We start from the raw sequence: 51,605 nt of genomic DNA, 5'->3' as shown, positions 1-51,605 counted from the left end.
TTGGCGGCAATCAATCCGAATTGCCGGTTGAACCTTCGAAAGCCGGGGCTTCTCGTTGGACACCGCCACCTTCCGACTCGTTATCACACAGCCTCGCTGCGTTGATGACGTATCGGTAGTCGCGGCGATGATCAGCAGGCGGCGGCCAGAGGTAGGGCCTGCGCTATGCCAATGCAGCTTTGGGGCAACCCGCTTCATTCCCGCTCGCCGGTAAGCTGAGCCTTGTTCACGCGAACGACCAGCGAAATGCCACGACGCATCCCCGAGCTCGCGGCGAAGTCTGGCCATGCAGCCTACAAGTTGGCCTTAGCCAAGACCGGTGCCGTGGTGGTCAAGACGAGCAAAGGTATCCTGGTCGAGCGCAAGGCCGATGGAACGTCGACGGTGATCAAGATCCTGCCGCCAGGCAAGCGCGTCAAGGTCGGGCTTGTGCTCAGGCGTGCCAAGCAAGAAGTCGCGGCCTGACAGCAAGAAGGCCGCCCAGCCGCGACTGAGGGTTCTGGCCGGTCAGAACGGATCGGGCAAGAGCACCATCAAGTGCGAGCTCAAGCCGGATTGGATCGGCGTCTTCGTGAACGCCGATGAGATTGAGCGCGGTCTGCGCGAGACCGGCGGCACGCTCGACTTGCAGAGCCTGGGGATGGCGGGCGAACCTGCAGACGTTCTGGGCAGATTGGAAGGGCGCATCCGGAGGTCGACGTTCGCGCAGGGGCTCGGGCTGCATGGCCTGCTTGGCAACATGACGATCGACGCGTCCCTGCACCTGCGCGTACCTGAGCCGTACAACTCCTATCTCGCATCCGTGCTGGCAGACAGCCATCCGGCGAGAACTGCTGGATGAAGGGCGCACGTTCACCTTCGAGACCGTCATGTCCTCGCGCGACAAGGTCGACTTCATGAAGGAGGCGCGGGAGCGCGGATACCGCGTGTACCTGTACTTTGTGGCGACCGATGATCCGGCGATCAACGTGGATCGGGTGCGACGCCGGGTCAAGCAGGGTGGGCATTCCGTGCCTGCGAAGAAGGTCCGCGAGCGCTACGCCAGGTCGATCGGCCTGATGACCGAGGCCTGCTGGATCGCCCATCGAGCCTACGTGTTCGACAACTCGGGATCGAAGCACAAGCTGTTGGTCCAGGTCGTCGGCGGCGACGAGATGGAGATCGAGGCGGCAACGTTGCCGCGGTGGTTCGTCGATACAGAACTCTGGCACTCGTTCAACGACTGAAGGGCGCGCGGTTCGCCGCGCGGCAGGGTGGGTCCGACCCGCAGATGTTCATGCACCTGGGTCCCGTCCACGAGCTGTGGCCTGAAGCTTCGGCTCACTGGGACGGCCTCTCGCTGGCCGAGCAGAAAGTCCGATGCGCACCGGCCCAGAAGTCGCCGTGGTGCATGGCTGAAGTCCTATCGCCACTGATCGTGCCGACATGGACGCACGCTACGGCTTGGAGTTGGAAGTGGTCCGCCGCGGCAGCGGCGTGGATGCCAAGGCAGCTGTTCCCTCCACGCGCCAGCGTTGACCGCCGTTCGCAGGACGCAGTTCTGGCATTTGATCAGCGGCTGGCAGATAGCCGGCTTGTCGTCGAAGCTGGGAAACGGAGAAAGGGATCCCTGGCTCGGCAATGAAGCCCCTGCCGGCTTGTGTTCCAAGCCCTCACGGAAACTCGGCGAGCAAGCTCTTGGAGCTGTAGCTACGGGCTTTAGCGGCGTACGATTTGCCTCGAACTCGGGAGGCACCGAGCGCGGCTTCATGAGCGCGCCGATGATCGACGTACTTCGCAAACTCAGGCGTGCCCGCAACTTTGGCTTCGCTGGAGTCGGCCAGCATTCGGGCGCGGTCACCAAAGGTCCCTGGGTCGAATCTGGTCAGCAGGCGCGCTGGTCCGGCCGCCCGCGGAGGTGACAAACCATCGGGTCAGCCCCTGCAGCTTTCAATGCATCGAGCTCAAACAGCAGGGTGAGGGGCTCGGCGTCGCTTGCTGCGTGCCTGACCTCGAACTCGTGCACCTGCGCTCGCCCACTGTCGCGCTCCCCGGTGAGGTGATGCAGGGCTTGCTCGGATTCCGCGATAGGCTGTCAGCGTGGATCGCTGGCATCTGGGTGTGCACTGATGGTGCGGAGGGCGCGGTCGGCGCTCTAATGAAGCTGTAGAGGCTTTCTTTGGTACGCGAGCTGCTACACAAGTCTGTGTATCAACCGGCCGCGAACCCGCATGAATGCTTGCTTTGGGTGGCTCTTTCGGTTTCCCATCAGCCACCCGAAAAATTTCAGGCCCTGATCAGTCGTTGAGCTTCAACGGTTGTCAGGGCCTTGGTCTTTTTGTCACGGGTACAGCGCAGGCACAGCCGGCGAAGGCTCGAAGCCGAGTCCGCATCAGACCGCTGGGGCCGACGCGAACAGGTTCAGTCCGAGTTGTTCCGATAGAAAGCCGGTGGCGTGGCAGCCGCGCACGCTGTTGCCGGCGGCGTCGAGCAGTGGCGAGAACGTGGCGATGCTGCCCTTGCCGGGTGCGACCGTCACGATGCCGCCGCTGACGCCGCTCTTGCCCGGCAGCCCGGTGTCGAAGAGCCAGTCGCCGCTGCGTTCGTAGAGCCCGGCGGTGGCCAGCACCGCGAGCACGCGCTGGCAGCGGTCGGAATCGATCACGCGCTCGCGAGTCACGGGGTTCACGCCGCCGTCGGCGAGCGTGGCGCCCATCACCGCCAGATCCCTGACGGTCACGTTCAGCGCGCATTGCCGCGTGTAGAGATCGGTCGCCTCGACCGGGTCGCAGTACATCCGCCCGTAGCCCTGCAGCAACCGCGCGATGCCCTGGTTGCGCTGGTTGGTGGCGCGCTCGGAGTCGTAGACCTCGGGGTCGACGCTGAGCCGGCGGCCTGCAAAACGCGACAGGCCCTCGTGGATGAACTCCCACTTCTCGTCGGGCGTGTCGCCTGGAGCGAGGCTGGTGGTGGCGATCGCGCCGCCGTTGACCATCGGGTTCATGGTCCGCGCCTCGTTGAGCTCGATCGCCATCACCGAGTTGAACGGCAGGCCGGTCGCGTTGACGCCGACACGTGCTCGCAACTCGTCGCCGCCGAGGGCCTGGCAGACGAGGGCGTACACGAAGGGCTTGGACACGCTCTGGATCGAGAACTCGCGGTCGGCATCGCCGGCCGCGTAGAGCGCGCCGTGGACCCCGGCCACGCAGATGCCAAACCACGCGGGCTGTGCCCGCGCCAGGGCCGGGATGTAGTCGGCGAGACGGCCTTCGTCGAGATGGCGATAGCGATCCCAGGCTTCGTCGACCAGCGTGCGCACGCGTTCGGCCGCGGGCAGGCTGCCGGTCGAGATGGTCGGTTCACCGGCACGTGGGCCGTTGTTCGGCGTGGGCGCATCCATGCCGTTCATTCTGTCCTTCAGCCGGCCAGCGTTTCCGCGTGATGGCAAGCCACCTCGTGCCCGCCCAGCGGGCGCAACTCCGGCACCTCGATCTTGCAGCGCTCGGTGGCATGCGGGCACCGCCGATGGAAGCTGCAGCCCGGCGGCGGGTCGAGCGGCGAGGGTAGTTCGCCTGTGATGCGGATCTTGATGGCGCGCCGGGCTGCATCGGTGCTCGGTGTGGCCGACAGCAACGCCCGCGTGTAGGGATGCAGCGCGCGCGTGAACAGCGAGCTCTTCGGCGCCGACTCGACCACCCGCCCGAGGTACATCACCAGCACCCGGTCGGCGATGTGCTCGACCACGCTGAGGTTGTGCGAGATGAAGACGTAGGCGATGCCGCGCTGCTGCTGCAGGTCCATGAACAGGTTCAGGATCTGGGCCTGGATCGAGACGTCGAGCGCCGAGGTCGGCTCGTCGGCCACCAGCAGTTTCGGCTCGAGCATCATCGCGCGCGCGATCGCGATGCGCTGGCGCTGGCCGCCCGAGAACATGTGCGGGTAGCGCGCCGCGTGCTCGGGGCGCAGGCCGACCTGTTGCAGCATTGCGCCGCGCTTCTCGCGCCGTTCGGCGGCCGACAGCCCGGTGTTGAGCAGCAGCGGTTCGTCGAGCATCTGCTCGATGCGCTTGCGCGGGTTGAGCGAGGCATAGGGGTTCTGGAACACCATCTGCACGCGACGCCGCAGCTGCTTGAGTTGCGCGTCGCTGGCGGTGGCAATGTCGATCCCGTCCAGATGCAGGTGGCCGGCGCTGGGCTTCTCGATCAGCGTCAGCGCGCGCGCCAGCGTCGACTTGCCGCAGCCCGACTCGCCCACCACCGCCAGCGTGCGACCGGCCTCGAGCGCGAAGCTCACGCCGTTGAGTGCCTTGACGGTGGCCGGCGCCTTGAACAGGCCGCGCGAGACGGAATAGTGCCGCGCAAGATCCCGCGCCAGGAGGACGTTGGGGGCGGCGCTCATGCCGTGGCCTCCGCTTCGAGGTTGCGTGGCAGCAGGCAGCGCACCAGGGCGCCGCCGGGCAAGGGCGCCAGCGGCGGATGGGTGGCGTGGCAGGGCGCCTCGGCGTAGGGGCAACGTGGCGCGAGCAGGCAGCCCGGTGGCCGCTGGCGCTGGCCCGGCACTACGCCAGGCAGAGTCGGCAGGCGCGACTTGCCGCGGCTGCTCTCGGGGATCGAGGCCAGCAGCGCCTCGGTGTAGGGGTGATGCGGGCGCTCGAACAGCGCCGGCACCGGCTGCGTCTCGACCACCTCGCCGGCGTACATCACGGCGATGCGCCTGGCATGCTCGGCCAACAGCGCCAGGTCGTGGGTGATCAGGATCAGCGCCATGTCCTGCCGGCGCTGCAAAGCAACCAGCAGGTCGAGCACCTGGGCCTGGATCGTCACGTCGAGCGCGGTGGTCGGCTCGTCGGCGATCAGCAGCTTGGGCTTGCAGGCGAGTGCCATCGCGATCATCACGCGCTGGCTCATGCCGCCCGAGAGCTGGTGCGGGTAGGCCTGCAGGCGCGAGGCCGGGTCGGGGATCTCCACCAGCTGCAGCAGTTCGAGCGCGCGGTCGCGCATCTGCTGCTTGCTCGCGCGCTGGTGCACCTTGAGCGTCTCGATGATCTGGAAGCCGACGGTGAAGCTCGGGTTGAGGCTGGCCACCGGGTCCTGGAAGATCATCGCGATGTCGCGGCCGACGATCTGGCGCCGCTCGCGCGGCATTAGCGTGAGCAGGTCGTGGCCGTCGAAGCGCATCACGTCGGCGCGCACCCGGCCGGGGGCGTCGATCAGGCCCATCAGCGCCAGCATGCTGACGCTCTTGCCCGAGCCCGACTCGCCGACGACGCCGAGCAGTTCGCCCTGCGACAGGTCCAGGTCGAGGCCTTGCACCGCGGCAAAGGGGCGCTCGGCGCTGCCGAACTCGACGCTGAGGTTGCGGATTTCCAGAAGGCTCATGCGCGACTCAGCTCAGCTTCTTCAGCTTGGGGTCGAGCGCGTCGCGCAGCCCGTCGCCCATCAGGTTGATCGACAACACGGTCGACAGGATCGCCAGGCCGGGCAGGGTGACGACCCAGCTCGCGCGCTCGATGTAGTCGCGCGCCGAGGCCAGCATCGTGCCCCACTCGGGCGTCGGCGGCTGCGCGCCGAGGCCGAGGAAGCCGAGCGCGGCGGCGGTCAGGATCGCGTCCGAGAAGCCGAGCGTCGCGGTCACGATCACCGGCGCCATGCAGTTGGGCAGCACGGTGTCGAACATCAGCCGCAGCTTGCCGGCGCCGGCCAGGCGCGAGGCGATCACGTAGTCGCGCCCGAGCTCGGCCTGCGCCGAGGCGCGCACCAGGCGAACGTAGCCGGGGATCGAGACGATCGCGATCGCCAGCATGGTGTTGAGCAGACCGGGGCCGAGCACCGCGACCACCGCGATCGCCAGCAGCAGGCTCGGCAGCGCCAGCAGCACGTCCATCGCGCGCAGGATCAGGGTGCCGATGCCGCGCGGCCAGAACGCGGCGATCAATCCCAGCACGATGCCGGGCAGCATCGACAGCACCACCGAGACCAGGCCGATCATCAGCGACAGCCGGGCGCCGTGCAGCAGGCGCGAGAGCATGTCGCGGCCGATGTCGTCGGTGCCGAGCAGGAAGCGCGTGCTGCCGCCGTCGGCCCAGACCGGCGGCACCAGCAGCGCGTCGCGGAACTGCTCGATCGGGCTGTGCGGCGCCAGCACGTCGGCCAGCAGCGCGCACAGCGTGACGAAGGCGATGAACAGCAGCCCGGCAACGGCGCCCTTGTTGTGCGAGAAGCTGCGCCAGAACTCGGCCAGCGGGGAGGGTGGCGCGGGCGCGACCGGTTCTTCGATCGGAAGGACGGCACTCATCGGATTCGGCTCAGTGGGCGTGGCGGATGCGCGGATTGACCAGGCCGTAGAGCAGGTCGACCGCCAGGTTGACGAGGATGACCAGCGCCGCCGAGATCAGGATGCCGCCCTGCACCACGGGGTAGTCGCGGCGGCCGATCGCATCGACCAGCCACTTGCCGACGCCGGGCCAGGAGAAGATGGTCTCGGTCAGCACCGCGCCGCCGAGCAAGCTGCCGACCAGCAGGCCGATCACGGTGATCACCGGCACCAGCGCGTTGCGCAGCGCATGCACGAAGACCACCCGCGCCGGCGCCAGGCCCTTGGCGCGCGCGGTGCGCACGTAGTCCTCGCGCAGCACCTCGAGCATCGACGATCGCGTCATGCGTGCGATCACCGCCAGCGGCACCGTGCCGAGCACGATGGCCGGCAGCACCAGGTGCGACAGCGCCGAGCGGAAGGCATCGCCGTCGCCGGCGAGCCAGGTGTCGATCAGCATGAAGCCGGTGCGGGGCTCGATGTCGAACTCGAGCCCGATGCGGCCCGAGACCGGCAGCGCCAGCGCCGGCGCGATCTCGCGCATCTGGACCGAGAAGAACATGATCAGCAGCAGGCCCCACCAGAAGATCGGCATCGAGAAGCCGGTCAGCGACAGGCCCATCACGCCATGGTCGAGCCAGGAGCCGCGCTTGAGCGCGGCCAGCACCCCGGCCAACAGGCCGAGCACGGTGGCAAACAGCATCGCGCACAGCGCCAGCTCGACGGTGGCCGGGAACAGCTTCAGGAACTCGCTCCAGACCGACTCGTGGGTCACGAAGGACTCGCCGAGGTCGAGCTGCACCGCCTTCAGGAGGTAGGCGCCGTACTGCTCGTAGAGCGGACGGTCGAGGCCGAGGCGCTTGAGCGTCTCGGCATAGAACTCGGGGTCGAGCCGACGCTCACCGGCCATCACCTGCACCGGATCGCCGGGGATCAGGTGGATCAGCGAGAAGGCCAGCAGCGTGATGCCGACGAAGGTCGGGATCACCAGCGCCAGTCGCTTGAGGAAGAAGGCAAGCATCGTCGGATTCTCAGTTCAGGCGCAGGCCGCGCAGGTCGACGGTGCCGAATGGGTTGGGACCGAAGCCCTGGACTCGCCGGTTCAACGCCGTGACGAGTTGGGCATGGACGGTTGGTATCAGCGCCACCTCGTCGAACACGATGCGCTGTGCCTTGACGTAGAGCGCGCTGCGGTGGCGTGGATCGTTGCTGCGGCGTGCTTCGTCGAGCAAGCGGTCGAAGACCGGATTGCACCACCGGCTCTTGTTGCCGCCGCCCTCGAAGGCCGCGCAACTCAGGTTCGGCGTGAAGAAGTTGTCGGGATCGCCGTTGTCGCTATAGAAGGCGAACATCACGAGGTCGTGCTCGCCGCGGCCGGCGCGTTGCAGCAACTCGCCGCCTTCCATCAGCCGCAGCCGCAGCTTGACGCCGATGCGGGCCCAGTCGGCCTGCAGCAGCTCGCCGGCGCGCCTGCCGTCGTAGCTGCCGCCGCTGTTGATGAAGATCGTCAGCTCGCGCCCGTCGTAGCCCGAGGCCTGCACCAGCTTGCGCGCCGCCTCGGGATCGAAGCGCGGCTGCAGGGTGGCGTCGAAGCTCCACATGCCGGGCGGCAGGAAGCTGCCGGCCGGGCGTGCCAGTCCGCCATAGACCGATTCGACGAAGGTCCGGGCGTCGAAGGCCAGCCGCAGCGCCTGGCGGAAGCGGCGGTCGGACAGGAACGGACGTTCGGTGTTGGGCGAGATCATCGAAGTCTGCAGCGGCTGGCTGCGCTCGATGCGGATCTCGGGCCGGCTGGCGAAGCCGCCGATCGACTCGCGCTTCATGCCGATGCCGACCAGGCATTCGCCGGCCTTGACCCGCTGCGCGCGCACGTTCGGGTCGGGCGTGATCGCGTAGACCAGCTGCTCGACCTGCGGCGGGCCGGCCCAGTGCTTCGGATGGGCCACGTAGCGGATCGCTGCGCCCTTCTGGTAGCTGCGAAAGGCGAAGGGGCCGGTGCCGATCGGCAGCGTGTTGAGCTGTTCGAGCTTGCCGGCCTTGAGCAACTGCTCGCCGTACTCGGCCGAGTAGACGGTGCCGATCGCCGCCATCGCCAGGTTGGCCAGGAACGGCGCCTCGGGCCGCGTCAGCCTGAAGCGCACGGTGTGGCGGTCGAGCTTCTCGAGCGAAGCGATCAGCGAGGGCATCTGCATGCCGGCCCAGTAGACATAGCCGTTGCGCGCCACGCCGTGGGCCGGATGCTTCTTGTCGTTGACGCGGTTGATCGACCACAGCACGTCGTCGGCGTCGAATTCGCGGCTTGGCTTGAACCAGGCCGTGCCGTGGAAGCTGACGCCGCGCCGCAGGTGCAGGGTGTAGGCGAGGCCGTCGGCGCTGACCTCCCAGCGCTCGGCCAGGCCGGGCTCGACCTCGCTGCCACCGGGCTTGAAGTGCAGCAGTTGCTCGTAGATGCCGACGGTGGCGTCGCCGGTGACGATGCTCTCGTACTGCACGGTGTCGAAGCCTTCGGGCGAGCCGTCGGTGCAGACCGTCAGCGTGCCCCCGGCATGCGCCGGCAGGCCGACGCCGGCACCCGACGCCAGCAGGACCAGCGCCGCGAGGCGGCCGAGCCGTCGAACGATGCTCACGCCTGAACCGGACTCAGGGCTTCAGGCTCACGGCCCGGAAGTCCATGTTGGCAAAGGGGCTGGGGACGAATCCGCCGACCCGCTTGTTCAGCCCCGTCAGCTCGACCGGGTAGGTCAGCGGAATGACCGGCACCTCCTCGTGGACCTTGCGCTGGGCCTGGCGGTAGAGCTCGCTGCGGCGGGCGCGGTCGGTGCTGCGGTTGGCGGCATCGAGCAGGGCGTCGAAGCTCTTGTCGCACCAGTGCGCCTTGTTGCCGCCGCCCTTTGCGGCGGCGACGCAGCTCAGGTTCGGGCTGAAGAAGTTGTCCGGGTCGCCGTTGTCGCCGAACCAGCTCAGCAGCGCGATGTCGTGCTCGCCGGCACCGGTGCGCTTGTAGAGCTCGCCGAGCTCCATGACCCGCACCTGGACCTTGATGCCGACCTTGGCCCAGTCGGCCTGCAGCATCTCGGCGGCGCGCTTGCGGTCGCTGCCGGTGCCGATGAAGAGCTGCAGCTCGCTGCCGTCGTAGCCGGCGGCCTTGACCAGCTCGCGCGCCTCCTGCGGGTCGGCTCGATCCTTCAGCGTCGGGTCGTGGCTCCAGATGCCGGGCGGCAGGAAGCTCGCCGCCGGCGTCGCGAAGCCGGCGTTGACCGCCTGGATGTAGGCCTTCTTGTCGATCGCCAGCCACAGCGCGCGCCGCAGCCGCGCGTCATCGAGGAGCTTGTGCTGGGTGTTGAGCGCCAGGTAGCTCGTGACCAGGGGGTTGAAGCGCAGCACCTCGAGCACACCGCCCGGCTTGAGGCTGGCCACGCTCTGCGACTTGAGGTCGCCGACCAGGCACTCGCCGGCCAGCAGGCGCTGGGCGCGGACATCGGGATCGATGGTCACCGCGAACACCAGCCGATCGACCGGCGGGCGGCCGGCCCAGTAGTCGAGGTTGGCGTCGTAGCGGACGATGGCGTCCTTCTGGTAGCTCCTGAAGACGAAGGGGCCACTGCCCACCGGCTGCGTGTTGAGCTGGTCGAGCCGGTTCGCCTTGAGCAGTTGCCCGGCGTACTCGGCCGGGTAGACCGAACCGATGTTCGCGATCGCCAGGTTGGCGAGGAAGGGCGCGTTCGGGCGCGTCAGCGTGAAGCGCACCTTGTACGGATCGAGCTTCTCTACGCTCCTGATCAGCGCCGACATCTGCATCCCGGCCCAGTAGACATAGCCGTTGCGGGCCGAGCCGTGGGCCGGGTGCGACTTGTCGAACATCCGGTTGATCGAGAACAGCACGTCGTCGGCATTGAGCTCGCGGCTCGGCTTGAACCAGGGCGTGCTGTGGAACCTGACGCCGCGGCGCAGGTGCAGGTCGTAGACCAGGCCGTCGGCGCTGATGTCCCAGCGCTCGGCGATGCCGGGCATCAGCTCGGTCGTGCCGGGCTTGAAGCGGAGCAGCTGGTCGTAGATCGGCAGGCCGGCGATGTCGTTGGTGTTGGCCAGTTCGTACTGGACGATGTCGAAGCCCTCGGGCGCGCCTTCGGCGCAGACCGTCAGCGTGCCGGCGGCATGGGCGGGGGCAGCCAGCAGCAGCGCGGCCAGCAGCGCGAGCCGGCTCCGGAGATCAATTCGCATCCTTGGCTCCAACGCTGACGCCGCGAAAGTTGAGATCCGTCAGCGGGCTGTGCACGAAGCCCTTGACCTTGCGATTCACGGCGGTGAAGTAGAGCGGGTAGACCGTCGGAATGAGCCCGACCTCGTCGAAGACGATGCGCTGCGCCTTCAGGTAGAGCTCGGTGCGGCGCTTGCGGTCGGAGCTGACGCGGGCCTCGTCGATCGCCGCTTCGAAGGCCTTGTTGCACCACTGGCTGCGGTTGCTGCCGCCGTCGATGGCGGCGCAGCTCAGGTTGGGCGTGAAGAAGGCGTCGGGGTCGCCGTTGCCAACCCAGTTGAGAAAGGTGATGTCGTAGTCGCCGCGGCCGCTGCGCTTGAGCATCTCGCCCCATTCCATCATGTGCACGCGGACCTTGACGCCGATCCGCGCCCAGTCCCCCTGCATCAGCTCGGCCGCGCGCTTGCCGTCGATGCTGCCGCCGATGCGGGTGGCAATCGCCAGCTCGGTACCGTCGTAGCCCGCCGCCTTGACCAGGGCCCTGGCGCGTTCGGGGTCGAAGCGGTTGGCGAGCGAGGCGTCGAAGCTCCACAGCATCGGCGGCAGGAAGCTGACCGCCGGCTCGGCCTTGCCGTTGTAGACCGCCTGGATGAAGCTCTTGCGATCGAAGGCCAGCCGCAGCGCGTCGCGAAAGCGCTGGTCCGACAGGAAGCGCCGCTTGTGGTTGAGCGCGATGTAGCCGGTCATCAGTGCCAGGCTGCCGGGCGCTTCGATCGCCGTGCCGGCGAGCTCGCCGATCGTCTCGGCCCTCATGTTGGCGCCGACAAGGCATTCGCCGGCCTTGAGCCGTTGCACGCGCACACTGGCATCGGGCGTGATGGCAAAGATGAGGTGGTCCAGCGTGGGCGGGCCGCCCCAATGGCCGGGGTGGGGCGCAAAGCGCAGCACCGCGTCCTTCTGGTAGCTGCGAAAGACGAACGGGCCGGTGCCGACCGGCTGCGTGTTGAGCGCGTCGAGCCGACCGCTGGCGAGCAGTTGCGCGCCGTACTCGGCCGAGTAGACCGACGAGGTGTTGAACTGGGTCAGCTGGGTCGGGAACGGTGCGCTCGGCCGGTGCAGCGTGAAGCGCACCGTCATCGCGTCGATCTTGTCGATCGCCTTGACCTGCTCGGCCATGCCATACGAATCCCAGGCGACGAAGCCGTTGGTGGTGGCCTTGCGCCATGGGCTGTCGCGGTCCATCAACCGGCGGATCGAGAAGATCACGTCGTCGGCGTTCATCTCGCGCGTGGGCTTGAACCAGGGCGTGGTGTGGAACTTCACGCCCTTGCGCAAGTGCAGCGTGTACTGCAGCCCGTCGGCGCTGACTCCCCAGCGCTCGGCCAAGCCAGGCCCGGGCTCGGCGCTGCCGCGCCGGTTCATCAACAGCTGCTCGTAGATCGTGTTGCCGGCGGCGTCGTTGACGACTGCAGAGGTGTACTGCGTGACGTCGAAGCCGTCGGGCGAGGCTTCGGTGCAGACGGTCAGGGTGCCGGCGGCGTGGGCGGACAGCGCCAGCGCCAGCGCCGCGGTGGCGCAAGCAGCGCGCCTCACTTGAGGCTCACACCATGGAACTGTGTCGTGCCGAAGGGGCTCATCTTGTAGCCCTCGACCCGCACGCTCATCGGCGTGAAGACGCGCGCGTGGGCCATCGGCACCCACGGCGCCTCGCGCCTGAACACCGCCTGGGCCTGCTCGTAGATCTTGGTGCGCTCGGGCACGGCGATCGTGCGCCGGCCCTTGGTGACCAGCGCGTCGAACTCCTTGTCGCACCACTGGCCGTAGTTCGAGCCGCCGACCGCCGCGCAGCTCAGCAGGTTGCCGAGGAAGTTGTCCGGGTCGCCGTTGTCGCCGGTCCAGCCGAACATGCCGATCTCGCTCTCGCCGGCCTTGCCGCGCTTGAGGTACTCGGCCCACTCGTACTTGACGATGCGCGCCTTGATGCCGATCTTGGCGAGGTCGGACTGGATCAGCTCGGCCGCCTGCTGGCCGTTGGGGTTGTAGGGCCGCTGCACCGGCAGCGCCCACAGCGTGGTCTCGAAGCCGTTGGGGAAGCCGGCCTTGGCCAGCAGTGCCTTGGCCTGTTCGGGGTTGTGCTCCCACTGCGGCAGGTTCTTGTTGTACGACCACATCGTCGGTGGCAGCGGGTTGCGCGCCATCACGCCGGCGCCCTGGTAGACCGCGTCGACCAGCGACTTGCGGTCGATGGCGAGGTTGATCGCGCGTCGCACCTCGAGCTTGTCGAGCGGCGGCTTCTTGACGTTGAGCGTGAGGTAGCCGACGTTGAGGCCCTCGAGCGAGAGCACCTTGAGCCTGGGCTCCTTCTGCAGCAACTCGACCTCGGTCGGCTTCGGGTAGGCCGAGACCTGGCACTCGCCGGCCTTGAGCTTCTGCATGCGCACCGCGGAGTCCTTGGTGATCGCGAAGACCAGGTTGTCGATCTGGGCCTTGCCGCGCCAGTAGTCGGCGTTTGCCGTGTAGCGGATCTGGGCGTCCTTCTCGTAGCGCTTGAAGACGAAGGGCCCGGTGCCGACCGGCTTGTTGTTGAGCTCGGCGGCCTGGCCGGCCTTGAGCAGCTGGGCGCCGTACTCGGCCGACTGGATCGAGGCGAAGTCCATCGCCAGGTTGGCGAGGAAGGCGGCGTCGACCTCCTTGAGCGTGAAGCGCACCGTCATCGGATCGACCGCCTCGATCCTGGCGACGTTCTTCGGCAGCCCCATGTCGTTGGCGTACTCGTAGGAGACCGGCGCCGCCTTGTGGAAGGCGTTCTCCTTGCTGATCATCCGGTCGAAGCTGAACAGCACGTCCTCGGCGCCCAGCGCGCGGGTCGGCTTGAAGCTGTCGCTCGAATGGAACTTCACGCCCTTGCGCAGCTTGAAGCTGTAGACCAGGCCGTCGGCGCTGACGCTCCAGCTCTCGGCCAGCGCGGGCTCGATGCGGGTGCCGCCGCGCTCGAACTCGACCAGGCGGTTGAAGATCGGCTGCGAGCTGGCGTCGAAGGTGGTGCCGGCGGTGTAGCGGGCCGGGTCGAAGCCCTCGGGGCTGCCCTCGGAGCAGTAGATCAGCGTGGTAGCGGCCTGGGCGCCGCAGGCGAGGGCGGCGAGCAGCGCGAAGGTGCCGGCATCGCGGCGCAGGTTCTGGAGCTTGGTCACGGCAGGAGGCGGGCTGGGGGACAAGGTGGCGAGTCTAGACAGCGCGGCGCGGCGCGCCCATCGGGCATGCACGAATCGTGCACGGCCCGAAAAGCCTGCGCGGGGCGTCGTGCCGCGATCCCGCTACGGCTGGCCGAGGTAGAAGTAGAGCGCGCTATCGCCGCTGCCGCTGCGGCCGTAGGCCAGGTAGACCGGACCCAGCGGCGTGTCGTAGGCCACATAGAGCGAATAGCCCTGGCGCTGCGGGTTGCCGCTCAGCGTCAGCCTGGAGTCGCCGATCTTGCCGACCTCGGCCGAGGCGCCGACGTAGCCGCCGTCGAGCAGGGCCGGGCCGCTGAGGCGGTAGTTGTAGACCAGGCGGGCGAAGCGCAGCTCGGTGCCGACCAGCTGGCCGGTCTTGTAGCCGGAGAGCTGCAGGAAGCCACCGAGCGAGTGGGTCTCGTAGTCGGGCAGGTCCCTGCCATCGACACTGCCACCGGCGCGCAGGCCGAGTTGCAGCGAATGCGGCCCGCGGGCGAGCGCGGCGTTGAACAGCAGGTTGGCCTTGGTATAGGTGTCGCTGGCCCCCAGGCCCGGCTCCGAACGGTAGAGCCTGATCTCGCCGGCCATTCCCGAGCGTGGAAAGTTCGCGTTGTCGAGGGTGTCGAAGCGCAGCCGGGCCAGCACGCCGCCGAGCTCGGCGTCGGGGATCAGGACCGAGCCCGGAACCAGGCTGGTATCGGTCAGCATTCGCACGCGGCCGCGGAGCAGGCCGGCGCGCAACTCGGCGCTGGTACCCAGCGGCACGCCGAGGTCGATGCCGCCACCGTAGACCTCGCGCCGGAAGCGGGCCAGGCGCAACCCATCCTCGTCGTAGACATCGAGCGGGTCGCGCCACAGCTCCAGGCGCGGGGCGACGAACAGCCGCTGGCGCGGCGTCAGCGGCTGGTACCACTCGCTGCGCAGCAGGTCGGTCTGGCCGATCTGGATGTCGTTGCGCCACTCGGCGCCGAGCGCGTTGAGCCAGGTCCAGCGATGCGAGGCCTGCAGGCGGAAGAAGTTGTTGCCCTCGAAGTCGGACGACAGCCCGAGCCCGAAGCGCAGGTAGTTGGGACCCCAGGCCTTTTCCTCGACCTCGACCGTGAAGACCTTGCCGGTGCCGGGCTCGTCGACGATCGTGTAGTTGACGGCCTCGAAGTCGCCGCGGCCGTAGATGCGCTTGAGATCGGCGTCGGCGACCGCGGCGTCGAACTCGGTGCCGGCGCGGGTGTCGATCGCGGCCTGGATGACCTCCGGGTTGACGCGCCGGGTGCCGACGACGCGAACGTCGTCGAGCGTCTCTGCGTTGCCCGCGGCGCGCAGCACGCGCTGCTGCTGCAGCGCCGCGTACTCGGCCGGCGCCAGCGAGAGCGCCGCCAGCCGCGGCGCCAGCGCGCGCGCCGCGGCCGCGCCCTGGGCGCTGGCCTCGCCGAGTTCGTCGAAGTCGGCCGAGGAGATGTGGTCCAGCGTCGGCGTGATCAGCACGTCGTCGGGCTTGAGCTCCTTGAGCGAGCGCTCGACGTTGGCGTTGGTCATGATGCGCAGCATCTGGTCCGAGACCGAGACCAGTGACGAGATCTCCTCGCGCTTGAGCAGCGGCGTGCCGATGTTGATCGCGATCACGATGTCGGCGCCCATCGCGCGCGCCACATCGACCGGCAGGTTGCGTACCAGCCCGCCGTCGACCAGCAACCGCCCCTCGATCACGACCGGCGTGACCGCCGCCGGCACCGCCATGCTGGCACGCACCGCCTGCGCCAGGTTGCCATGGTCGATCACCACCATCTCGGAGCTGGCCAGGTCGGTCGCGATCGCGCGAAAGCGGATCGGCAACTGGTCGAAGTTGGAACTGCGTTGCAGCCGCGTCAGCCGCCGCAGCACGGCCTCGAGCGAGACGCCCGACACCGCGCCCTTGGGCAGGGCCAGCCCGTCGAGCGAGACGCCGACCTCGGGGCCGATGAAGTTGCCGTAATCGTCGACCTTGCGTCGCAGCGGCACCGCGGTGCGGTCGACGTCGCGGAACAGCGTCGCGGTCGACAGGCCGCTCATCTGCTTCTCGAGTTCCTGCAGCGACATGCCGCTGGCGTAGGCGGCACCGACGATCGAGCCGGCGCTGGTGCCGACGATGATGTCGACCGGGACCCGCAGTTCCTCGAGCACCTCGAGCACGCCGATGTGGGCGCCGCCCCGTGCGCCACCGCCGGAGAGCACGAGGCCGATCTTGGGTCGTGGCTCAGGTGCGGCAGCAGGGGTCGCCTCGGCGGCCGACGCCGGCTGGCCCCAGAGCGACAGCGAGACGGCGAGCGCCGCGAGATCGAAGCGCGGGCGCCGACGCATGGGCTCAGTGGCGCTTGTACTGCTCGCTGCCGAAGAGGATCTCGCGCTCCTTGTCGCCGGTGATCGGCTTGCGGCGATCGGCCAGCACCTCGACCCCGCGCATCACCGCCGGGCGCTTGCCGATCTCGTCGAACCAGCCCTTGAGGTGCGGGAAGTCGTTCCAGGAAATGCCCTGGTTCTTCCACGAGCGCAGCCACGGATAGACCGCGATGTCGGCGATCGAGTACTCGCTGCCGCCGAGGTAGCGGCTGTTGGCCAGCCGCTTGTCCATCACGCCGTAGAGCCGGCGTGCCTCGTTGGTGTAGCGCTCGATCGCATAGTCGATCTTCTGCGGCGCGTAGATGCGGAAATGGTGCGCCTGGCCCAGCATCGGGCCGACGCCGCCCATCTGGAACATCAGCCACTGCAGCACCTCGTACTTCTCGCGCGTGCCTTGGGGCAGGAAGCGCCCGGTCTTGCCGGCGAGGTAGAGCAGGATCGCGCCCGACTCGAAGAGACTGATCGGCCTGCCGTCCGGCCCGTCGGGGTCGACGATCGCCGGAATCTTGTTGTTCGGGCTGATCGCCAGGAACTCGTGCTTGAACTGGTCACCACTGCCGATATCGACCGGGATCGCGCGATACGGCACGCCACACTCCTCGAGCATGATGTGTACCTTGTGGCCGTTGGGCGTGGCCCAGGAATACACTTCGATCATCGCGCGGCTCCTAGCAACGATATGGACTGCGCGGCCCTTGGCAGCGCGATGGCACTCTAGTCGATTCTCCCGGTCTCATGCTTTCCTCGATCAAGCGACTTTTCGGGGCCCGTCCCGAGGCTCCGCAAGGTGACGGCCTGGTGGCCTGGGCCCAGGCGCGCGGCCATGCACTGAAGCACGTACGAGAAGGCGACGGCCTCGTCGTCGAGGGCCGCATCGAAGGCAACCCGTGGCGCCTCGAATGGGGTGCGCCACAGCGCAGCTACATCCTCGACCGCGAACTGCGCCTGCGCATGGAGCTCGGACTGCCGCCCGCGCTGCAGATGCTGGTCACGACCCGCACCTTGGCCGAGGAACTCGAGCAGGCGGCCTACGCCATGTTCACCGACGGCATGCAGACCCGGCTCGATTCCGGCATGCCCGAGGAAATGCGCTGGCTGTCGATGTTCGACAAGGTGCCGGTGCCGGCGCTCAAGGGACTGCGCAACCGCTTCCATGCGATTGCCAGCATGCCCGAGCCGCTCAACGCCTGGCTCGAGGGCGAACTCGCGCAACGGCTCGAGGTCGCCTCTACTCAGTGGCTCGGCGCCGAGGATCCCTTCGTGCTGATGACGCTGCGCGGTCGTGCCTACCTGCGCATGGAAGCGCTGCGACCGCAGGAGGCGATGCTCGACGGCGTGCTGGCGCTGTTCGACACCGCCGCCCGGCGCGCGGTCACGGTGGTCGACGAGCACGGCGCGCAACATGGCTGGCCGGCGACCATGTCGACCGCCTGGCAGAGCCAGTACCCGCTCGACGCGGCCGACGACGAGGACTCCCGCTAGGCCTGCGCCGCAAAGACAAAGGCCGCCAGCATGCCGGCGGCCTTCGTGTCGGGGCCGCGGAACCTAGCGTCGCGCGTGCTTGCCGAGTTCCAGCTTGGCGATCGCGTTGCGATGCACCTCGTCGGGACCGTCGGCAAAGCGCAGCGTGCGCGCCAACGTGTAGTAGTAGGCAAGCGGGAAGTCGTCGCACATGCCGCCGCCACCGTGCACCTGCATCGCCCAGTCGATCACCTGGCAGGCCATCGTCGGTGCCACGACCTTGATCATCGCGATCTCGGCCTGGGCGCTCTTGTTGCCGGACATGTCCATCATCCAGGCCGCCTTCAGCGTGAGCAGACGCGCCATGTCGATGCGGCAGCGGGCCTCGGCGATGCGCTCGCGGGTGACGCCCTGGTCGGCCACCGGACGACCGAAGGCCACCCGCGAAGAGGCACGCTTGCACATCAGTTCGAGCCCACGCTCGGACAGCCCGATCAACCGCATGCAGTGGTGGATCCGGCCGGGGCCAAGGCGACCCTGCGCGATCTCGAAGCCGCGGCCCTCGCCGAGCAGGATGTTGTCGACCGGCACCCGCACGTTCTTGAAGTCGACCTCCATGTGTCCGTGCGGCGCGTCGTCGTAGCCGAACACCGTCAGAGGGCGCAGGATGGTGATGCCGGGCACATCGGCCGGCACCACGATCATCGACTGCTGGCTGTGGCGTGCCGCCTCGGGGTCGGTCTTGCCCATGAAGATGTAGAGCGCGCAGCGCGGGTCGCCGGCACCGCTGGTCCACCACTTGCGGCCATTGATGACGTAGTGGTCGCCATCGCGTTCGATGCGCGCCTCGATGTTGGTCGCGTCGCTCGAGGCCACCGCCGGCTCGGTCATCGCGAAGGCGCTGCGGATCTCGCCGCGCAGCAGCGGCTCGAGCCAGCGCGCCTTGATGTCGGGCGAGCCGTAGCGCTCGATGGTCTCCATGTTGCCGGTGTCGGGTGCCGAGCAGTTGAAGACCTCGCTCGACCAGGGCACCCTGCCCATGATCTCGGCCAGCGGCGCGTAGTCGCCGTTGGACAGGCCGAAGTCGCGCCCGCTGTGGGCCGCCTTGGCGCCACCCGCGGTGGGCGGCAGGAACAGGTTCCACAGCCCCTGCTCGCGGGCCTCGGGCTTGAGGCGCTCGATCAGTTGCAGCGGCGTCCAGCGCTTGCCGGCCTTGGTGTTGGCCTCGATCTCGGCGAAGTACTCGGCCTCGGCCGGGTAGATATGCTGGTCCATGAAACGCAGCAGCTTGGCCTGCAGTTCCTGGGTCCGGGGCGAGTAGTCGAAATCCATGGCGTGGCTCCTCGTGCCTGTGTGCTTGCGTCAGCGACCGCGCTGGGCGAAGGCCCAGCCCAGCTCGGCCAGCGGCCGGGCGCCGGCGCCGGCCGCCTTGGCCTGCGCGCTCGATGCCGTACCGTCGACGACCCGCCGGGCAATGCCCTGCAGGATGCCGGCGATACGGAACAGGTTGTAGGCCATGTAGAAGTTCCAGTCCGTCACCAAAGCGTCAACGCTGGCCTGGTCGCGGCCGGTGCGCGTGCAATAGCGACGGATGTAGTCGGCCTCGCTCGGTATGCCGAGCGCGGCCACGTCGAGCCCGCCGATGCCGCGGAACGATCCGGGCGGGATGTGCCAGCTCATGCAGTGGTAGCTGAAGTCGGCCAGGGGATGGCCGAGGGTGCTGAGCTCCCAGTCGAGCACCGCCAGCACGCGCGGCTCGGTGGGGTGGAACACCAGGTTGTCGAGCCGGTAGTCACCGTGGACGATGCTGACCTGCGACTCGTCGCGCGCGCTGGCCGGGATGTTGGCTGGCAGCCACTCCATCAGGCGCTGCATCGCCTCGATCGGCGCTGGCTCGGCGCCCGGCTCGGTCGCCGTCGAGGCCAGGTACTGCTTGCTCCAGCGCCCGATCTGGCGCTCGAAGTAGTTGCCCGGTTTGCCGTAGTCGGCCAGGCCGCGGGAACGGAAGTCGGTGCTGTGCAGCGCCGCGATCACGCGGTTCATCTCGTCGTAGATCTCGGCCCGCTGCGCGTTGCTGAAGTCAGGCAGCGCCTGGTTCCACAGCACGCGGCCCTCGACGAAGCCCATCACGTAGAAGGCGCGGCCGATGATCGATTCGTCCTCGCACAGTAGGTGCATTTTCGGCACCGGCACATCGCTGCCGGCCAGGCCGTCCATCACCCGGTACTCGCGGTCGATCGCGTGCGCGCTCTGCAGCAGCTTGGCCGCCGGGCCGGGCTTGGCACGCATCACGTAGGCGCGGTCCGGCGTGACGAGCTTGTAGGTCGGGTTCGACTGCCCGCCCTTGAACTGCTCGACGGTCAGCGGGCCGGCAAAGCCGGCGAGGTGCTGTTGCAGGTAGACCGCCAGCGCTTCGGTGTCGAAACGGTGTCCGTCGGCCACGGGGCGGGTTCCGGTAAAGGCATCCATCTGCTTGCTGTCTCCGTTGCTCTGGTTGCTGCCCGCCGCGCGGCGGGACCTATCGTTCGGCGATCGCCATCAGCTTCTCGCGCGAGAGCACGACCAGCCGGGTCGGCTCCACGCGCACCGCGCCGTCGCGCTCGAAGCCCTTGAGTTCCTGGTTCACGCGCTGGCGCGACGCGCCCAGCAGCTGCGCCATGTCTTCCTGCGCCAGTTGCAGGCCGATGCGGATCTCCTCGCCCTGCGCGATGCCGTAGCTGCGCGCCAGCAGCAGGATCTGCTTGGCCAGGCGCGAGGCCAGCGGCTTGGTGTTGAGGTCCTCGATGACATCGAACATCAGCCGCAGGCGGCGACAGTTCAGGCGCAGCAGCGCCTCGTAGAGCTCGGTGTGCTGCGACAGCAGGTGCTTGAAGTCGGCCTTGCGCACCGTCAGCAGCGTGGTCTCGCCATGCGCATCGGCATCGTGGGTGCGCGGCAGGCCGTCGAAGAGCGCGATGTCGCCGAACCAGACGCCGGGTTCGCAGTAGGTGAGCGCGATCTGCTTGCCGGACAGCGATACCGAGCTGATGCGCACCGCGCCCTTGGCCACGCCGCACCAGTCCTCGGCGATCGTTCCGCGCGAGGCCAGCGAGGCCCCGTCGGGCAGGCGGCGCACGACGGCACGTGCCAGGATCGCGCCGCGCAGGCCCGGCGACAGCTTGCTGAACCAGGGACCGGTGTCGACGTGGTGCTGTTCTTCGATGGTCAGTGCGGGGTTCGGCATGATGTCTCTGGGGCGACAACGGCGTTATTGTTCGAAGCCTATTGTCCACCTCGCGCCCGAGCCGGTCCGTGGGCTCAAGCGTGGGCGCCGTGAACCAGGAGACATCGCGATGAACGCACCCGATCTGCTCATTCCCTCGCGCCAGTCCGAGGTCAGCGCCGAGGAGTGGCGCACTCGCGTCGACCTCGCCGCGGCCTACCGGCTGGTGGCGCTGTTCAAGTGGGACGACCTGGTCTTCACCCACATCACGGCGCGCGTGCCGGGCAGCGACCATCACTTCCTGATCAACCCCTACGGGCTGACCTTCGACGAGATCACCGCGTCCTCGCTGGTCAAGATCGACCTGCATGGCAACAAGCTCGACGATTCGCCGTTCCCGGTCAACCCGGCCGGCTTCACGATCCACAGCGCGGTGCACGCGGCGCGCGACGACGCGCAGTGCGTGCTGCACACCCACACGCTCAACGGCGTCGCGGTCTCGGCGCAGAAGGGCGGGCTGCTGCCGATCTCGCAGCAGTCGATCTTCGTGCTGTCGAGCCTGGGCTATCACGACTACGAGGGCGTGGCGCTGCGCGACGACGAGAAGCCGCGGCTGGTGGCCGACCTCGGCGACAAGACCTACCTGATGCTGCGCAACCACGGGCTGCTCACGGTGGGTCGCAGCGTGGCCGATGCCTGGGTCGCGATGTACTTCTTCGAGGCCTGCTGCGCGATCCAGGTGCGGGCCCAGGCCGGCGGCGAACTGACCCGGGTCGACCCGCGCATCATCGAAGGTGCCGCCTCGCAGGCACGCACGGTCACGCGCGGCATGGGTCCGGGCGAGTTGACCTGGCCGGGTCTGCTGCGGCGGCTGGATCGGATCGATCCGAGCTACCGCAGCTGAGGCCGGCCGCCGGCCTGCGCTCCCACGGGGGAAGCGCTGCCGCCAGGCGGCAAGCGTCGGGGACCACGGCGCTCAGAGCGGCGCGATGCCACGCTGGTAGAGCGCGAGCAGCTTCTCCATCGTGGTGCGCTGCTCGCGTGCCTGCAGCCACTGGGTCGGCGCCAGGTTGATCGCGCGCACGACCGCGTGGTCGTCGCCGAGATCGATCACGTTGATGCAGGCCGGCTGCTGCTCGAGCGCGCCGAAGAAGGCACGGCCGCCGGCCAGCAGGTTGGACAGCAGCGCGCGGTTGACGCCGCCGTGCAGCACCACCAGCGCGCATTGCCAGTCGGCCCGCGCGCGCCAGCGCTCGAAGGCTGGCAAGGCCCGGTCGAGCAGTTCGGCCACCGACTCGCCGCCGAGAAAGCGCTCGTGTTCGGCGCCCGCGCCGGCGCCGCCGAAGGCACCGAGAAAGGCTTGCGCGACCTGTTCCGGCGCGATGTCGGCCAGCCGCCCGCCGCGGATCTCCTGCAACTCGGGTTCGGTATCGAGCACCAGTTGCTGGCCGGCCGCGGCCAGCACCCGCTGCGCGGTCTGGACCGTGCGCGGCAGGCCGCTGACGAGCACGCGGTCGAAGCGAACGCCGCTGTCGGCAAACAGGGCGCCGGCGGCGTCGGCCTGTTGCTCGCCCTCGGCGTTGAGCGGCACGGTGTCGGGTGGCACCGGGCTGCCGTCAGCGCGGAAGTAGTCGACCGAGCCATGCCGCATCAGGTAGAGCCGGCGGCGGGTGGGGGCTTGGTAGCGGGTCATTCAGCGGAAATTCGGGGCGCGCTTGTCGAAGAAGGCACGCAGGCCTTCGCCGGCGTTGGCATGGAACAGGTTCTCGACGAAGTGGCTGCGCTCGAGGGCAAGGTGATCGGTGAGTCCGCCGTCACGCGCGCGATTGACCAGTTCCTTGGCGCTCGCCACCGCGTTCGGTGCGCATTGCGCGATCCGGGCTGCACTGGCCAGAGCATGCGCGAGAGCCTGGCCCGGCGCTGTCACCTCATTGACAAGACCGAAGGCCAGCAATTGCTGCGCCGTCAGCGTCTCGCCGAACAGGATGCTCTGCATCACCAGCGGGCGCGGCAGGGCGCGCGCCAGTTGCCAGCTGCCGCCGCCATCGGGCGAGAGGCCGACGCGACCGTAGGCCATCGAGAAGCGCGCATCCTCGGCGGCGACGGCCAGATCGCAGGCCAGCACCAGCGAGAAGCCGGCGCCGGCGGCAGCACCTTCGACGGCGGCGATCACCGGCTTTGGGAAGGCACGCAGTGCCTCGACGAACTGGTGCAGGGCATCGATGCTGCGGCGCTGCGTATCGGGCCCGAGTTCGCGATTGCGCGTGAGCCGCTGCAGATTGCCGCCGGCGCTGAAGTGCGCGCCATCGCCGGTCAGCACGACGCTGCGGATCTCGGGGTCGCCCTCGGCCACGCCGAGCGCCTCGACCGCGGCCGCCGAGATCTGCGGCGACAGCGCGTTGCGTGCCCCGGGGTCGCTGATCGTGAGCACGAGGCAGTGCTCGCGGCGCTCGGTTCGCAATTCGGAACTCATGGCTTCGGGTGTTGTTGAGGCCGCGTTGACCCCGCGGGCGGGGGGCTGTCGCGAAGAATTGTGTCATGCGTCACGCGCACCGCGTCGGGCCCGTGGCGGACGCTCTACAGCACGTCGCGCGGTGCCCGGATCCGGGCCGGCCGCGCACTGCCTTCATGCTAGAGTCATTTGAGCTTGGACCAACAAGACGCATGAATCGCCCGCCCGGTCAACGCGCAGCAGCACCGCACCATCGACTGAAGCCCCTGTTGGCGGCGTTGGCCTGTATTGCCGTTGGTCATGTTCATGCACTCGGTCTAGGCCAGTTGCCGAGCCAGGCGACGCTGGGCCAGCCGCTCGACCTGTCGATCCCGATTCGCCTCGACGACAGCGAGACGCTCAGCACCGAGTGCATCAGCGCCGACATCCACTTCGGCGACAACCGGCAGCAGCCGGGCGTCGTCAGCCTCGCGCTCGAGCCGGCGCTGCCGGGTGCCAGCGAGCGGGTGCTGCGCGTGCTCACCAATACGCGCATCGACGAACCCTACGTGACGGTCGAGTTGGCGCTCGGGTGCCAGTCCAAGGTTGCGCGTCGCTTCACGCTGTTTGCCGATCCGCCCTTGTTCACCCCGCCGGTCGGCGCGACCGCCGGCGTTGCGTCGCGCGCCACCGGGCCGAACGAGGCGGCGCGTGCGGTGGCGCCCGCGGCGGTGGCGCCAGCGCAGCCCGCTGTGCGTCGGGCGCGGCGTGCAGCGGCCAGCGACGATCGAGGCACGCTGGCAGCCACGGGGGGCGTGCCTGCGGCACCTGCCGCGGCCGGCGCGCGGCCCGGGTCGCGCACTGCCGCAGCGGCTCCCTCGGGCCCGCGGCTGCAGTTGACGCCGCTCGATCGCAGCGCGCGTCCGGCGCCGCGCCAGGAGCGTGAGTCGAGCCTGGCCGCCGAGGCTGCTGCCAGTGCGGAGGCCGAGGCGCGCCAGGTCGCAGAAGCGGCCAGCGCCGCCGAGCAGGCCCGGAAGGACCGGACCCGGGTCGAGCAGCTCGAGGCCTCCCTGCAACGGCTGCGTGCCGAGACCGCGCAAACCCAGCAGACCATGCGTGGTCTGCAGGCGCAGGTGCAGTCGGCCGAGGCCGCGCGTTTCTCGAACCCGCTGGTGTTCATGTTGCTGTTCCTGATCGGCATGCTGCTGCTCGGCCTTGTCTGGCTGTGGCGGCTGCGCATCCAGGACCGCGCCGCGGCCGCCTGGCTCGGCGACGCGACGCGGGAGCGCGAGCGCAGCACCGAGGTCGACACCGCCGAGGCGATCGCCTTCGCGCCGGCTTCGTTGCCGACGGCGGCACTCGAGGCCGCCGAGGCTCCCGCCGTGCGTTCAGCGGCAACCCGGGCTGGCGAGTTCGACGCCGAGACCACCCAGGTGCTGCCGCGGTCGTCGCCGCCGGTGGCCACTCTCCAGAGCAGCGAGCCGGCCCGGCGAGCGGTCTCGGCCGAAGAGCTGATCGATCTCGAGCAGCAGGCCGAGTTCTTCATCGTGCTTGGCCAGGAAGAGGCCGCGATCGACCTGCTGATGGGGCACCTGCGCAGTACTTCGGGAACGAGCCCGCTGCCGTACCTGAAGCTGCTCGAGCTCTATCGCAAGCGCGGCAACCGGCGTGAGTACGAGCGCGTGCGCGAGCGCTTCAACATGCGCTTCAGCGCCTATGCGCCGGACTGGGAACTCGATCTCAACGACGGCCGCGCGCTGGAGGACTATCCGTCGGTGATCGGCCGGTTGCAGGCGCTGTGGCCGACCCCGTCGCGTGCGCTCGAAGTGTTGCAGCTCACGCTGGCGCGACCCGAGGGTGAACCTCAGGCGAGCGAGAGCTTCGAGCTGCCGGCGTACCGCGAACTGATGCTGCTGTACTCGGTGGCACGCGAGCTGGCCGAAGGCGAGCCGATCGACACCCGCAGTGGTGTCGACCTGTTGCTGCCGATCGGCGATGAGCTCGAACCGATCAGCCTCGAATGGAGGGAGCCGGTCGTCGAACGGCTGACGGCGACGGCGGCCGTCCCGGCGCAGCCGGGCGCGCAGCAGGCACTTCATGTCGACCTGCCGCTGGACCTGCCGCTGCCGAGCGCGGTCGAAGCGGCTGCCGCGCCGGTGGCGTTTCGCAGCACGACGATCGAAGAGCTCGGCGACGACGACCAGCCTTCCGAGGCCGGGCGGACGCGCTAGTCCCGCCGCGCTGCCGCGGGACTAGGAGCGCCGGTCGCCCAGCGTGGCCAGCCGTTCCAGTGCGCTGTCGAGCGTGGCCTCGCGTTTGGCAAAGCAGAAGCGCACCAGCTGTTGCTCGAATCCCTCGGCATAGAAGGCCGACAGCGGAATGGCGGCCACGCCGATCTCGGTCGTGAGCCAGCGGCAGAAGTCCTGCTCGCGCATCGAGGCCATCGGCTCGGGCAGGCCGCCGTAGCGAACACACTGGAAGTAGGTGCCGCTGGCCGGCAGCAGTTCGAAGGGCGTCCTCCGGGCCAGCCCGGCGCGAAAGTGATCGCGCTTGGCGGCGTAGAAGTCGGGCAGCGTCTCGTAGGGCGCCGGGTCGCTCAGGTAGGCCGCCAGCGCGTGCTGCATCGGCGTGTTCACGGTAAACACATTGAACTGGTGCACCTTGCGGAACTCGGCCGTCAGCTCGGCCGGTGCCGCGACGGTTCCGACCTTCCAGCCGGTGACGTGGAAGGTCTTGCCGAAGCTCGAGATCACGACGCTGCGCGCGGCCAGGCTCGCGAAGCGGGAGGCGCTCTGGTGCGCCGCGCCGTCGAAGACCATGTGCTCGTAGACCTCGTCGGCGATCAGGATCACGTCGGTCGGGGCCAGCAGCGCCTCGAGCGCGCGTATCTGCTCCGCGCTCCAGGTCGCGCCGCTCGGGTTGTGCGGGGTGTTGACGATGATCGCGCGGGTGCGCGGCGTCAGCGCCGAGGCGATCGCCGCGAAGTCCGGACTGAAGCTGCCCGGCGTCAGCGCCACCGGCACCATGATGCCGCCGGCCAGCGCGATGGCCGGGCCATAGCTGTCGTAGCAGGGCTCGAGCACGATCACCTCGTCGCCCGGATGCACCAGGGCCAGGATCGAGCTCAGGATGGCCTGCGTGGCACCGGCGGTGATGGTGATCTCGCGATCGGGGTCGTAGCGGTGGCCGTAGAGACGCTCGATCTTGGCGGCGACCGCCTCGCGCAGCGCCGCAACGCCGGGCATCGGCGGGTACTGGTTGTGGCCGGCCGCCATCGCGGCCGTGACCAGGTCGACCAGGCGCGGGTCGCAGTCGAAGTCGGGGAAGCCCTGGCCGAGGTTGACCGCACCATGCTGCTGCGCCAGCGCGCTCATGGTGCTGAAGATCGTGGTGCCGACGGCCGGCAGGCGGCTGGTGAGGCGAGGCTTGGTGGCGGTCATGAACGAGCTTGCTGCAACGGGTTGGGATCGGGAGGGGGCCCTGGAGGCTGGTGCCGGGTCGACGCCGGGCCTGCTTCGCGCACCGAGTTGCACCATGCCGCGACGCGTCTGCGGATCTCGGGGTGGTTTGGCCGGGCCAGGTCCACATCGGTGATCACGTGGCCGACGTCGCCCAGCGCGAAGACGCCGTCGATCACGCCGCGCTCGACCAGGAACAGCGTCGGCAGTCCCGCCATCGCGGCCATGCCGGCTTCCACGTGGTTCCAGGTCGTCGGCAGGGCCACGTGCTCCACCTCCCGCGCTTCCTCGGTGCCGGCGCGCCAGACGCCCTTGCTCACTTCGAGCTGCCGAAAGCCGAGCACCAGCGCGCCCGAGCAACCGCTCAGCACGCGCCGGACTTCCGAGACGGCGCCGACATTCGGATAGTCGCTGCGGTCGACGGTCGCCACATCGATCTGCTCAGCGTCGAGGAAGGTCGTCACCTGGCGCACGAACTCCTGCTGCAGCACGCTCAGCGTTCCTGGCTTGCTCAGGAAGATCTGCGGACGATCTGCCGCGCGCGATTGGGTCGACGCCTCGAAGACCTCTGGCCCGTTGTAGACCCCCGTCTTGTCGACGAGCTCTGCAATCTGCGGCGGGACGTTGCGCGCGTGATCGAAGTTGGCGCCCGTCAGCCGGGCGCCCTTGAACTCGGCACCGAGCAGGTCCGCCCCGAAGAACATGGCCTCGCGCAGGTCGGCCCCCCTGAAGATCGTGTTGTGCAGGCGTGCCTGGTAGAAGACGGCGCGCGACGCATCCGCGCCCTTCAGCGAAGCCGCGGAGAGGTCCGCACGGTAGAAGTCGGCGCGACTCAGCTTCGGCGCCTTGCCGCCGTCCTTGCGACCCAGGTACGCGTTCTGCAGGTTGGTGCGCTGCAGGTCCGCGCCTTCGAGAGACGGGGCGTAGAGCAGCCCGTCGGCGAGCAGCTTCTGGAAGTTTCCGGGCTCGGTTTCGCGCAGCAGCGCGACGATCACGTCGACGGCCTCGCGGGCATACGGCATCCTGCCTTCGCCGAGTTCGGTTTTCGGATCGAAGAATCGCCGCAGCAGGATCGCGCCACCCAGGCGCTGGCCTTCAACCGACGAGGACAGCGAATCGACCACCGTGCGGAACGCCGTCTGGGCCGCGAGCTGCTTGTCGCGGAACGACAGGTACTTGAGCACGCCGATCACGGCGCCGAGCAGCACGCCGAGGGCCGTGACGAGCGTTCCGATGTCCTTGAGGTCCAACGCCGTGTCCTCCGAGAGTGCGTCCGATGATCGCCCGGCCGGCTGGCCTCAAAGATCGAAGTGCTCGCCGTGACCCGCCATCACGCGCTCGATCAGGCCGCGATCGAGCCGGTCGCTAAGGAGTTCGGCGAAGGCGTAGACGAAATGACGCAGATAGGCGCCGCGCTTGAAGGCCAGGCGAGCCACGTTGTGGCCGAAGAGCTGCGCCGCGGGCCGCGCGACGAGCTCGCCGCCAGGCGCGAAGGCGGGGTCGTCGCGTACCGCCATCTCGGCCACGATGCCGATGCCGAGGCCGAGCTTGACGTAGGTCTTGATGACGTCGGAGTCGATCGCCTCCAGCACCACGTTCGGCGTGAGTCCCTTGACGGCGAAGGCCTGGTCGATGCGGGTGCGGCCGGTGAACGAGGCGTGATAGGTGACGATCGGTTCGCGCGCCAGCGCGTCGAGGCCGAGGCGCTCGACGCCGGCCAGCGCGTGCGCAGCCGGCAGCACCACCATGTGCTGCCACTCGTAGCAGGGCAGCGTGACCAGGCCTTCGAAGGCGGCCAGCGATTCGGTTGCCAGGCCGACGTCGGCCTGGCCGTCGAGCACCATCTGCGCGACCTGCTCGGGCGTGCCTTGGTGCAGGCTGACCGCGACTTTCGGAAAGCGCGCACGCAGCGCCACCACCGGCTGTGGCAGCACATAGCGGGCCTGGGTGTGGGTGGTGGCGATGGAGAGGGTTCCCGTGTCCTGCTGGCTGAACTCCTCGCCGATGCGCTTGAGGTTGGCGACCTCGCGCAGGATCACCTCGATCGCCTTGAGCACCTCGAGCCCGGGCTCGGTGATGCGCTTGAGGCGCTTGCCGTGGCGCACGAAGATGTCGACGCCGAGTTCCTCCTCGAGTTCCAGGATCGCCTTGCTGACGCCGGGCTGCGAGGTGAACAGCGCCTTGGCCGTCTCGGTCAGGTTGAGGTTGCGGCGGGCCGCTTCCTGGACGAAGCGAAACTGGTGCAGGTTCATGGCGTGGCGGCGGGCAAGAAGGCGGGTGTCGGATCCTGCGCGGCCGCAGCGGCCAGGGCCTCGATGACGATCGGGTCCTCGCCGACGGCGCTGCGCAGGCGGACCTGCACGCCGGGGTGCGCCGTGGCCAGGGCTTGCACCAGCGCTGGGAGATCCTTGCGCACATGGCCGCCGGCGCCTAGGAACAGCGGCACGACGGTGATCTCGACGCAACCGGCGGCGACCAACTCCTCGCCAGCCTGGGCCAGCCCGGGGCTCATCAGCTCAAGAAATGCCAGCCGAACTTGCGCGCCAGGCCGCAGCGCGCGTACCCGCGCGGCCACCGCCTCGAAGGGCAGCGCCCAGTTCGGGTCGCGCGCGCCGTGGGCGAACAGCAGGATGCCAGGGGAGGAGGGCGTGCGTGCGGCGGCGCTCATGCTGCCCCCAAGGCGCTGCGCGCCGTCCCCCCGTGGGGGAACGAGCGCATTCGGAGCGGCCGTGCGGCGCTCATCGGTTTCTCACCAGCCAACTGAAGGCCGCCATCGACATCATCAGGTAGAGCACGCTCGGCGCGGCGGCCGCGATCCAGGGCGTCCAGTCGCGCAGGAGTCCGAGATGGGTCGAGACGTTGTTGAGCAGCACGAAGCTGATGCCGAGCAGGATGCCGCCGAAGACCTTGAGGCTGACCCCGCCCGAGCGCCCGTGCAGGTAGGCGAAGGGCAGCGCCAGCGCCAGCATCACCAGCGGCGCCAGCGGGTTGAGCGCCTTCTTCCAGAACTGGATCTCGTGCCGTTGCGCCGCCTGTTCGTTGTCGGACAGGTGGCTGGTGTAGCGATAGAGGTTGAGCGTGGACATGCTCTTCACCGGCGACACCGCCGCCGCCACCACCGCCGGCGTCAGCGTGCTCGGCCAGTCGAGTTGGGCCAGTTGTTCGATCGCCGGCAGGTTGCCGTCGGCGTCGGCGCGCCAGCGCGCCACCTGGGCGTCGACTAGGCGCAGGCGCCTGCCGTCGACGCTCGCGCCGGTGGCCTGCACCCGGGTGAGCAACTGGCCGTCGGCATCGAACTCGAAGAGTTGCACGTCCTCGAGCGTGCCGTTGGCCAGCACGCGGCCGACGCGGATCGTGTCGAGGCGCTCGCCCGGCGGCATCGCACCGGCCGGCGCTTCGCGCCGATCTTTGAGCCAGGCGCCGGCGCCGGCGGTCTGGGCGCCGGCCGGTGCGACCGGGTCGCCGCGCCGCGCGTTGTTGCGCAACTGGTTGGCGTGCTGGTCGAACCAGGGTGCGACGACGTCGCCGAGCGCGAAGCTGAGCGCGCCGAAGCCGATGCCGAGCACGGCCAGCAGCGACAGCGCGCGCCCCGGGCCGAGCCCGGCGGTGCGCAGGATCGTGAACTCGGAGGACTGGGCCAGCTTGGCCATCGCGTAGATGGAGCCGATCAGCACCGCGATCGGCAGCAGCTCGTAGAGATGGCCGGGGACCAGCATCAGGCAATAGAGCGCGGCCTTGGCCACGCTGTAGCTGCCTTGGCCGACGTCATCGATCTCCTCGACGAAATCGATGAAGTAGAACAGTGCCAGGAAGGCGACGGTGACGAACAGCACCGCCCCCAGGATCTCGCTGTAGAGCAGGCGTCGGACGGTGCGCATCGGCCGTCGGTCCTCAGCGCGCCGCCGGCGTGGCTGCGTCGCCGGCGGCCGGTACCGGCATGCGTCTGCGACGCAGCGACAGTGCCGTGCCACGCTCGCGCCACCACAGCAGTGCCAGCGCTCCGGCCAGGGTCAGCCCGTGCACCAGGAGCAGCGTCGTCCACGGCCCGAGGCGGCCGCTCGCGACCCAGGCCTGACTGAGGTTGAGCAGGTTGAAGTAGACGACGAAGGCGAGCAGCGAATAGAGCAGGTTCCAGCTGCTGGCGCGGCGCGGGTTGCCGGCCGACAGTCCGATGCCGAGCAGCACCAGGTTGAAGGCGCCGAGCGCCAGGCCAGTGCGCCAGACCAGCTCGGCCTGGTGGCGCGGCGTGGGATCGAGCAGCAGCGCGATCGTGCCCAGCGCCTTTGGCGGCAGGTTCTCGTTGGGGCTGACCAGGCGCTCGCCGACGATCGCCCGGTAGCTGTCGAAGCTGGCCTGGCGGCGCTCGAGCGTGACCGGGTTCAGCTCGCTGCGCTGACCACGTTCGAGTTCGACGAAGCGGTCGTTGCCTTCGACCACGACGCGGCCGCTGCGCGCCGAGGTGACCGACTCGCCATCGGCATTTCGCTCGAGCAGGAAGACGTTGCGCGCGTTGCTGCCGTCGCCGGTGTCCTTGTCGATGAAGAACACGCGCTTGCCGTCGCTCGAGGTCTGGAACTGGCCGGGCGCGATGCGGGCCAGGTCCGAGCGCCGCTGGTAGCGGTCCTTGAGCTCGGCGACCTGTCGGTTGCCCCAGGGCCAGACGACGAAGGCCAGCAGCGTGATGATGACGATCACCGGCATCGCCAGCCGCAGCACCGGGCGCAGGAAGCGCATCAGGCTCACGCCGCTGGCGAACCAGATCACCATCTCGCTGTCGCGGTACATCCGCGTCAGCGTCGTGACGACCGCGATGAACAGCGACAGGCTGAGCATCGTCGGCAGGTTCTCCAGCGTGATGTAGCCGAGCAGCAGCGCGACGTCGCGCGGGTCGACCGAACCACCGGCGGCCTGGCCGAGCGTGCGGATCATGAACATCGTGATGACGATGGTCAGGATCACGATCAGGGTCGCCCCGAAGCTGCGCGAGAGGTCTCGGCGGAGAGTGGAATCGAATAACATCTGCGGCTTATTCTAGAGATCGTATAAGGACCCGACGATGGATTTCCGTGCCCTCAGTGCCGGCGCCGATGCGCCTTCCAAGATTGCCTGCGACGCGCTCGTCGTGGTGCTCGCCGGCGAGGCCAAGAGCCAGCGCCTGGACGCGCCGCTGGCCGCGCTGCTGAAGGAGGCGCTGGCCTCGGACGACCTGGCGCTCAAGGCCGGCCGCGCGCTGTACGTGCATCGTCCGGCCGGCGTCAAGGCACCGCGGCTGGTGTTCGCGGTGGCGGCCGACGGCAGCGCCAAGGCCTTCAAGTCGGCCGTCGGCGCGGCGCTGGCTGCGCTGAAGCAGGGCGGGGCCAAGCACGCGGCGGTGCTGCATGCAGGCCTGGCGGCACCCGAGGCCGCGCATGCCGAGGCCCTGGTGGCCGCGGTCGGCGATGCGACCTACGTGTATCGCCACACCAAGCCGAGCGCGCCGGCCGACGCGGCGCTGAAGAAGGTCTCGCTGCTGGTGGCGGCGGGCTCGCTCAAGGCCGCGCAGCAGGGCCTGAGCCGCGGCGAGGCGATCGCATCCGGCGTCGCGCTGGCGCGCGAGTGCGGCAACCGTCCGGCCAACCACGCGACGCCCTCGCATCTGGCCGATCGCGCCCGCGAACTGGCCAAGCAGTACGGATTCAAGGTCGAGGTGCTCGACCGCAAGGCGGTCGAGAAGCTCGGCATGGGGGCCTTCCTCGCCGTGGCGCAGGGCTCCGACGAGCCGTTGAAGTTCATCGTGCTGCGCCATGACGGTGCGGCCAAGAGCCAGGCGCCGGTGGTGCTGGTCGGCAAGGGCATCACCTTCGACACCGGCGGCATCTCGATCAAGCCCTCGGCCGAGATGGACGAGATGAAGTTCGACATGGGTGGCGCCGCCAGCGTGCTGGGCACCTTCCGTGCCATCGGCGAACTCAAGCTCAAGCTGAACGTGGTCGGCCTGATTCCCTCGTGCGACAACATGCCGAGCGGCCGCGCCGTCAAGCCGGGCGACGTGGTGACCTCGATGTCGGGCCAGACCATCGAGATCCTCAACACCGACGCCGAGGGCCGGCTCATCCTGTGCGATGCGCTGACCTACGCCGAGCGCTTCAAGCCGCAGGCGGTGGTCGACATCGCCACGCTGACCGGCGCCTGCGTGATCGCGCTCGGCCACCATCGCTCGGGCCTGTTCAGCGCCGACGACAAGCTGGCCGCCGGCCTGCTCGCCGCGGGCGACGCCGGACTCGACCCGGCCTGGCGCATGCCGCTCGACGAGGACTACGACGAAGGTCTCAAGAGCAACTTCGCCGACATGGGCAACGTCGGCGGTCGCGCCGGTGGCTCGATCACCGCGGCGCGCTTCCTCAGCAAGTACGCCACCAAGTACCGTTGGGCCCACCTCGACATCGCCGGCACGGCCTGGAAGTCCGGCGCGGCCAAGGGCGGTACCGGCCGCCCGGTGCCGCTGCTGACCCACTTCCTGCTGTCGCTGGCCGGCTGAGCGGGAGCGGCGGCGGCGGCGGGGATCACGATGACCGAGGTGACGTTCCACACCGGCGTCGGCGATCGCCTGGCCTACGCCTGCCGCTTGCTGCGCAAGGCGCAGCGCGGCGGGGCCCGGATCGCGGTCACCGGCGAAGCCTCAAGCCTGGCCGAACTCGACCGGGCACTCTGGAGCTTCGACCCGCTGGCCTTCGTTGCCCATGTGCGGCTGCCCGCCGGCGCGCAGCCGACGCCGGCCCAGCGCGCGGCGACGCCGATCTGGCTGGTCGAGCACGCGGCCGATGCGCCCGCGGTCCCTGTCCTGGTCAACCTCGGCCCCGAGGTGGCCGTAGGCTTCGAGAGCTTCGAGCGGCTGATCGAGGTGGTCGGCGACGCGGCCGAGGAGCGCCTGGCCGGGCGCCAACGCTGGAAGCACTACGCCGATCGCGGCTACACGCTGCTTCATCACGATCGCGCCGGCGCGGCCGGCCAGCCCGATCGCGGCGGCTGACCCCGGATGGTGGATTCCACGCCTTCGCAGCCCGGCCCGCGCCGCCTGCCGCCGTCGGCGGTGCCGACGCTGACCGAGGTCATCGACGCCTTCGAGCTGCCCGCGCCGGCGGGCGAGGACGGCAGTACGGTTGCAGCCGGGTCGCCCGTGCCCGGAGCGGTCGAACCGGGTCTGGAGGTCGTCGAGGCGGTGGCCGTGCAGCTGGCAGAGGCCGGGTTCGACGAGGAACAACTGGTGCAGCGCCTGCTGCCCGAACTCCAGCGCCAGGTCGACCTGGTGATCGAGTCCCGGCTGCGCGAGATCCTGGCGCCGGTGCTAGAGCGGGCGGCGCAGACGGTCGTCGCCGAGGCCCGCGACGAACTTGCGACGGCCCTGCGCGAGTTGCTCGCCCAGGTGGTGGAGCAGGAAGTGGCGCGACGGCGCTGAGCGCGGATGCGCCGTCGGCAGCGCGCCGGATCGGCGCTCGGGCGATGGTCCGCGGCCCGCCGCTTGCTAGACAGTGACGTCGGGGAACCGCGGCGCGTTTGGCCGGTCGGATTCAGACGACGGTGTTAACCCCGGGTTTCGCATCGCTGCGGCGTGCTTGTTTTCGAGTAACGTTCGCTGCGTTGAGGACAATATTTCCGCTCAACTATTCGCCTACTTTGGAGGTCAATCCATGCAAGCAAAAGTGAATGTGATCGTTGCCGCTGCCCTGCTGGGCATTGCCGGCGCCGCATCGGCGCAGGACGTGCAAGTGGTCAAGCTCGGCCACGTCGGCCCGGTCTCCGGCGCCCAGGCCCACTACGGCAAGGACAACGAGAACGGCGCCCGCCTGGCGGTCGAGGAACTGAATTCCCAGAACCTGGTGATCGGCGGCAAGAAGATCAAGTTCGAACTGCTGGCCGAAGATGACGGAGCCGACCCGAAGCAAGGCACCGCCGCTGCCCAGAAGCTGTGCGATGCCAAGGTTGCCGGCGTGGTCGGTCACCTGAACTCGGGCACCACGATCCCGGCTTCGAAGATCTACAACGACTGCGGCATTCCGCAGATCACGCCGTCGGCGACCAACCCGAAGTACTCGCAGCAAGGCTACAAGACGGCCTTCCGCGTGCTGGCCAACGACAACGCGCTCGGCGCCGGTCTCGCGCTGCACGCTGCCAACAACCTGAAGCTCAAGAACGTTGCGATCATCGACGACCGCACCGCCTACGGCCAGGGCGTGGCCGAGGTCTTCAAGAAGACGGCGCAGGCACGCGGCATCAACATCGTCGACGAGCAGTACACCACCGACAAGGCGACCGACTTCATGGCGATCCTGACCGCCATCAAGTCCAAGAAGCCGGACGGCGTGTTCTACGGCGGCATGGACCCGCAGGCCGGCCCGATGCTGCGCCAGATGGACCAGTTGGGCATGAGCAACGTCAAGTTCTTCGGCGGCGACGGCATCTGCACGCCGAAGCTGGCTGAACTGTCGGCCGGCGCCAAGGCGCTTGGCAACGTGGTCTGTGCCGAAGGTGGCGCTTCGCTCGAGAAGATGCCCAACGGCAAGGCCTGGAGGGCCAAGTACGACGCCAAGTTCCCTGGTCAGTTCCAGATCTATTCGCCGTACGTCTACGACGCGACGATGGTTCTGGTCGACGCGATGAAGCGCGCCAACTCGGTCGACCCGAAGGTCTACGGCCCGAAGCTGTTTGAGACCAACTACAAGGGTGTCACCGCCAACGTGGCCTTCGAGGCCGACGGTGAACTGAAGAACCCGGCCATGACCCTGTACACGTACAAGGACGGCAAGAAGGTCGCGCTGAACTGAGTTCCGCGGCTTGAAAGAGGGGCGCTTCGGCGCCCCTTTTCTTTGTTGGTTGCCGCGACGTCCGGCCAAGACCGGGTGCGCGGGTCGTTGGGGATGAAGAATGCCTGTACTGATCACGGGCGGCAGCCTGCTGCTGTGCCTGGTCGTGGGCGTGAGCGATGGCGACACGCTCAGCGCCCGCTGTCGCGCCGCCCCCGACGCGACACCACAGACGCTGCGGCTGCGGCTGGCCGAGATCGATGCACCGGAGAAGGCGCAGGCCTTCGGCGCCCGCAGCCGGGCCCACCTGGCCGCCCTGTGCTTCGGCCGCGAGGCGCAGGTGAGGGCGCAGGCGCTCGATCGCTACGGACGGACGGTGGCGCGGGTTCGATGCGGTGGTGTCGATGCCAACGCCGAGCAGGTGCGCGCGGGCATGGCGTGGGTCTACGAACGCTACGCCCGCGACCCGGAACTGCGCGATGACCAGGAACTCGCGCGCGGCGAACGGCGCGGGCTGTGGCAGGACGCCGGGCCGGTGCCACCGTGGGAGTGGCGGCGACAGCGGCGCGAAGTTCGCGGCTGACGCCGCGGAGGCAGGGGATTGGTGCGCTGCTGGCCCGCCGCTAGGCTCGCGGCCAATGTTCGGCCAGGGTGGCCGTCATGCAGCAATCACCCCGAGGAGTTCCGCATGCTGATTCAACGATCGATTCCCTGGCTGCTGGGCGCACTGCTGCTGGCCGTGGCTGGCGGCGCTGCCGCCGAGCGCCCGCCGGCCGGCAGCAAGCCGCTGTCCGAGATCCTGCAGGGGGTCGAGAAGAGCAATCCTGGCGTCGTCGTGTCGGCCGAGATCGACGATGGTCGCTGGGAGGTGGTGGTGTGCGAACCGAGCAGCCGACGCTGCCGCGAGATCTATGTCGACCCGCGCAGCGGGCAGGAGCGGCGATCGAACGCCGAGTGGAACAGCGACGTACGGCCGCCGCCCAACGGCAAGATGGCATCGCAGGTCGCGCGTGCGCTCGAAGACCTGAAGCTTGGCGACATCTCCGACCTCGACTACGACGATCCGCACTGGGAGGCCGATATTCGCGGCGATCGTGCCCGCATGAACCTGCGCGTCGATCCGATGAGCGGCGAGGTCCGCCGCTGCATCGGCCTGGGCTGCCCGGCGCGCTGAGGCACCCGCCACGAGGCAGAACGCCCCGTCGGGCGGGTTGGTGCTTGGCTCAGGGAGCGGTCCTGCTCGCGATCCGCTTGGGCGGATCACTCGGCCCTGCAGGCCCGCGACTGCGTCGCGTCCACTTCAAGTCCCCCGGACTTGAAGTGAGCGAACCCGGGCGCGGCTTCTCACCCAACCCCCACCACCAAGCAAAACGCCCCGTCGAGCGGGGCGTTGTGCTTGGCGGAGGGAGCGGGATTCGAACCCGCGGTGGGCTGTTAACCCACACACGCTTTCCAGGCGTGCGACTTAAACCGCTCATCCATCCCTCCACGGGAATGCAATCGAGCAAAGACTAAGATTCTAGCCGAGCGATGTCGCACGGCCCGCCTTGGCGAGGCAGGTCGAACTTAAGGAGTCGTCGGTTTCGTCGTTGGCGTCGAGCCGCCGTGCCTCATCAGCGCCATCGCGGTGCCGATCAGCGTGCTCACTTCGCTCATGTTACCGGGCACGATCATCGTGTTGTTCTGCCGCGCCAGCTGGGCGTAGGCCTCGACCGCCTTCTCGGCCACCTTCAACTGCACCGCCTGCGTCCCGCCCGGCTGCTCGATGGCGGCGGCGATCTTGCGGATCGCCTCGGCGGTGGCCGTGGCCACCGCCTCGATCGCGGCCGCCTCGCCCTGGGCCTTGTTGATCTCGGCCTGCTTCTCGCCCTCGGAGCGCGCGATGAAGGCCTCGCGCTGGCCGGTGGCGATGTTGATCTGTTCCTGGCGCCGGCCCTCGGAGGCGGCGATCAGCGCGCGCTTCTCGCGCTCGGCGGTGATCTGGGCCTGCATCGAGTGCAGGATCGCGGCCGGCGGCGTCAGGTCCTTGATCTCGTAGCGCAGCACCTTGACGCCCCAGTTGAGCGCGGCCTCGTCGAGTGCGCTGACGATGGCCTGATTGATGGTGGCGCGCTCCTCGAAGGTCTTGTCGAGCTCCATCTTGCCGATGATGCTGCGCAGCGTTGTCTGCGCCAGCTGGGTGATCGCGAGGATGTAGTTCGACGAGCCGTAGCTGGCCCGCATCGGGTCGGTGATCTGGAAGAACAGGATGCCGTCGACCTGCAGCTGGGTGTTGTCGCGCGTGATGCAGACCTGGCTCGGCACGTCGAGCGGGATCTCCTTCAGCGAATGCTTGTAGGCCACGCGCTCGATGAAGGGGATCACGAACTTCAGGCCCGGCGTCAGCGTGCGCTCGTAGCGGCCGAGCCGCTCGACGATCCAGGCATGCTGCTGCGGCACGGTCTTGATCGTCAGCGCGACGAAGACGATGGTGATGAACGCAAGGACGAGGGCGACTTCCATGCAGGCTTTCGACGAGTGAGGGAAGGAAGGGGCGGGCGATGCCGCTGCCTCAGCGCGGCTGCGCGCGGGCCACGATCAGGTGGTTGCCTTCGACGGCGACGATCTCGTGTTCGCCGGGCTCGGCCGGACCGTCGGCGCGCAGGCGCGCGGTCCAGGTGGCACCGCGGTACAGCACCGCGCTGCTGCGGTCGGCCTCCCAGCGCTCGACCCGCACGCGTCCGCCGATGTCCATCTGTGCATCGCGGTTGGAGGCAACCGGGGCCGAGCGCGGTGCGCGGGCGCGCTTGAAATGCCAGAGCGCGGTGCCGCCCCCGCCGACCAGGCAGAAGACCACGATCTGCGCCGGCAGCGACAGGCCGAAGTGGGCCGCGATCGCGCCAGCGGCGGCGCCCAGCGCCAGCACCAGCATGTAGAAGGTCGTGCTGAAGAGTTCGGCCGCCACCAGCAGGCCGGCGATGACCCACCAGATCGTCGGATACGAAACGCTCATCGGCCTCACTCCGCGCACAGCGCCCAGATACGGTACACAAGTCTACGTCGCGGTGTCCGGGTGGTCGCTTGGCAGGATGTCACGCCGCGGTGCCGACGACGGCCCTACACTTGCGCGCTTTCCGACTTCCCCCGCCCGCCCTCGGAGCCCCTGGCCATGCAGCGCTTTCGCTTCCCGATCGTCATCATCGACGAGGATTTCCGCTCCGAGAACACCTCCGGTCTCGGCATTCGCGCGCTGGCCGACGCGATCCAGAAGGAAGGCTTCGAGATCCTCGGCGCTACCAGCTACGGTGACCTGAGCCAGTTCGCGCAGCAGCAGAGCCGCGCCAGCGCCTTCATCCTGTCGATCGACGACGAGGAGTTCACCGCCGGCCCCGAGGATGACCCGGCGGTGCTGAACCTGCGCAAGTTCATCGAGGAGATCCGGCTGCGCAACCCGGACATCCCGATCTACCTCTACGGCGAGACGCGCACCTCGCAGCACATCCCGAACGACATCCTGCGCGAGCTGCACGGCTTCATCCACATGTTCGAGGACACGCCGGAGTTCGTGGCGCGCCACATCATCCGCGAGGCGCGCAGCTATCTCGACGCGGTGGCGCCGCCGTTCTTCAAGGCGCTGATGGACTACGCGCAGGACGGTTCCTACTCCTGGCACTGCCCCGGCCACAGTGGCGGCGTGGCCTTCCTGAAGAGCCCGGTCGGCCAGATGTTTCACCAGTTCTTTGGCGAGAACATGCTGCGCGCCGACGTCTGCAACGCGGTCGAGGAGCTCGGCCAGCTGCTCGACCACACCGGCCCGGTGGCGCAAAGCGAGCGCAACGCGGCGCGCATCTTCAACGCCGACCACTGCTTCTTCGTCACCAACGGCACCAGCACCAGCAACAAGATGGTCTGGCACCACACGGTGGCGCCGGGCGACGTGGTGGTGGTCGACCGCAACTGCCACAAGAGCATCCTCCACTCGATCATCATGACCGGCGCGGTGCCGGTGTTCCTCACACCTACGCGCAACCACTACGGGATCATCGGCCCGATCCCTCAGAGCGAGTTCGAGCAGGAGACGATCCGCAAGAAGATCGCCGCCAACCCGCTGCTGGCCGGCGTCGATGCCAAGGCGGTGCGGCCGCGCATCATGACGCTGACGCAGAGCACCTACGACGGCGTGCTCTACAACACCGAGACCATCAAGAGCATGCTCGACGGTTATGTCGACACGCTGCATTTCGACGAGGCCTGGCTGCCGCATGCCGCCTTCCACAAGTTCTATGGCGGCTACCACGCGATGGGCAAGTACCGCGTGCGGCCGAAGGAGGCGATGGTCTACGCGACGCAGAGCACCCACAAGCTGCTGGCCGGCATCAGCCAGGCCTCGCAGGTGCTGGTGCAGGACTCGCAGACGGTCAAGCTCGACCGTCACCTCTTCAACGAGGCCTACCTGATGCACACCTCGACCTCGCCGCAGTACGCGATCATCGCCAGCTGCGACGTGACGGCGGCGATGATGGAGCCGCCCGGCGGCACCGCGCTGGTCGACGAGAGCCTGAAGGAAGCGCTCGAGTTCCGGCGCGCGATGCGCAAGGTCGAGAAGGAGTTCGGCAAGGACTGGTGGTTCAAGGTCTGGGGCCCGGACAAGCTGGCCGCCGACGGTGTCGGCGAAGCCTCCGACTGGATGCTCAAGGCCAGCGACAAGTGGCATGGCTTCGGCGACATGGCGCCGGGCTTCAACATGCTCGACCCGATCAAGAGCACGATCATCACGCCGGGCCTGGACATGTCGGGCAAGTTCGCCAAGACCGGCATCCCGGCCAGCATCGTCACCAAGTTCCTGGCCGAGCATGGCGTGGTGGTCGAGAAGACGGGGCTCTACTCCTTCTTCATCATGTTCACGATCGGCATCACCAAGGGCCGCTGGAACACGCTGGTCACCGCGCTGCAGCAGTTCAAGGACGACTACGACCGCAACCAGCCGCTGTGGCGCATCCTGCCGGAGTTCGTGGCGGCCCATCCCAAGTACGAGCGGCTGGGCCTGCGCGACCTCTGCCAGGCGATCCACGAGGCCTATGCCGAGGGCGACATCGCCCGCCTGACGACCGAGATGTACCTGTCCGACATCCACCCGGCGATGAAGCCGAGCGATGCCTACGCCCACATCGCCCACCGCCAGACCGAACGGGTCGCCATCGACGCGCTCGAGGGCCGCATCGCCACCTCGCTGCTGACGCCGTACCCGCCCGGCATCCCGCTGCTGATCCCGGGCGAGCGCTTCAACAAGCGGATCGTCGACTACCTGCGCTTCACGCGCGAGTTCAACGCCCGCTTCCCGGGTTTCGACACCGACGTCCACGGCCTGGTCGAGGAGGTCGACGAGGCGGGCGTCAAGCGCTACTACGTGGACTGCGTGCGGGCGAACTGAGCGGTCCCGCCCCAAATGACAAACGGCGCCCGCGGGCGCCGTTTGTCCTGCTGCGCTTGGGGCTCAACTCTCGGCGCTGGCCCAGCCCATGCCGCTCATCACCTGGCTGAAGCCGGCATCGACATAGGTGATCTCGGCGGTCACGCCGGCCGCCAGGTCGCTGAGCAGGAAGGCGGCGACGTTGCCGACGTCGTCGATCGTGACGTTGCGGCGCAGCGGCGCACTGGTCTCGACCACCTTCAGGATCTCGCCAAAGCCCTTGATGCCGGCAGCTGCCAGCGTCTTGATCGGGCCGGCCGAGATGCCGTTGACCCGCACGCCCTTGGGGCCGAGGCTGCTGGCCAGGTAGCGCACGCTGGCCTCGAGCGAGGCCTTGGCAAGGCCCATGGTGTTGTAGTTGGGCACGACCCGGTCGGAACCGAGGTAGCTCAGCGTCAGCAGCGCGGCCTTGGGCGTGAGCATCGGTGCCGCCGCCTTGGCCAGCGCCGGGAAGCTGTAGGCCGAGATGTCGTGCGCGATGCGGAAGGCCTCGCGCGACAGCCCGTCCAGGAAGTCTCCTGCGATCGCCTCGCGCGGCGCAAAGCCGATCGAGTGGACGAAGCCGTCGAAAGTGGGCCAAGTCTTGGCCAGGTCGGCGAACAGGGCTTCGATCTGGGCGTCATCGGCCACATCGCAGTCGAAAATCAGGCTCGAGCCGAACTCGGCGGCAAACTCGGTGATGCGGCCCTTGAAGCGCTCGCCGACATAGCTGAAGGCCAGTTCGGCGCCTTCGCGATGGCAGGCGCGGGCGATGCCATAGGCGATCGAGCGGTTGGACAGCAGTCCGGTGATCAGCAACCGTTTGCCGGCGAGGAATCCCATGGTGTCTCCGTATCAGAAAGCCCGGCCGTCGCGTGCGATGTGCGGCGGGGCGTCGAACAGCGCGCGATTCTGGCACGCAGGGGGCGCCGCCCCGTCACCTTGACAGTCGGGCGGCTTGCCGCTACGGCGCCGACACGGTACAATCCCGCTTTCACCAAATCATTGATCGGGCGGGAGATTCCAGCCCTTTTTTTTTGGTCGAAGCGTTTTCATACCGCATCTCGAAAACTGTTCCGGATTCCATTGCCGCGCTACGAACGATGAATTGGCAAGCCGCCGTCGAGAAGACCGTCACCGGGCTCGGGTACGAGCTGGTGGACTGCGAGCGCAGCTCGCAGGGGCTGCTGCGTGCCTACATCGACCGGCTGCCCGGAGCGGTCTACCCGAGCGGGCCCTCGGAGTTCGTGACGGTCGATGACTGCGAGGTCGTCACCCGGCAGTTGCAGTATGTGCTGGAGGTCGAAGGCGTCGACTACGCCCGGCTCGAGGTCTCGTCGCCCGGCCTGGACCGGCCGCTGACCAAGCCCGAGCATTTCGCCCGCTTTGCCGGCGAGCAGGTGGCGCTGACGCTGAAGCTGCCGTTCCAGGGGCGCAAGAAATACGACGGCCGGCTGCGCGAGGGCGCGGCCGACGGTCAGTGGGAGCTGGTCTTCCACGATGGCAAGGAAGAGCAGGTGCTGGGCTTCACGCTCGATGAGATCCGCGAGGCGCGACTGGTGCCGGTGGTGGATTTCAAGGGGCGCAGGGCCACGAAGCCCGGCGCGCAGCCGCAGGCCCAGGTGCCTGCGCAGGAAATCGGAGGTCTCGAAGAATGAACCGCGAACTGTTGATGCTGGTGGATGCGATCTCGCGCGAGAAGAGCGTGGACCGCGAGGTGGTGTTCGGTGCCGTCGAGCTCGCGCTCGCCTCGGCGACGAAGAAGCTGCATGGCGGCGAGGTGGACATCCGCGTCACGATCGACCGCGAAACCGGCGAGTACGAGACCTATCGCCGCTGGCTGGTGGTGCCTGATTCCGCCGGCCTGCAGAACCCCGATTCCGAAGAGCTGCTGAGCGAGGCGCGCGAGGAACTCTCCGACCTGGAAGAAGGCGACTTCATCGAGAAGTCGGTCGACTCGGTGCCGATCGGCCGCATCGGTGCCCAGGCCGCCAAGCAGGTGATCCTGCAGAAGATCCGCGACGCCGAGCGCGAGCAGCTCCTCAACGACTTCCTGTCGCGCGGCGACAAGATCTTCGTCGGCACCGTCAAGCGCCTGGACAAGGGCGACTTGGTGGTCGAGAGCGGTCGCGTCGAGGGTCGGCTGCGCCGCAGCGAGATGATCCCGAAGGAAAACCTGCGTACCGGTGACCGCGTTCGCGCCTACATCGCAGAGGTCGACCCGACGCTGCGAGGCCCGCAGATCCTGCTCTCGCGCAGTGCTCCGGGTTTCATGATCGAGCTGTTCGCGCAGGAAGTGCCGGAGATCGAGCAGGGCCTGCTCGAGATCAAGAGCTGCGCCCGCGACCCGGGCAGCCGCGCCAAGATCGCCGTCGTCTCGCACGACAAGCGGGTCGATCCGATCGGCACCTGCGTCGGCGTGCGCGGCTCGCGTGTGACCGCGGTCACCAACGAGCTGGCCGGCGAGCGCGTCGACATCGTGCTGTGGTCCGAGGACCCGGCGCAGTTCGTGATCGGCGCGCTGGCGCCGGCCAACGTGAGCTCGATCGTCGTCGACGAGGAAAAGCACGCGATGGACGTGGTCGTCGACGAGGAGAACCTCGCGATCTCGATCGGCCGTGGCGGTCAGAACGTGCGCCTAGCCTCCGAGCTGACCGGCTGGCGCATCAACATCATGACCGCCGAGGAATCGGCGTCCAAGCAGGCTACCGAGAGCGACTCGATTCGCGCGATCTTCGTCGACAAGCTCGACGTCGATGCCGAGGTGGCCGACATCCTGATCGCCGAAGGCTTCACCAGCCTCGAGGAAGTGGCCTACGTGCCGTTGTCCGAGATGCTCGAGATCGAGAGCTTCGACGAGGACACCGTCAACGAGCTGCGCACCCGTGCCAAGGACGCGCTGCTGACGATGGAGATTGCCAAGGAAGAGAAGGTCGAAGAGGTCTCGCAGGACCTGCGCGACCTCGAAGGCATCAATCCCGACCTGATCGCCCGGTTGGCCGATGGCGGCGTGCATTCGCGCGACGACCTGGCCGACCTCGCGGTCGACGAACTGACCGAGATGACCGGTGTCGACGAGGCGCAGGCCAAGGCGTTGATCATGAAGGCCCGTGAACACTGGTTCACCGTCTGATCTGGCCGCCGCTCGTCACCCCGCACGCACGAAATACAGGATCCCCACCAATGGCCGTGACCACCGTCGCCCAACTTGCCGCCGAGCTCAATCGCCCGGCCGCGACCCTGCTCGAACAGCTGCAGTCCGCCGGCGTCGTCAAGGCCTCGACCGATGACGCGCTGAGCGAGGGCGACAAGGAGCGGCTGCTCGACTACCTGCGCCATGCCCACGGCACCGGCAGTGCCGAGCGCAAGAAGATCACGCTGACCAAGAAGTCGACCTCCGAGATCAAGCAGGCCGACGCCTCGGGCAAGGCACGCACGATCCAGGTTGAGGTCCGCAAGAAGCGCACCTTCATCAAGCGCGACGAGGCAGCGCCCGCCGGTGACGAGGCGGTGGTCGAGTCGACGATCGACGAGGCCGACCTGCAGCGTCGCGAGGACGAGGCCAATCGGCAGGCCGAGGCCTTGCGACGCGAGGAAGAGGCCATCGCGCAGCAGAAGCGCGAACGCGAGGCCCAGCAGGAGCGGGCCGCTGCCGAAGCGGCGGCTGCCGCAGCGGCTGCGGCCGAACGCGCGGCGGCCGAGGCTGCTGCCGCAGCGGCTGCAGCCGCTGCCGAGGCGCCTGCCGCCCCCAGCGGTCGTGCCGCCGCCGACGCGGCCACCGCGGCGCTCAACGCGGCCGGCAAGCGCAAGACCGGCAAGAGTGCGGCCGCAGCCGCAGCCGCTGCTGCACCCGCTGCCGAGCCTGTGGCCGAACCGGCGCCGGCGCCGGTCGCGCCCCCGGCTGCGCCGGTGGTTGCGGTCCCGGCCGCCGAACCGGTGGCACCGAAGCCGACCGTGCGCGTGGTTCGCGCCGCCGACATCGCCGCCGAGGAAGCCCAGAAGCTGGGCGAGATCGAGAAGCGTCGCAAGGCCGCCGAGTCCGAGGCCGCGGCGATCCGCGCCATGATGGCCGGCCCCAAGCGCGGCGTGATGGTCGCCAAGAAGCCCGAGGAAGTGAAGCCTGCCGAAGGCATCAAGGGCACGATCCACAAGCCGACCGCCAAGCCGGGCGCGCCGGGCGCGACGGCAGGTGCTGCCGCCAAGCCGGGCGACAAGAAGGCCGTCAAGAGCGAGAAGCTCTCGTCGAGCTGGGCCGACGATGCGGCCAAGAAGCGCGCCGCGGCGCGTGGCCGTCCGGGCGCCGGTGGTGGCCGCGACGGCTGGAAGGCCCCGCGCGGTGGTCGCCGTGGCGAGCGCGGCGAAAGCTCCTTCGTGGCGCCGGCCGAGGCCCAGGTCCATGAGGTGCACGTGCCCGAGACGATCTCGGTGGCCGACCTCGCCCACAAGATGAGCGTCAAGGCCAGCGAGGTGATCAAGCAGCTGATGAAGCTGGGCCAGATGGTCACGATCAACCAGCAGCTCGATCAGGAAACGGCCATGATCCTCGTCGAGGACATGGGCCACAAGGCCTTTGCCGCCAAGCTCGACGATCCCGATGCCTTCCTGCTCGAGGAGCAGAGCGACGCCGCTGCCGGCGAAGCGCTGCCGCGTCCGCCGGTGGTCACCGTCATGGGTCACGTCGACCACGGCAAGACCTCGCTGCTCGACTACATCCGCACCAGCCGCGTCGCGGCCGGCGAGGCGGGCGGCATCACGCAGCACATCGGCGCCTATCACGTCGAGACGCCGCGTGGCGTGATCACCTTCCTCGACACGCCGGGCCACGAGGCCTTCACGGCGATGCGCGCGCGCGGCGCCAAGGCGACCGACATCGTGATCCTGGTGGTGGCTGCCGACGACGGCGTGATGCCGCAGACCAAGGAAGCGATCCACCACGCCAAGGCGGCCGGGGTGCCGATCGTGGTGGCGATCAACAAGATCGACAAGCCCGACTCCAATCTCGAGCGCGTGCGCGGCGAGCTGGTGGCCGAGCAGGTGGTGCCCGAGGAGTTCGGTGGCGATTCGCCCTTCGTTCCGGTCTCGGCGCGCACCGGCGAGGGCATCGACGCCCTGCTCGAGCAACTGCTGCTGCAGGCCGAGGTGCTCGAACTCAAGGCGCCGGAAGCGGCGCCGGCCAAGGGCATCGTGATCGAGGCCAAGCTCGACAAGGGCCGCGGCCCGGTCGCGACGGTACTGGTGCAGTCGGGCACGCTCAAGCGCGGCGACATCGTGCTGGCCGGCGGAACCTACGGCAAGGTGCGAGCGATGCTCGACGAGAACGGCAAGCCGTGCCTCGAGGCCGGTCCGTCGATCCCGGTCGAGATCCAGGGCCTGACCGAGGTGCCGGGTGCCGGCGACGAGTTCATGGTGCTGCCCGACGAGCGCCGTGCGCGCGAGGTGGCGACCTTCCGCTCGGGCAAGTACCGCGACGTCAAGCTGGCGCGCCAGCAGGCTTCCAAGCTCGAGAACATGTTCGAGAACATGGGTGCCGGCGCCGCGCAGACGCTGCCGCTGATCATCAAGGCCGACGTGCAGGGTTCGCAGGAGGCGCTCGCGTCCTCGCTGCTCAAGCTCAGCACCGACGAGGTCAAGGTGCAGATCGTGCACGCGGCAGTCGGTGGCATCAGCGAGAGCGACGTCAACCTGGCGATCGCCTCCAAGGCGGTCATCGTCGGCTTCAACGTGCGGGCCGACGTGCTGGCGCGCAAGCTGGCCGAGGGCAACGACGTCGACATCCGCTACTACAACATCATTTACGACGCGGTCGACGAGATCAAGGCGGCGATGGGCGGCATGCTGGCGCCGGAGCAGCGCGAGGAGATGCTCGGCACGGCGGAGATCCGCACCGTGTTCGTCGCCTCCAACATCGGCACCGTCGCCGGTTGCATGGTCACCTCGGGCCTGGTGCGGCGCAATGCGCGCTTCCGCCTGCTGCGCGAGAACGTGGTCATCTACACCGGCGACATCGACTCGGTGCGCCGCCTCAAGGACGACGTGCGCGAGGTCAAGGAAGGCTTCGAGTGCGGCATCAAGCTCAAGAACTACAACGACATCAAGGAAGGTGATCTGTTGGAGGTCTTCGAGATCAAGGAAGTCGCCCGCTCGCTGTAAAGAGGCGGCGCTTGCCCGGCAAGCGAACCCCGCCTCCGATGCAAGGAGGCGGGGTTTGTCGTTTGAGGGCCGCGCAGGAGCACCCACCATGAAGCACAAGCGTTCCATTCCCAACCGCAGCTTTCGCGTCGCCGACCAGATCCAGCGCGATCTGGCCGAGCTGATCCGCGAGCTCAAGGATCCGCGCATCGGCATGTGCACGATCAGCGCGGTCGAGGTCACGCCCGACTACGCGCATGCCAAGGTGTTCTTCTCGGTGCTGGTCGGCGATCCGGCCGCCTGCGAGGAGGCGCTCAACGAGGCCGCCGGCTTCCTGCGCAACGGGCTGTTCAAGCGGCTGCAGATCCATACCGTGCCGACGCTGCACTTCAGTTTCGATCGCACCACCGAGCGCGCGTCCGACATGAACGCGCTGATCGCCAAGGCCAACGCCACCCGCGCGCTCGACAGCGACGAGCCGTCGACCGACGAGAGCAAGTAGTAGTTCATGCGCGCCCCCCGTCAACGCATCCAGCGTCGTGCCCTGCACGGCGTGCTGCTGCTCGACAAGCCGGTCGGCCTGTCGAGCAACGATGCGTTGCAGAAGGCCAAGTGGCTGTTGCGCGCCGAGAAGGCCGGCCACACCGGGACGCTCGATCCGCTGGCCAGCGGACTGCTGCCGCTGTGCTTTGGTGCCGCCACCAAGTTTTCCCAGGTCAGCCTGGACGCCGACAAGAGCTACCGCGCCACGCTGCATCTCGGCCGCAGCACGAGCACAGGCGACGCCGAGGGCGAGATCCTGCAGGACCGCCCGGTCGATGGCCTGGACCGCGCCGCGATCGACGCCGCCTGCGCCGCCTTCACCGGCACCATCGACCAGGTGCCGCCGATGCACAGCGCGCTCAAGGTCGACGGCAAGGCGCTCTACAAGTACGCCCGCGCCGGCATCGAAGTCGAGCGCGCGCCGCGCCGCATCACGATTCACTCGATCGCCATCGTCGAGTGGCAGGCCGAGCGCCTCGTGATCGACGTTCGTTGCAGCAAGGGCACCTACATCCGCACGCTGGCCGAGGACATCGGCGAGCGGCTCGGCTGCGGCGCCCACCTGTCGGCGCTCAGGCGCACCGCCAGCGGCGCGTTGAACCTCGAACACGCCATCACGCTCGAAGCGCTGGCCGCGCTCGACGAAGGCAGCGCGCGCGAGCAACTGCTGCTGTCGCCCGACGTGCTGCTCGCCGACTGGCCGCAGATCGTGCTCGACGCCAGCGAGGCGGCCCGCTTCCTGACCGGCCTGCGGCGGCGCGTGCCGGCCGAGCCCGACCGGGCCGCCGTGCGCGTCTACGGACCGGCACCCGTGCGGGTGCCGGGCGGCCCCGAGCCGACCGCGTTGCTGGGCATGGCCCACGTCGCCGCCGGCGAACTCATTCCAGATCGACTCCTGAGCCCGATCGAAGTCCAGGCCTTGATCGGCCCGAATCTTGAGCCGGCCGTCGCGGCCGCGTTCGCAGTACAGGCCCCGGCTGGCGCCTGAGAGAGCAAGAAGAGCATGAATACCCAGATCCGCAACATCGCCATCATTGCCCACGTCGACCACGGCAAGACCACGCTGGTCGACCAACTGCTGCGCCAGAGCGGCACCTTCCGCGAGAACGAGAAGGTCGCCGAGCGCGTGATGGACAACAACGACATCGAAAAGGAACGTGGCATCACGATCCTGTCGAAGAACTGCGCCGTCGACTGGAAGGGCAAGCACATCAACATCGTCGACACCCCGGGCCACGCCGACTTCGGCGGCGAGGTCGAGCGCGTGCTGTCGATGGTCGACTCGGTGCTGCTGCTGGTCGATGCGGTCGAGGGCCCGATGCCGCAGACCCGCTTCGTCACCAAGAAGGCGCTCGCGCTGGGCCTGCGCCCGATCGTCGTCGTCAACAAGGTCGACCGTCCCGGCGCGCGCCCCGACTACGTGGTCAACGCCACCTTCGATCTGTTCGACAAGCTCGGCGCCACCGAGGAGCAGCTCGACTTCCCGGTGGTCTATGCCTCCGGCCTCAACGGCTGGGCCACGCTCACGCAGGGCGAAACCGGCACCGACCTGGCGCCGCTGTTCGACGCCGTGGTCGAGCATGTGCCGCCGCACGAGGGCGATCCCAACGGCTCGCTGCAACTGCAGATCTGCTCGCTCGACTACAGCACCTTCGTCGGTCGCATCGGCATCGGCCGCATCAACCAGGGCACGCTCAAGCCGATGCAGGACGTCTCGGTCTTCGCCGGCGAGGACAGCATCCCGTTCAAGGCGCGCGTCAACCAGGTGCTCAAGTTCGATGGTCTCGAGCGCGTCCAGGCCACCGAGGCCGGCCCCGGCGACATCGTGCTGATCAACGGCATCGAGGACATCGGCATCGGCGTCACGCTGACCGACATCGACGATCCGCTGCCGCTGCCGATGCTCGAGGTCGACGAGCCGACGCTGACGATGAACTTCTGCGTCAACACCAGCCCGCTGGCCGGCCGCGAAGGCAAGTTCGTCACCAGCCGCCAGATCCGCGACCGCCTCGATCGCGAACTGCAGAGCAACGTCGCGCTGCGCGTCAAGGACACGGATGAAGACGGCATCTTCGAGGTCTCCGGCCGTGGCGAACTGCACCTGACCATCCTGCTCGAGAACATGCGGCGCGAAGGCTACGAGCTGGCCGTTTCCAAGCCGCGCGTGGTGTTCCACGAGGTCGACGGCGAGAAGCACGAGCCGATCGAGCTGGTCACGGCCGACGTCGAGGAGCAGCACCAGGGTGGCGTGATGCAGGCGCTGGGCATGCGTAAGGGCGACCTCGTCAACATGGAGCCGGACGGCATGGGCCGCGTGCGCTTGGAGTACCGCATTCCGGCGCGCGGCCTGATCGGCTTCTCCAACGAGTTCATGAACCTGACCCGCGGCACCGGCCTGATCAGCAACATCTTCGACGGCTACGAGGCGCACAAGGGTGACATCGAGGGCCGCAAGAACGGCGTGATGATCAGCCAGGACGATGGCGAGATCGTGACCTACGCGCTCGGCAAGCTCGACGATCGTGGCCGCATGTTCGTCAAGGCCGGCGACCCGGTCTACGAGGGCATGATCGTCGGCATCCACGCCCGCGACAACGACCTCGTGGTCAACGCGGTGCGCGCCAAGCAGCTCACGAACTTCCGCGTCAGCGGCAAGGAAGACGCGATCAAGATCACGCCGCCGATCCAGCTCTCGCTGGAGTACGCGGTCGAGTTCATCGACGATGACGAACTGGTCGAGATCACGCCGAAGAGCATCCGGCTGCGCAAGCGGCACCTGAAGGAGCATGACCGCAAGCGTGCTTCGCGTGTGGAAGCGGCCTGAACGGCCGTCACACGCTTTGCGCGCTTTCGGTGCCCGATGAACGTTGGGCACCCCCAGCCCCCCCGCCAAGCGGGTGGCTCCTTCAGAAGCTTTTGCGGGCCGCTTTGCGGCCCTCTTCAATCCCGATGACCCACCGCCGCGCCGTCGCGCTGATGATCCTGGTAACGCTCCTGTGGAGCGTGGCCGGGGTCGTGACGCGCCATTTGGAGTCGGCGGCCAGCTTCGAGGTGACGTTCTGGCGCAGCGCCTTCAACGCGTTGGCGCTGGCGATCGGCCTGGGTTGCTTGTGCGGACCGCGGCTATGGACCGAGTTGCGCTCGGCGCCCGCAGTGCTGTGGTGGTCGGGGCTGTGCTGGGCGGTGATGTACACCGCGTTCATGGTCGCGATCACGCTGACCACGGTCGCGGCGGTGCTGGTGACGATGGCGATCGGGCCGCTGCTGACGGCGCTGTTCGCGCGCTTCTTCCTGCATCACCGCCTGCCGACGCGGACCTGGTCCGCGATCGCGGTGGCCGGCATCGGCATCGGCTGGATGTTCGGCCACAAGGCGATGGAGGGCGGCGCCGAACTCGGCGGCGTGCTGGTGGCACTTGCGGTCCCCATTGCCGGGGCGATCAACTGGACGCTGTTGCAGCACGTTGGCAGCAGCGCGCGGGATGCGGACTCGGAGGCCGTCGACATGCTGCCGGCGGTCCTCATCGGCGCCGTGATCTCGGCGCTGGTCACGCTGCCGCTGGCCTGGCCGCTGCAAGCCTCGGCGCGCGACATCTCCTTGCTCGCCTTCCTGGGCGTGTTCCAGCTCGCCATCCCCTGCCTGCTGGCGGTGCGATTGGCGCGGGTGCTGCCGGCGCCGGAGATCGCGCTGCTGTGCCTGCTCGAGGTGCTGTTCGGGGTGGCCTGGGTTTGGCTCGGTGCCGGCGAGGTGCCGACCCGCGCCACGCTGTTCGGCGGCCTGCTGGTGCTTGGCGCGCTGATTGCCAACGAGGCGCTGGCGCTCGTGGCCGGCCGGGGCCGCTCTGTCGAATTGCTTGCCAGGGACATCCGCCCATGAACGCCAACACCGTCCTGCTAACGCTCGTCAGCGAGGGGCACATCCGCGCCGAGCTGCGCGGCCAACTCGGCCTGATCACGCTCAACCGGCCGCAGGCGCTCAACGCACTGTCGCTGCCGATGATCCGCGACCTCACCGCGCTGCTGCTGCACTGGCGGCACGACGAGACGGTGGCCGCGGTGCTGGTGCGCGGCGCCGGGCGCGAGGGCAAGGCGCCGGCCTT

Annotated in this window: 46 protein-coding genes and 1 tRNA gene (1 of these 47 running past the window's edge); 21 read left to right on the top strand and 26 right to left on the bottom strand. The window is 68.5% G+C overall.

The features are described 5' to 3' along the window. Window positions 1-246 precede the first annotated feature (246 nt). The 3 genes from EV670_RS17230 to EV670_RS18905 are packed head-to-tail and all read left to right on the top strand — an operon-like array spanning window position 247 to window position 1,226. Window positions 247-465 carry a hypothetical protein gene (locus EV670_RS17230; RefSeq protein WP_130434431.1) on the top strand — a complete coding sequence of 73 codons (219 nt, stop codon included), beginning with the start codon at window positions 247-249 and terminating at the stop codon, window positions 463-465. Beyond that, the gene (locus EV670_RS18910) at window positions 440-841 is read left to right on the top strand and encodes a hypothetical protein (protein WP_242617025.1); all 402 of its coding nucleotides are present in this window, start codon (window positions 440-442) and stop codon (window positions 839-841) included. Before EV670_RS17230 ends, EV670_RS18910 begins: the two co-directional genes overlap by 26 nt. Beyond that, window positions 774-1,226: an ATPase gene (locus tag EV670_RS18905; RefSeq protein ID WP_341274613.1), complete on the top strand. Its 453-nt coding sequence runs from the start codon at window positions 774-776 to the stop codon at window positions 1,224-1,226. The genes EV670_RS18910 and EV670_RS18905 overlap by 68 nt, the downstream gene beginning before the upstream one ends. 1,145 nt (window positions 1,227-2,371) lie before the next feature. Here the strand turns inward: EV670_RS18905 and glsA are convergent. The 11 genes from glsA to EV670_RS17165 all read right to left on the bottom strand — a co-directional run bounded on the left by glsA (window position 2,372) and on the right by EV670_RS17165 (window position 16,732). Beyond that, window positions 2,372-3,379 (bottom strand): glutaminase A, encoded by a 1,008-nt coding sequence (glsA, locus tag EV670_RS17215; RefSeq protein ID WP_130434427.1) that lies wholly within the window; start codon window positions 3,377-3,379, stop codon window positions 2,372-2,374. 17 nt (window positions 3,380-3,396) lie between these two features. Next, complete coding sequence (locus EV670_RS17210; RefSeq protein ID WP_130434425.1) at window positions 3,397-4,377, bottom strand: peptide ABC transporter ATP-binding protein; 981 nt, start codon at window positions 4,375-4,377, stop codon at window positions 3,397-3,399. Beyond that, window positions 4,374-5,357, bottom strand: coding sequence for an ABC transporter ATP-binding protein (locus EV670_RS17205; protein WP_130434423.1), 984 nt, complete (start codon window positions 5,355-5,357; stop codon window positions 4,374-4,376). The genes EV670_RS17210 and EV670_RS17205 overlap by 4 nt, the downstream gene beginning before the upstream one ends. Before the next feature lie 7 nt (window positions 5,358-5,364). Beyond that, window positions 5,365-6,273 carry an ABC transporter permease subunit gene (locus tag EV670_RS17200; protein WP_130434421.1) on the bottom strand — a complete coding sequence of 303 codons (909 nt, stop codon included), beginning with the start codon at window positions 6,271-6,273 and terminating at the stop codon, window positions 5,365-5,367. Between the two features lie 10 nt (window positions 6,274-6,283). After that, window positions 6,284-7,312, bottom strand: coding sequence for an ABC transporter permease subunit (locus EV670_RS17195; protein WP_130434419.1), 1,029 nt, complete (start codon window positions 7,310-7,312; stop codon window positions 6,284-6,286). 10 nt (window positions 7,313-7,322) lie between these two features. Next, a complete protein-coding gene (locus tag EV670_RS17190) occupies window positions 7,323-8,918 on the bottom strand; it encodes an ABC transporter substrate-binding protein (protein WP_242617024.1) in 1,596 nt (531 codons plus the stop codon). 13 nt (window positions 8,919-8,931) lie between these two features. Further along, entirely contained in the window at window positions 8,932-10,512 is a 1,581-nt protein-coding gene (locus tag EV670_RS17185) for an ABC transporter substrate-binding protein (RefSeq protein WP_130434417.1), read from the bottom strand. Continuing rightward, entirely contained in the window at window positions 10,502-12,082 is a 1,581-nt protein-coding gene (locus EV670_RS17180; RefSeq protein WP_130434415.1) for an ABC transporter substrate-binding protein, read from the bottom strand. The genes EV670_RS17185 and EV670_RS17180 overlap by 11 nt, the downstream gene beginning before the upstream one ends. Next, window positions 12,079-13,680 carry an ABC transporter substrate-binding protein gene (locus EV670_RS17175; RefSeq protein ID WP_207225097.1) on the bottom strand — a complete coding sequence of 534 codons (1,602 nt, stop codon included), beginning with the start codon at window positions 13,678-13,680 and terminating at the stop codon, window positions 12,079-12,081. Before EV670_RS17175 ends, EV670_RS17180 begins: the two co-directional genes overlap by 4 nt. A gap of 123 nt (window positions 13,681-13,803) precedes the next feature. Further along, complete coding sequence (locus EV670_RS17170; protein ID WP_130434413.1) at window positions 13,804-16,035, bottom strand: patatin-like phospholipase family protein; 2,232 nt, start codon at window positions 16,033-16,035, stop codon at window positions 13,804-13,806. 4 nt (window positions 16,036-16,039) lie between these two features. Continuing rightward, window positions 16,040-16,732, bottom strand: a complete 693-nt coding sequence (locus EV670_RS17165) for a glutathione binding-like protein (RefSeq protein ID WP_130434411.1) — start codon at window positions 16,730-16,732, stop codon at window positions 16,040-16,042. Window positions 16,733-16,809: 77 nt separating this feature from the next. Between EV670_RS17165 and EV670_RS17160 the strand changes: the two genes are divergently transcribed. Beyond that, entirely contained in the window at window positions 16,810-17,556 is a 747-nt protein-coding gene (locus EV670_RS17160; RefSeq protein WP_130434409.1) for a hypothetical protein, read from the top strand. A 63-nt stretch (window positions 17,557-17,619) separates the two neighbouring features. On the opposite strand, the gene EV670_RS17155 is transcribed toward EV670_RS17160, so the two are convergent. Genes EV670_RS17155 through EV670_RS17145 form a run of 3 tightly spaced genes read right to left on the bottom strand, consistent with a single transcriptional unit; the run spans window position 17,620 to window position 20,758 of the window. Continuing rightward, window positions 17,620-18,867 carry an acyl-CoA dehydrogenase family protein gene (locus tag EV670_RS17155; protein ID WP_130434407.1) on the bottom strand — a complete coding sequence of 416 codons (1,248 nt, stop codon included), beginning with the start codon at window positions 18,865-18,867 and terminating at the stop codon, window positions 17,620-17,622. 30 nt (window positions 18,868-18,897) lie between these two features. Next, window positions 18,898-20,004, bottom strand: coding sequence for a phosphotransferase (locus EV670_RS17150; RefSeq protein WP_130434405.1), 1,107 nt, complete (start codon window positions 20,002-20,004; stop codon window positions 18,898-18,900). Window positions 20,005-20,053: 49 nt separating this feature from the next. After that, window positions 20,054-20,758 (bottom strand): Crp/Fnr family transcriptional regulator, encoded by a 705-nt coding sequence (locus EV670_RS17145; RefSeq protein ID WP_130434403.1) that lies wholly within the window; start codon window positions 20,756-20,758, stop codon window positions 20,054-20,056. A 109-nt stretch (window positions 20,759-20,867) separates the two neighbouring features. Here EV670_RS17145 and EV670_RS17140 point away from each other — a divergent pair, with 109 nt between their 5' ends. Further along, the gene (locus EV670_RS17140) at window positions 20,868-21,641 is read left to right on the top strand and encodes a class II aldolase/adducin family protein (RefSeq protein WP_130434401.1); all 774 of its coding nucleotides are present in this window, start codon (window positions 20,868-20,870) and stop codon (window positions 21,639-21,641) included. A gap of 72 nt (window positions 21,642-21,713) precedes the next feature. On the opposite strand, the gene EV670_RS17135 is transcribed toward EV670_RS17140, so the two are convergent. Both EV670_RS17135 and EV670_RS17130 read right to left on the bottom strand, forming a co-directional pair. After that, window positions 21,714-22,430, bottom strand: a complete 717-nt coding sequence (locus EV670_RS17135; protein WP_130434399.1) for a histidine phosphatase family protein — start codon at window positions 22,428-22,430, stop codon at window positions 21,714-21,716. Beyond that, window positions 22,431-23,210, bottom strand: coding sequence for an oxepin-CoA hydrolase, alternative type (locus EV670_RS17130; protein ID WP_130434397.1), 780 nt, complete (start codon window positions 23,208-23,210; stop codon window positions 22,431-22,433). A 191-nt stretch (window positions 23,211-23,401) separates the two neighbouring features. On the opposite strand from EV670_RS17130, the gene EV670_RS17125 reads away from it, so the two are divergent. Next, on the top strand, window positions 23,402-25,399 hold the full coding sequence (locus EV670_RS17125) for a type IV pilus assembly protein FimV (protein ID WP_130434395.1): 1,998 nt from the start codon (window positions 23,402-23,404) through the stop codon (window positions 25,397-25,399). Window positions 25,400-25,420: 21 nt separating this feature from the next. Here the strand turns inward: EV670_RS17125 and EV670_RS17120 are convergent, their stop codons facing one another. From EV670_RS17120 to lptF, 6 genes are all read right to left on the bottom strand, one after another. Continuing rightward, window positions 25,421-26,608: a pyridoxal phosphate-dependent aminotransferase gene (locus EV670_RS17120; RefSeq protein WP_130434393.1), complete on the bottom strand. Its 1,188-nt coding sequence runs from the start codon at window positions 26,606-26,608 to the stop codon at window positions 25,421-25,423. After that, window positions 26,605-27,876 (bottom strand): pentapeptide repeat-containing protein, encoded by a 1,272-nt coding sequence (locus EV670_RS17115; RefSeq protein WP_130434391.1) that lies wholly within the window; start codon window positions 27,874-27,876, stop codon window positions 26,605-26,607. The genes EV670_RS17120 and EV670_RS17115 overlap by 4 nt, the downstream gene beginning before the upstream one ends. A 48-nt stretch (window positions 27,877-27,924) precedes the next feature. After that, window positions 27,925-28,878: a CysB family HTH-type transcriptional regulator gene (locus EV670_RS17110; RefSeq protein ID WP_130434389.1), complete on the bottom strand. Its 954-nt coding sequence runs from the start codon at window positions 28,876-28,878 to the stop codon at window positions 27,925-27,927. Beyond that, window positions 28,875-29,294, bottom strand: coding sequence for a sirohydrochlorin chelatase (locus EV670_RS17105; RefSeq protein WP_130434387.1), 420 nt, complete (start codon window positions 29,292-29,294; stop codon window positions 28,875-28,877). The genes EV670_RS17110 and EV670_RS17105 overlap by 4 nt, the downstream gene beginning before the upstream one ends. A 70-nt stretch (window positions 29,295-29,364) precedes the next feature. After that, the gene (lptG, locus tag EV670_RS17100; RefSeq protein WP_130434385.1) at window positions 29,365-30,504 is read right to left on the bottom strand and encodes an LPS export ABC transporter permease LptG; all 1,140 of its coding nucleotides are present in this window, start codon (window positions 30,502-30,504) and stop codon (window positions 29,365-29,367) included. A 13-nt stretch (window positions 30,505-30,517) separates the two neighbouring features. Continuing rightward, window positions 30,518-31,645, bottom strand: a complete 1,128-nt coding sequence (lptF, locus tag EV670_RS17095) for an LPS export ABC transporter permease LptF (RefSeq protein WP_130434383.1) — start codon at window positions 31,643-31,645, stop codon at window positions 30,518-30,520. Between the two features lie 37 nt (window positions 31,646-31,682). Between lptF and EV670_RS17090 the strand changes: the two genes are divergently transcribed. From EV670_RS17090 to EV670_RS17065, 6 genes are all read left to right on the top strand, one after another. Then, window positions 31,683-33,143 carry a leucyl aminopeptidase gene (locus EV670_RS17090; protein ID WP_130434381.1) on the top strand — a complete coding sequence of 487 codons (1,461 nt, stop codon included), beginning with the start codon at window positions 31,683-31,685 and terminating at the stop codon, window positions 33,141-33,143. Window positions 33,144-33,173: 30 nt separating this feature from the next. Then, window positions 33,174-33,635 carry a DNA polymerase III subunit chi gene (locus tag EV670_RS17085; protein WP_130434379.1) on the top strand — a complete coding sequence of 154 codons (462 nt, stop codon included), beginning with the start codon at window positions 33,174-33,176 and terminating at the stop codon, window positions 33,633-33,635. A 6-nt stretch (window positions 33,636-33,641) separates the two neighbouring features. Then, the gene (locus EV670_RS17080) at window positions 33,642-34,061 is read left to right on the top strand and encodes a hypothetical protein (RefSeq protein WP_130434377.1); all 420 of its coding nucleotides are present in this window, start codon (window positions 33,642-33,644) and stop codon (window positions 34,059-34,061) included. A gap of 232 nt (window positions 34,062-34,293) precedes the next feature. Continuing rightward, a complete protein-coding gene (locus tag EV670_RS17075) occupies window positions 34,294-35,427 on the top strand; it encodes a branched-chain amino acid ABC transporter substrate-binding protein (protein WP_130434375.1) in 1,134 nt (377 codons plus the stop codon). A gap of 100 nt (window positions 35,428-35,527) precedes the next feature. Then, window positions 35,528-35,989, top strand: coding sequence for a thermonuclease family protein (locus tag EV670_RS17070; protein WP_130434373.1), 462 nt, complete (start codon window positions 35,528-35,530; stop codon window positions 35,987-35,989). A gap of 105 nt (window positions 35,990-36,094) precedes the next feature. Next, on the top strand, window positions 36,095-36,580 hold the full coding sequence (locus tag EV670_RS17065; protein WP_130434371.1) for a PepSY domain-containing protein: 486 nt from the start codon (window positions 36,095-36,097) through the stop codon (window positions 36,578-36,580). Between the two features lie 223 nt (window positions 36,581-36,803). Here EV670_RS17065 and EV670_RS17060 read toward each other — a convergent pair. From EV670_RS17060 to EV670_RS17050, 3 genes are all read right to left on the bottom strand, one after another. After that, a tRNA-Ser gene (locus tag EV670_RS17060) sits at window positions 36,804-36,894 on the bottom strand. A gap of 78 nt (window positions 36,895-36,972) precedes the next feature. Further along, window positions 36,973-37,908 (bottom strand): SPFH domain-containing protein, encoded by a 936-nt coding sequence (locus tag EV670_RS17055; RefSeq protein ID WP_130434369.1) that lies wholly within the window; start codon window positions 37,906-37,908, stop codon window positions 36,973-36,975. A 49-nt stretch (window positions 37,909-37,957) separates the two neighbouring features. Next, entirely contained in the window at window positions 37,958-38,398 is a 441-nt protein-coding gene (locus EV670_RS17050) for an NfeD family protein (protein WP_130434367.1), read from the bottom strand. A 156-nt stretch (window positions 38,399-38,554) separates the two neighbouring features. On the opposite strand from EV670_RS17050, the gene EV670_RS17045 reads away from it, so the two are divergent. Then, window positions 38,555-40,816 (top strand): arginine/lysine/ornithine decarboxylase, encoded by a 2,262-nt coding sequence (locus EV670_RS17045; protein WP_130434365.1) that lies wholly within the window; start codon window positions 38,555-38,557, stop codon window positions 40,814-40,816. A gap of 63 nt (window positions 40,817-40,879) precedes the next feature. Here the strand turns inward: EV670_RS17045 and fabI are convergent, their stop codons facing one another. Then, complete coding sequence (gene fabI, locus EV670_RS17040) at window positions 40,880-41,677, bottom strand: enoyl-ACP reductase FabI (protein WP_130434363.1); 798 nt, start codon at window positions 41,675-41,677, stop codon at window positions 40,880-40,882. Window positions 41,678-41,937: 260 nt separating this feature from the next. Between fabI and rimP the strand changes: the two genes are divergently transcribed. The 8 genes from rimP to EV670_RS17000 all read left to right on the top strand — a co-directional run. After that, a complete protein-coding gene (gene rimP, locus EV670_RS17035; protein WP_130434361.1) occupies window positions 41,938-42,492 on the top strand; it encodes a ribosome maturation factor RimP in 555 nt (184 codons plus the stop codon). Further along, window positions 42,489-43,967 carry a transcription termination factor NusA gene (gene nusA, locus EV670_RS17030; RefSeq protein ID WP_130434359.1) on the top strand — a complete coding sequence of 493 codons (1,479 nt, stop codon included), beginning with the start codon at window positions 42,489-42,491 and terminating at the stop codon, window positions 43,965-43,967. The genes rimP and nusA overlap by 4 nt, the downstream gene beginning before the upstream one ends. Window positions 43,968-44,017: 50 nt before the next feature. Further along, window positions 44,018-46,984 carry a translation initiation factor IF-2 gene (gene infB, locus EV670_RS17025; RefSeq protein WP_130434357.1) on the top strand — a complete coding sequence of 989 codons (2,967 nt, stop codon included), beginning with the start codon at window positions 44,018-44,020 and terminating at the stop codon, window positions 46,982-46,984. Between the two features lie 88 nt (window positions 46,985-47,072). Further along, window positions 47,073-47,465, top strand: a complete 393-nt coding sequence (rbfA, locus tag EV670_RS17020; protein WP_130434355.1) for a 30S ribosome-binding factor RbfA — start codon at window positions 47,073-47,075, stop codon at window positions 47,463-47,465. A gap of 6 nt (window positions 47,466-47,471) precedes the next feature. Further along, window positions 47,472-48,494, top strand: a complete 1,023-nt coding sequence (gene truB, locus EV670_RS17015; RefSeq protein ID WP_130434353.1) for a tRNA pseudouridine(55) synthase TruB — start codon at window positions 47,472-47,474, stop codon at window positions 48,492-48,494. Between the two features lie 15 nt (window positions 48,495-48,509). After that, a complete protein-coding gene (gene typA / locus EV670_RS17010; protein WP_130434351.1) occupies window positions 48,510-50,330 on the top strand; it encodes a translational GTPase TypA in 1,821 nt (606 codons plus the stop codon). 125 nt (window positions 50,331-50,455) lie between these two features. Then, on the top strand, window positions 50,456-51,382 hold the full coding sequence (locus EV670_RS17005) for a DMT family transporter (RefSeq protein WP_207225096.1): 927 nt from the start codon (window positions 50,456-50,458) through the stop codon (window positions 51,380-51,382). Continuing rightward, window positions 51,379-51,605, top strand: partial view of an enoyl-CoA hydratase/isomerase family protein gene (locus EV670_RS17000; protein WP_130434350.1) — the beginning only. Its footprint extends 895 nt past the window's final position; only the first 227 of its 1,122 coding nucleotides appear in the window; the start codon lies at window positions 51,379-51,381; the stop codon falls past the right edge of the window. The genes EV670_RS17005 and EV670_RS17000 overlap by 4 nt, the downstream gene beginning before the upstream one ends.

It is taken from the genome of Rivibacter subsaxonicus, from assembly GCF_004217215.1.
Lineage (GTDB): Bacteria > Pseudomonadota > Gammaproteobacteria > Burkholderiales > Burkholderiaceae_C > Rivibacter > Rivibacter subsaxonicus.
The sequence above is the reverse complement of the archived record's forward strand: the minus strand, read 5'-3'. Positions and strand labels throughout refer to the sequence as shown.

Excerpts from the sequence above, each read along its gene's own strand:
- EV670_RS17230 (WP_130434431.1), top strand. The coding sequence starts at position 247 with ATGCCACGACGCATCCCCGAGCTCGCGGCGAAGTCTGGCCATGCAGCC.
- glsA (WP_130434427.1), bottom strand. The coding sequence starts at position 3,379 with ATGGATGCGCCCACGCCGAACAACGGCCCACGTGCCGGTGAACCGACC.
- EV670_RS17210 (WP_130434425.1), bottom strand. The coding sequence starts at position 4,377 with ATGAGCGCCGCCCCCAACGTCCTCCTGGCGCGGGATCTTGCGCGGCAC.
- EV670_RS17205 (WP_130434423.1), bottom strand. The coding sequence starts at position 5,357 with ATGAGCCTTCTGGAAATCCGCAACCTCAGCGTCGAGTTCGGCAGCGCC.
- EV670_RS17200 (WP_130434421.1), bottom strand. The coding sequence starts at position 6,273 with ATGAGTGCCGTCCTTCCGATCGAAGAACCGGTCGCGCCCGCGCCACCC.
- EV670_RS17195 (WP_130434419.1), bottom strand. The coding sequence starts at position 7,312 with ATGCTTGCCTTCTTCCTCAAGCGACTGGCGCTGGTGATCCCGACCTTC.
- EV670_RS17185 (WP_130434417.1), bottom strand. The coding sequence starts at position 10,512 with ATGCGAATTGATCTCCGGAGCCGGCTCGCGCTGCTGGCCGCGCTGCTG.
- EV670_RS17170 (WP_130434413.1), bottom strand. The coding sequence starts at position 16,035 with ATGCGTCGGCGCCCGCGCTTCGATCTCGCGGCGCTCGCCGTCTCGCTG.
- EV670_RS17165 (WP_130434411.1), bottom strand. The coding sequence starts at position 16,732 with ATGATCGAAGTGTATTCCTGGGCCACGCCCAACGGCCACAAGGTACAC.
- EV670_RS17160 (WP_130434409.1), top strand. The coding sequence starts at position 16,810 with ATGCTTTCCTCGATCAAGCGACTTTTCGGGGCCCGTCCCGAGGCTCCG.
- EV670_RS17155 (WP_130434407.1), bottom strand. The coding sequence starts at position 18,867 with ATGGATTTCGACTACTCGCCCCGGACCCAGGAACTGCAGGCCAAGCTG.
- EV670_RS17150 (WP_130434405.1), bottom strand. The coding sequence starts at position 20,004 with ATGGATGCCTTTACCGGAACCCGCCCCGTGGCCGACGGACACCGTTTC.
- EV670_RS17145 (WP_130434403.1), bottom strand. The coding sequence starts at position 20,758 with ATGCCGAACCCCGCACTGACCATCGAAGAACAGCACCACGTCGACACC.
- EV670_RS17140 (WP_130434401.1), top strand. The coding sequence starts at position 20,868 with ATGAACGCACCCGATCTGCTCATTCCCTCGCGCCAGTCCGAGGTCAGC.
- EV670_RS17135 (WP_130434399.1), bottom strand. The coding sequence starts at position 22,430 with ATGACCCGCTACCAAGCCCCCACCCGCCGCCGGCTCTACCTGATGCGG.
- EV670_RS17130 (WP_130434397.1), bottom strand. The coding sequence starts at position 23,210 with ATGAGTTCCGAATTGCGAACCGAGCGCCGCGAGCACTGCCTCGTGCTC.
- EV670_RS17125 (WP_130434395.1), top strand. The coding sequence starts at position 23,402 with ATGAATCGCCCGCCCGGTCAACGCGCAGCAGCACCGCACCATCGACTG.
- EV670_RS17120 (WP_130434393.1), bottom strand. The coding sequence starts at position 26,608 with ATGACCGCCACCAAGCCTCGCCTCACCAGCCGCCTGCCGGCCGTCGGC.
- EV670_RS17110 (WP_130434389.1), bottom strand. The coding sequence starts at position 28,878 with ATGAACCTGCACCAGTTTCGCTTCGTCCAGGAAGCGGCCCGCCGCAAC.
- EV670_RS17105 (WP_130434387.1), bottom strand. The coding sequence starts at position 29,294 with ATGAGCGCCGCCGCACGCACGCCCTCCTCCCCTGGCATCCTGCTGTTC.
- lptG (WP_130434385.1), bottom strand. The coding sequence starts at position 30,504 with ATGCGCACCGTCCGACGCCTGCTCTACAGCGAGATCCTGGGGGCGGTG.
- lptF (WP_130434383.1), bottom strand. The coding sequence starts at position 31,645 with ATGTTATTCGATTCCACTCTCCGCCGAGACCTCTCGCGCAGCTTCGGG.
- EV670_RS17090 (WP_130434381.1), top strand. The coding sequence starts at position 31,683 with ATGGATTTCCGTGCCCTCAGTGCCGGCGCCGATGCGCCTTCCAAGATT.
- EV670_RS17085 (WP_130434379.1), top strand. The coding sequence starts at position 33,174 with ATGACCGAGGTGACGTTCCACACCGGCGTCGGCGATCGCCTGGCCTAC.
- EV670_RS17080 (WP_130434377.1), top strand. The coding sequence starts at position 33,642 with ATGGTGGATTCCACGCCTTCGCAGCCCGGCCCGCGCCGCCTGCCGCCG.
- EV670_RS17075 (WP_130434375.1), top strand. The coding sequence starts at position 34,294 with ATGCAAGCAAAAGTGAATGTGATCGTTGCCGCTGCCCTGCTGGGCATT.
- EV670_RS17070 (WP_130434373.1), top strand. The coding sequence starts at position 35,528 with ATGCCTGTACTGATCACGGGCGGCAGCCTGCTGCTGTGCCTGGTCGTG.
- EV670_RS17065 (WP_130434371.1), top strand. The coding sequence starts at position 36,095 with ATGCTGATTCAACGATCGATTCCCTGGCTGCTGGGCGCACTGCTGCTG.
- EV670_RS17055 (WP_130434369.1), bottom strand. The coding sequence starts at position 37,908 with ATGGAAGTCGCCCTCGTCCTTGCGTTCATCACCATCGTCTTCGTCGCG.
- EV670_RS17050 (WP_130434367.1), bottom strand. The coding sequence starts at position 38,398 with ATGAGCGTTTCGTATCCGACGATCTGGTGGGTCATCGCCGGCCTGCTG.
- EV670_RS17045 (WP_130434365.1), top strand. The coding sequence starts at position 38,555 with ATGCAGCGCTTTCGCTTCCCGATCGTCATCATCGACGAGGATTTCCGC.
- fabI (WP_130434363.1), bottom strand. The coding sequence starts at position 41,677 with ATGGGATTCCTCGCCGGCAAACGGTTGCTGATCACCGGACTGCTGTCC.
- rimP (WP_130434361.1), top strand. The coding sequence starts at position 41,938 with ATGAATTGGCAAGCCGCCGTCGAGAAGACCGTCACCGGGCTCGGGTAC.
- nusA (WP_130434359.1), top strand. The coding sequence starts at position 42,489 with ATGAACCGCGAACTGTTGATGCTGGTGGATGCGATCTCGCGCGAGAAG.
- infB (WP_130434357.1), top strand. The coding sequence starts at position 44,018 with ATGGCCGTGACCACCGTCGCCCAACTTGCCGCCGAGCTCAATCGCCCG.
- rbfA (WP_130434355.1), top strand. The coding sequence starts at position 47,073 with ATGAAGCACAAGCGTTCCATTCCCAACCGCAGCTTTCGCGTCGCCGAC.
- truB (WP_130434353.1), top strand. The coding sequence starts at position 47,472 with ATGCGCGCCCCCCGTCAACGCATCCAGCGTCGTGCCCTGCACGGCGTG.
- typA (WP_130434351.1), top strand. The coding sequence starts at position 48,510 with ATGAATACCCAGATCCGCAACATCGCCATCATTGCCCACGTCGACCAC.
- EV670_RS17005 (WP_207225096.1), top strand. The coding sequence starts at position 50,456 with ATGACCCACCGCCGCGCCGTCGCGCTGATGATCCTGGTAACGCTCCTG.